At 67.5% G+C, this 57671-nt stretch carries 36 protein-coding genes and 1 CRISPR repeat array (1 of these 37 running past the window's edge); of the genes, 15 read left to right on the top strand and 21 right to left on the bottom strand.

Annotation, left to right across the window (positions count from 1 at the left end):
- Positions 1 to 153 precede the first annotated feature (153 nt).
- The 4 genes from gspF to ABD017_RS04675 form a co-directional block, all read right to left on the bottom strand.
- Positions 154 to 1371 carry a type II secretion system inner membrane protein GspF gene (gspF, locus tag ABD017_RS04660; RefSeq protein ID WP_343880691.1) on the bottom strand — a complete coding sequence of 406 codons (1218 nt, stop codon included), beginning with the start codon at positions 1369 to 1371 and terminating at the stop codon, positions 154 to 156.
- 507 nt (positions 1372 to 1878) lie between these two features.
- A complete protein-coding gene (gene gspE / locus ABD017_RS04665) occupies positions 1879 to 3600 on the bottom strand; it encodes a type II secretion system ATPase GspE (protein ID WP_343880693.1) in 1722 nt (573 codons plus the stop codon).
- Between the two features lie 181 nt (positions 3601 to 3781).
- Positions 3782 to 7933, bottom strand: coding sequence for an ESPR-type extended signal peptide-containing protein (locus ABD017_RS04670; RefSeq protein ID WP_343880695.1), 4152 nt, complete (start codon positions 7931 to 7933; stop codon positions 3782 to 3784).
- A gap of 142 nt (positions 7934 to 8075) precedes the next feature.
- The gene (locus ABD017_RS04675; protein ID WP_343880697.1) at positions 8076 to 10034 is read right to left on the bottom strand and encodes a S8 family serine peptidase; all 1959 of its coding nucleotides are present in this window, start codon (positions 10032 to 10034) and stop codon (positions 8076 to 8078) included.
- A 747-nt stretch (positions 10035 to 10781) separates the two neighbouring features.
- On the opposite strand from ABD017_RS04675, the gene ABD017_RS04680 reads away from it, so the two are divergent.
- On the top strand, positions 10782 to 11579 hold the full coding sequence (locus ABD017_RS04680) for a TatD family hydrolase (protein ID WP_343880699.1): 798 nt from the start codon (positions 10782 to 10784) through the stop codon (positions 11577 to 11579).
- 1211 nt (positions 11580 to 12790) lie between these two features.
- Here ABD017_RS04680 and ABD017_RS04685 read toward each other — a convergent pair.
- Both ABD017_RS04685 and ABD017_RS04690 read right to left on the bottom strand, forming a co-directional pair.
- Positions 12791 to 13327, bottom strand: coding sequence for a pseudouridine synthase (locus ABD017_RS04685; RefSeq protein WP_343880701.1), 537 nt, complete (start codon positions 13325 to 13327; stop codon positions 12791 to 12793).
- A gap of 13 nt (positions 13328 to 13340) precedes the next feature.
- Positions 13341 to 14252 carry a class I SAM-dependent methyltransferase gene (locus ABD017_RS04690; RefSeq protein WP_343882156.1) on the bottom strand — a complete coding sequence of 304 codons (912 nt, stop codon included), beginning with the start codon at positions 14250 to 14252 and terminating at the stop codon, positions 13341 to 13343.
- A 244-nt stretch (positions 14253 to 14496) separates the two neighbouring features.
- Between ABD017_RS04690 and ABD017_RS04695 the strand changes: the two genes are divergently transcribed.
- The 3 genes from ABD017_RS04695 to ABD017_RS04705 all read left to right on the top strand — a co-directional run bounded on the left by ABD017_RS04695 (position 14497) and on the right by ABD017_RS04705 (position 19923).
- Positions 14497 to 16611, top strand: a complete 2115-nt coding sequence (locus tag ABD017_RS04695) for a TonB-dependent receptor family protein (protein ID WP_343880703.1) — start codon at positions 14497 to 14499, stop codon at positions 16609 to 16611.
- Positions 16612 to 16740: 129 nt separating this feature from the next.
- Positions 16741 to 17211 carry a prepilin-type N-terminal cleavage/methylation domain-containing protein gene (locus ABD017_RS04700; RefSeq protein WP_343880705.1) on the top strand — a complete coding sequence of 157 codons (471 nt, stop codon included), beginning with the start codon at positions 16741 to 16743 and terminating at the stop codon, positions 17209 to 17211.
- 6 nt (positions 17212 to 17217) lie between these two features.
- Positions 17218 to 19923, top strand: coding sequence for a putative bifunctional diguanylate cyclase/phosphodiesterase (locus ABD017_RS04705; RefSeq protein WP_343880707.1), 2706 nt, complete (start codon positions 17218 to 17220; stop codon positions 19921 to 19923).
- A 37-nt stretch (positions 19924 to 19960) separates the two neighbouring features.
- Here ABD017_RS04705 and ABD017_RS04710 read toward each other — a convergent pair whose 3' ends face one another.
- Positions 19961 to 21073 carry an S-(hydroxymethyl)glutathione dehydrogenase/class III alcohol dehydrogenase gene (locus ABD017_RS04710; RefSeq protein WP_343880709.1) on the bottom strand — a complete coding sequence of 371 codons (1113 nt, stop codon included), beginning with the start codon at positions 21071 to 21073 and terminating at the stop codon, positions 19961 to 19963.
- Positions 21074 to 21130: 57 nt separating this feature from the next.
- Positions 21131 to 22051: a LysR substrate-binding domain-containing protein gene (locus ABD017_RS04715; protein WP_343880711.1), complete on the bottom strand. Its 921-nt coding sequence runs from the start codon at positions 22049 to 22051 to the stop codon at positions 21131 to 21133.
- Between the two features lie 110 nt (positions 22052 to 22161).
- Here ABD017_RS04715 and ABD017_RS04720 point away from each other — a divergent pair, with 110 nt between their 5' ends.
- Both ABD017_RS04720 and ABD017_RS04725 read left to right on the top strand, forming a co-directional pair.
- Positions 22162 to 22353 carry a hypothetical protein gene (locus tag ABD017_RS04720; RefSeq protein WP_343880713.1) on the top strand — a complete coding sequence of 64 codons (192 nt, stop codon included), beginning with the start codon at positions 22162 to 22164 and terminating at the stop codon, positions 22351 to 22353.
- Positions 22354 to 22548: 195 nt separating this feature from the next.
- Positions 22549 to 23493, top strand: coding sequence for an aldo/keto reductase (locus tag ABD017_RS04725; RefSeq protein ID WP_343880715.1), 945 nt, complete (start codon positions 22549 to 22551; stop codon positions 23491 to 23493).
- 101 nt (positions 23494 to 23594) lie between these two features.
- Here ABD017_RS04725 and ABD017_RS04730 read toward each other — a convergent pair whose 3' ends face one another.
- Both ABD017_RS04730 and ABD017_RS04735 read right to left on the bottom strand, forming a co-directional pair.
- Positions 23595 to 24599: a TraB/GumN family protein gene (locus ABD017_RS04730; RefSeq protein WP_343880717.1), complete on the bottom strand. Its 1005-nt coding sequence runs from the start codon at positions 24597 to 24599 to the stop codon at positions 23595 to 23597.
- A gap of 284 nt (positions 24600 to 24883) precedes the next feature.
- Positions 24884 to 27118 carry an NADP-dependent isocitrate dehydrogenase gene (locus ABD017_RS04735; protein WP_343880719.1) on the bottom strand — a complete coding sequence of 745 codons (2235 nt, stop codon included), beginning with the start codon at positions 27116 to 27118 and terminating at the stop codon, positions 24884 to 24886.
- 175 nt (positions 27119 to 27293) lie between these two features.
- Here ABD017_RS04735 and ABD017_RS04740 point away from each other — a divergent pair, with 175 nt between their 5' ends.
- Both ABD017_RS04740 and ABD017_RS04745 read left to right on the top strand, forming a co-directional pair.
- A complete protein-coding gene (locus ABD017_RS04740; RefSeq protein WP_343880721.1) occupies positions 27294 to 30488 on the top strand; it encodes a DEAD/DEAH box helicase in 3195 nt (1064 codons plus the stop codon).
- A gap of 14 nt (positions 30489 to 30502) precedes the next feature.
- Positions 30503 to 30634, top strand: a complete 132-nt coding sequence (locus tag ABD017_RS04745; protein WP_343880722.1) for a hypothetical protein — start codon at positions 30503 to 30505, stop codon at positions 30632 to 30634.
- A 320-nt stretch (positions 30635 to 30954) separates the two neighbouring features.
- Here the strand turns inward: ABD017_RS04745 and ABD017_RS04750 are convergent, their stop codons facing one another.
- The gene (locus tag ABD017_RS04750) at positions 30955 to 31272 is read right to left on the bottom strand and encodes a LysM peptidoglycan-binding domain-containing protein (RefSeq protein ID WP_343880724.1); all 318 of its coding nucleotides are present in this window, start codon (positions 31270 to 31272) and stop codon (positions 30955 to 30957) included.
- A gap of 186 nt (positions 31273 to 31458) precedes the next feature.
- Here ABD017_RS04750 and cas1f point away from each other — a divergent pair, with 186 nt between their 5' ends.
- Positions 31459 to 32433, top strand: coding sequence for a type I-F CRISPR-associated endonuclease Cas1f (cas1f, locus tag ABD017_RS04755; protein ID WP_343880726.1), 975 nt, complete (start codon positions 31459 to 31461; stop codon positions 32431 to 32433).
- Positions 32430 to 35858: a type I-F CRISPR-associated helicase Cas3f gene (gene cas3f, locus ABD017_RS04760; protein ID WP_343880728.1), complete on the top strand. Its 3429-nt coding sequence runs from the start codon at positions 32430 to 32432 to the stop codon at positions 35856 to 35858. Before cas1f ends, cas3f begins: the two co-directional genes overlap by 4 nt.
- Positions 35859 to 35864: 6 nt before the next feature.
- Here the strand turns inward: cas3f and ABD017_RS04765 are convergent, their stop codons facing one another.
- Complete coding sequence (locus ABD017_RS04765) at positions 35865 to 36281, bottom strand: type II toxin-antitoxin system VapC family toxin (RefSeq protein ID WP_343880730.1); 417 nt, start codon at positions 36279 to 36281, stop codon at positions 35865 to 35867.
- Complete coding sequence (locus ABD017_RS04770; RefSeq protein WP_343882158.1) at positions 36278 to 36523, bottom strand: FitA-like ribbon-helix-helix domain-containing protein; 246 nt, start codon at positions 36521 to 36523, stop codon at positions 36278 to 36280. The genes ABD017_RS04765 and ABD017_RS04770 overlap by 4 nt, the downstream gene beginning before the upstream one ends.
- Positions 36524 to 36743: 220 nt before the next feature.
- On the opposite strand from ABD017_RS04770, the gene csy1 reads away from it, so the two are divergent.
- The 4 genes from csy1 to cas6f are packed head-to-tail and all read left to right on the top strand — an operon-like array spanning position 36744 to position 40778.
- Positions 36744 to 38192, top strand: coding sequence for a type I-F CRISPR-associated protein Csy1 (gene csy1, locus ABD017_RS04775; RefSeq protein WP_343880732.1), 1449 nt, complete (start codon positions 36744 to 36746; stop codon positions 38190 to 38192).
- A complete protein-coding gene (csy2, locus tag ABD017_RS04780) occupies positions 38189 to 39163 on the top strand; it encodes a type I-F CRISPR-associated protein Csy2 (RefSeq protein WP_343880734.1) in 975 nt (324 codons plus the stop codon). Before csy1 ends, csy2 begins: the two co-directional genes overlap by 4 nt.
- Positions 39164 to 39182: 19 nt before the next feature.
- Positions 39183 to 40208: a type I-F CRISPR-associated protein Csy3 gene (csy3, locus tag ABD017_RS04785; RefSeq protein ID WP_343880736.1), complete on the top strand. Its 1026-nt coding sequence runs from the start codon at positions 39183 to 39185 to the stop codon at positions 40206 to 40208.
- A 3-nt stretch (positions 40209 to 40211) separates the two neighbouring features.
- Positions 40212 to 40778: a type I-F CRISPR-associated endoribonuclease Cas6/Csy4 gene (gene cas6f / locus ABD017_RS04790; RefSeq protein ID WP_343880738.1), complete on the top strand. Its 567-nt coding sequence runs from the start codon at positions 40212 to 40214 to the stop codon at positions 40776 to 40778.
- A 129-nt stretch (positions 40779 to 40907) separates the two neighbouring features.
- Positions 40908 to 49704: a CRISPR direct-repeat array (repeat unit 28 nt; unit sequence GTTCGCTGCCGCGCAGGCAGCTCAGAAA).
- Positions 49705 to 49799: 95 nt separating this feature from the next.
- On the opposite strand, the gene ABD017_RS04795 is transcribed toward cas6f, so the two are convergent.
- From ABD017_RS04795 to lptM, 7 genes are all read right to left on the bottom strand, one after another.
- A complete protein-coding gene (locus tag ABD017_RS04795; protein WP_343880740.1) occupies positions 49800 to 50426 on the bottom strand; it encodes a hypothetical protein in 627 nt (208 codons plus the stop codon).
- Between the two features lie 36 nt (positions 50427 to 50462).
- On the bottom strand, positions 50463 to 51797 hold the full coding sequence (gene hslU / locus ABD017_RS04800; RefSeq protein ID WP_343880742.1) for an ATP-dependent protease ATPase subunit HslU: 1335 nt from the start codon (positions 51795 to 51797) through the stop codon (positions 50463 to 50465).
- Between the two features lie 113 nt (positions 51798 to 51910).
- Positions 51911 to 52447 (bottom strand): ATP-dependent protease subunit HslV, encoded by a 537-nt coding sequence (gene hslV / locus ABD017_RS04805; protein ID WP_343880744.1) that lies wholly within the window; start codon positions 52445 to 52447, stop codon positions 51911 to 51913.
- A 385-nt stretch (positions 52448 to 52832) separates the two neighbouring features.
- Entirely contained in the window at positions 52833 to 53720 is an 888-nt protein-coding gene (gene xerC, locus ABD017_RS04810; protein ID WP_343880746.1) for a tyrosine recombinase XerC, read from the bottom strand.
- A gap of 7 nt (positions 53721 to 53727) precedes the next feature.
- Entirely contained in the window at positions 53728 to 54414 is a 687-nt protein-coding gene (locus ABD017_RS04815) for a DUF484 family protein (RefSeq protein WP_343880748.1), read from the bottom strand.
- A 94-nt stretch (positions 54415 to 54508) separates the two neighbouring features.
- Positions 54509 to 55357, bottom strand: a complete 849-nt coding sequence (dapF, locus tag ABD017_RS04820) for a diaminopimelate epimerase (RefSeq protein WP_343880750.1) — start codon at positions 55355 to 55357, stop codon at positions 54509 to 54511.
- Between the two features lie 8 nt (positions 55358 to 55365).
- Positions 55366 to 55533: an LPS translocon maturation chaperone LptM gene (lptM, locus tag ABD017_RS04825; RefSeq protein WP_343880752.1), complete on the bottom strand. Its 168-nt coding sequence runs from the start codon at positions 55531 to 55533 to the stop codon at positions 55366 to 55368.
- 151 nt (positions 55534 to 55684) lie between these two features.
- Here lptM and ABD017_RS04830 point away from each other — a divergent pair, with 151 nt between their 5' ends.
- Positions 55685 to 56368, top strand: a complete 684-nt coding sequence (locus ABD017_RS04830) for a hypothetical protein (protein WP_343882160.1) — start codon at positions 55685 to 55687, stop codon at positions 56366 to 56368.
- A 270-nt stretch (positions 56369 to 56638) separates the two neighbouring features.
- On the opposite strand, the gene ABD017_RS04835 is transcribed toward ABD017_RS04830, so the two are convergent.
- Positions 56639 to 57671, bottom strand: partial view of a carboxylesterase/lipase family protein gene (locus ABD017_RS04835; protein ID WP_343880754.1) — the 3' portion only. It continues 572 nt past the right edge of the window; 1033 of the gene's 1605 nt are visible here — the last part of the coding sequence; the start codon falls outside the window, past its right edge; the stop codon is at positions 56639 to 56641.

A 57671-nucleotide genomic window follows, 5' to 3' on the forward strand; every position in this document is an offset into this window, starting at 1 on the left:
GGCGGCGGGGGGCGCGGGGGGGGGGGGGGGGGGGGGGGGGGGGAGCGGGAAAGGCGGGGGAGCGCCAGCTTTTCGCTGTACCCGTTCCCCGTTCCCCATTCCCCATTCCCCGCCTCACCACTGCCAAGAACTTCGCCATTGCCTTGCTCCTCCTCACTGAATATTGCTCGTCAAACTCAACAGCGGCAGCAGGATCGCGGCCATGATGATCGCCACCAGCACCGTCATCACGATGGTCAGCGCGGGCACCAGGGCGGCCAGCAGGCGGTCGATGGCGCGGCGCGATTCGATCTCGAAGGTGTCGGCCACTTTCAGCAGCATGGTGTCGAGCTGGCCGGCTTCCTCGCCCACCTGCACCATCTGCAATGCCAGCCGTGGAAACAGGGCCGATTGCCCCAGCGCCAGGCTCAGGCCCGAGCCGCCCTTGACCTGCTCGTGCGCGCCGGCCAGCGCCGCATCCAGCGCGCGATTGCCGGTGACCTGGCGCGCGATGGTCAGCGCGCTGAGCAAGGGCACGCCGTTTTTCAGCAGGGTGCCCAGGGTGCGGGCGATGCGCGCGGTTTCGACTTTCAGCAGCAGCGGGCCGATCCAGCGCAGGCGCAGCAGGCGCGCGTGCCACGCCAGCCGCGCCTGCGGATCGCGCAGCCGCGCGCGCCACGCCAGCGCGCCGCCGATCAGCAGCAACGCGATCAGCCACCACCACGCCTGCAAGGTGTTGCCCAGCAGCAGCACCGCGCGGGTGATCCAGGGGATCGGCACCTGCATGTCCTGGAAGATCGGCACGAACTGCGGCACCACATAGGCCAGCAGCAGCACCAGCGACCCGAGCACGCCCACCAGCAGGAAGGCCGGATAGATCAGCGCGTTGATGACGCTGCCGCGCAGTTGCCGGGCGCGCTCCAGGTAATCGGCCAGCCGGCGCAGGGTTTCCTCCAGCGAACCGCCGGCCTCGCCCGCACGCACCAGGCTCACGTACAGGCGCGGGAACACGCCGTGCTCCTCGTCCAGTGCCGTGGACAAGGCGTTACCGCCGCGCACCCGCTCGCGCACGCGTTCGATCAGTTTTCGCGCGCGCTCGCTTTCGGGCAGGTCCAGCAGGATGCCCAGCGCCCGGTCCAGCGGCTGGCCGGCGCCCAGCAAGGTGGCCAATTGATGGGTGAACTGGGCCAACTGGTCACCGCTGAACGGGCCGCGCGCGAACAGCGCCGCGACGCCGGCACCACCGTCGACCGCGTCGGCCGGCTGCGCTTCCAGCGGCGTGTGGCCCTGGTCCTGCAGGTGACCGATCACCTCCTCCACGCTGGCCGCTTCCATCTGGCCGCGCAGCGGCTCCCCCGCGCCAGTAATGGCGCGGTATCTAAAGAGGGTCATGGCATCCGCTCCCCACACGGCTCCGCGAACTCACCCAAGAACGACACCGCCCGGCACGTTTGCCCCCTCTCCCCATTGGGGAGAGGGTTGGGGAGAGGGGCCGGGGCTTGCGGGAAAGGCGAATCGGAAACTTCCCCGCATCGTGTCTCGCTTCGATCAGCTTCCCCGCGGCGCTTTTCGCTCCGATCGACTTCCCCGCGACGTGTCCCCCTCTCCCTACCCTCTCCCCACAGGGGAGAGGGGATTACGGCACGTTTCGACTGCCACGCTGCCGCGGGCGCCAGCCTTTGTCCCCTCTCCCCTGCGGGGAGAGGGTTGGGGAGAGGAGCCGGGGCTTGCGGGAAAGGCGGAAAGGAAAACTTCCCGCATCGTGCGTCGCTTCGTTGAGCTTCCCCGCGGCGCTTTTCGCTCCGATCGACTTCCCCGCGACGTGTCCCCCTCTCCCTACCCTCTCCCCGCAGGGGAGAGGGGATTACGGCACTTTCCAGCCGCGCGGATGCCCTCCGCTCAACCCTCCTGCGTGACACGCAGCACCTCCTCCAGCGTGGTGACGCCGGCGACGGCCTTGGCGATGCCGTCCTCGTACATGGTGCGCATGCCTTCGGCGCGGGCCTGTTTCTCGATCGCGCCGGCATCGGCCTTCTGCATCACCAGGCGGCGCAGGGTGTCGCTCATGGGCAGGAATTCCAGGATCGCCTGGCGGCCACGGTAGCCGGTGGGGTTGGCGGCGCTGCTGCCGGGTTTCCACAGGCGGATGGGCCGTTCATCGGTGTATTTCTCAAGCTCGAACTGGGCGATGACCTCGGGCGCGGGCTCGTACGCCACGGCGGTTTCCGGATCGAGCGTGCGCACCAGCCGCTGCGCCAGGATGCCGTTGACGGTGGAGCCGAGCAGGTAATCCTCCACCCCCATGTCCAGCAGTCGGGTGATGCCGCCGGCGGCGGAGTTGGTGTGCAGCGTGGACAGCACCAGATGGCCGGTGAGCGCGGACTGGATCGCGATGCGGCAGGTTTCCAGGTCGCGCATCTCGCCGATCATGATCACGTCCGGGTCCTGGCGCACGATCGAGCGCAACGCGCCGGCGAAATCCAGCCCGATCTGCGGCTTCACCTGAATCTGGTTGATGCCTTCGATCTGGTATTCGACCGGGTCCTCGACGGTGATGATCTTCACGTCGGGGGTGTTGATGCGCGACAGCGCGGTGTACAGCGTGGTGGTCTTGCCCGAGCCGGTGGGGCCGGTGACCAGCAAAATGCCGTGCGGGCGCTGCAGCACTTCGATGAAGCGTCGCTGGAAGCTGTCGGTGAAGCCCAGCGACGCGAAATCGAACACCACCGATTCGCGGTCCAGGATGCGCATCACCACCGACTCGCCAAAGCTGGTGGGCATGGTGGACACGCGCAGGTCCAGCTCCTTGCCCTGCACGCGCAACTGGATGCGGCCGTCCTGCGGCAGCCGCCGCTCGGCGATGTTCATGCGCGCCATGATCTTCACCCGCGAGATCACCGCGGCGGTGGACGACGAGGGCGGCGCCTCCACGTCGTGCAGCACGCCGTCGATGCGGTAGCGCACCTTCAGGTGGTTCTCGAACGGCTCGATATGGACGTCCGAAGCGCGCTGTTCCACCGCGCGCTGCAGGATCAGGTTGACCAGCCGGATGACCGGCGCCTCGGACGCCAGGTCGCGCAGGTGCTCGACGTCGTCCTCCTCGGTGGCCGTGCCATCGAGGTTCTCCACGATGGTGCCCATGGCGGAACGGCCGCTGCCGTAATAGCGCTCGATCAGGCCGTCGATGTCCGAACGCAAACCGATGCGCAATGCCACCGGCCGCCCGGCGGCCAGCTCGATCGCCTGGCGCGGATAGGGATCGGCCGGATCGGCCACCACCAGGGCAAGCGTGTCCGCGTCCTGCACCGGCACCACGTGCTGCTGTTTCAGGAAGCGCAGCGACACGTCCAGTTCCGCCGGCGGCAGCTCCGGCGCGTCGCGCGCGGCCAGCAGCGGCACCTGCAACAGCTCGGCCCAGGTTTCGGCCAGGTCGCGCTCGGACACCAGCCCCAGCCGCGCCAGCAAGGAAGTGAGCGTGCCTTCCGGCGACTCCTCGTGCAGCCGCCGGGCGCGGCCCATGTCGGCCTCCTTCAGGCGCCCCCGCGCCACCAGCAACGCGCACGCCTGCACGTCGTCGGCGGCCGCGTCGCGTGGTTGCGCAGGGCTGGACAGGGCCGACATGGGTTCCTCCGGTAAGGCAGCGCTCCGGTCACGCCACGAACCCGCATTGGTAGCACAACGCGGCGACGGCGGCGATGCCGCGGCCGCCGCGCCTGGCTCCCTCCCCTGCGCGCAGGGGAGGGTCGCTCTTGCTCTGCGCGCAACCTCCCCCTGCACGCAGAGGGAGGAGCGACACCGCTCGCTACCAGCCAAACCCCACGCCCACGCCGCCTGAGCTTTCGCCGTGGGAAATGGCCGCACCGAAGGTCACCGCTGCGCGCCGCGACAGCGAGCGCGAATAGCCCACCGACAACGCCGCCTCGCCGTGGTAGCCGCCCACGCCCACACCCATCCGGTTGGGGCTGTCGATGCCCTGAGTGCTGAACGCCATCTGCGCCATCGCCGTACTCATCGCGCCAACCCGGTCCAGCCGCGCGTTGACGGTGTGAAACTGGCCCTGCACCTGGTTGCGGAACGCGCTGAAATCCACGTCGCTGACCATGCGGGTGAACTTGCCATCGGTATAGGCCATGGCTTGGTTCAGCGTGGTGCGGTCGCCGGCGTCGGTGTACGTCTTTGCCGTGGCGATGGCGGCATCCACCTGGCTGACGTTGGCCGCGTCGGTCGCGGCCGCGCCGGCCGCCACGTTGGTGACGCGGCTTGTGCTGGCCACCGGTGCTACCGAGACGGCCGCGGGCTGGATGCTGCCATGGGCGGTGGCCTGCGCGGCCTGCGCCGCCGCAATGGTGGCCTCGGAGGCCGGACGGCTGCCGGGACTGGCCGCCGTCGGGGCGACACTTCGCGTGGTCGGCGTGGGCTCCGCGGCCGCCACCGATGGAGTGGCGACCCGCGGCGCGGCCGTGCTCTTCGGTGCATCGGCCGCGACACTCGCCGCCTCGACGGTGGCGGCACTCCTGGGCACGGTCGGCCGACGGCCGGAAGCTTCCAGTGCGCCTTCCACCGCGGTGACCCGCGTGTCGAGGCTGGCAATACCGGCCCTGGCGCCGGTCACCGCACTGTCCAGCGCGCCCAGCGCATCGCCCACGTTGAAGTAGCTGCTGCCCTGGATGGCGAACGACGGCGTACCGATCAGGCCGCCGGGGCCGATCGACACGCCGCCGCCGAGCGTGGCCGCCAGCGAGCGGTATTGCTGGAAGTTGATCGCCTCGCCGTCGTGCAGGCCCGCCGCCACATTGGCCAGCGTGGTGCCGCCGCTGCCGCCGAAAGTCACGCGGGACGGCGCTGCGCCTGCGTCGTAGGTGACGGCGGTGAGGCTGCTGCCGGTGGCGTCCACCAGGCCGGTGGCCTTCAACTGGCCCAGGTTCACCGCGTCGGTGTCCTGCGTGCCGGCGGCCACGTTGGTGATCTGCCGCTCGGCACCCACGTCGCCCACCGACACCGTGTTGGCGCGGTCGGCCACCGAATCGCCGCCCAGCGCCACCGCGTTCTCGGCGACGGGCGTCACGTAGGCACCTGAGCCCAGCGCCGTACTGTTGGCCGCATCGGCCTCGGCCAGCCAGCCCAGCGCGGTACTGAAATCGCCCGACGCATACGCGCCCGCGCCCAGCGCCACCGCGCCGTAACCGCTGGCTTCGGTGGGCAGGAAACCCAGCACGCTGCCGCCCAGCGCCACGCTCTGCTCGGCGCTGGCGACGGCGCTGTCGCCGATCGCCACGCTGCTCTCGCCATCGGCGGTGGCACCCACGCCGTTGGCGGTGGCGTAATCGCCGTTGGCGGTGGCCGCATAGCCCACGCCGGTGCTGAGCAAACCATTGGCCGCGGAATAACTGCCCAGCGCGGTGGCGCCGTCGGCGCTGGCCGAGGACAGGAAACCGCTCGCCAACGCCTGCGTGCCGGTGGCGGACGATTGCGTCGACAAGGCCGTGCTGTAGGCGCCCTGGGCCTGCGCCGCGTTGCCTACCGCGGTGCTGCCTTCGGCGCTGGCCGCGCTGTCCGCGCCGGTCGCCACGCTGGTCGTCCCGGTGGCTTGCGCGTTGCTGCCGGTGGCCACGCTTTGATCACCCGCCGCCACGCTGCCGTAGCCCGACGCGCTGCTGTAGGCACCGGCCGCCACCGCGCCCATGCCGCTGGCGGTGGCGCCTTCGCCTTGGGCAAAGCTGCCCGCGCCCACCGCCGTGCTGTAGTCGCCGTCGGCCACGGATTGCGCGCCATAGGCCGAACTCTCGCTGCCGGTGGCCAGGCTGTTGGCGCCATTGGCCGTGCTGCTTTCGCCCATCGCCAGGCTGCCGCCGCCGGTGGCGGTGGCGTTGTCCGCCGCGGCCAGGCTGGTGGCGCCGGTGGCGGTGCTGTTGAGGCCGTCGGCCTCGGCGCCGGCACCGGTGGCGGTGCTGGCCTGGCCGGCGGCGACGCTGTTGGCGCCGGTGGCGGTGCTGTCGACACCTTCGGCATCGGCCAGGAAACCGCTGGCGGTGGCGTTTTCCGCGCTGGCGTAGCTGCCGCTGCCCAGCGCCGAGCTGCCGTCGCCGTCGGCTACGGCCACCGCACCGACGGCGGTGGACTGGATGCCGTTGGCTTCCGCCTGCGCACCCAGCGCGCTGGCGCCCAGCGCGGTGGCGAACGAGGACTCGCCGAACGCGGCCGAGGATTCGCCATCGGCCCAGCTGTTCCAGCCGATGGCGGTGGCGTACTCGCCGGTCGCCCACGCCCCGGCACCAAACGCCGAGGCGCCGGTGCCGGTGGCCTGCGCCGGCAGCAGGCCGAAGAAGGTGGACCCGCCCACCGCCACGCTCTCGTCGCCCGAGGCCACGCTGGTTTCGCCCACCGCCACCGCGCCCGAGCCGCTGGCCGTGGCGCCGTAACCCACGCCGGTGGAGAAGTCGCCGGTGGCCGCGCTGAAACCGCCCACGGCGGTGGCCGCGTCGCTGCCGGCCTGGCTGCTGTAACCGACGGCCGTGGCCTGCGTGCCGGTGGCCTGGGCCGCCGCACCGGTGGCGCTGCTGAACGCACCGCTGGCCTGCGCGCCCGCGCCCACCGCGGTGGCGCCCTGCTCGCCGGCAACGGTCTGGCTGTCCAGCAAAACCTCGCCGGTATCGGGATCCTCCACGTGCAAGGCCCCGCCGATGGCGGTACTGGAATCGCCGCTCGCCTGCGCCTGGCTGCCGTAGGCCGCGCTGTTGTTGCCCTCGGCCACCGCGTTGTAGCCGCTGGCCAGCGACCAGTCGCCCAGCGCAAACGCGCCGCTGCCGAACGCGGCGCTGCCCGTGCCCAGGGCGAAGCTGCTGGAACCGACCGCGGTGCTGTAGTCGCCTTCGGCATCGGCGCGGAAACCGTAGGCCGAACTCTCCAGCCCACCGGCCACGCTGGCCGCGCCGCTGGCCACGCCGTGTTCGCCGAGGGCCGCGGCATCCTCGCTGCCGTCGTGTGCGCCATCGGCGGCGAAGAAGCGGTTGGCGTCGGCCACCGTGCTGTCCAGCTGGCCCAGGTTGACCGCGTCGGTGGCCTCCGTGCCGGCGGCAACGTTGGTGATTTGCCGCCCGGCGCCGACGCGGCCCACCGATACCGTGTTGGCCCGATCGGCCACCGAACCACCGCCCAGCGCCACAGCCTGATCCGCGCTGGCGGTGCTGCCCTCGCCGATCGCCACGCTGGTGGCGCCGTTGGCTTGCGCGTTGGCGCCGGTGGCCACGCTTTGATCACCCGCCGCCACGCTGCCGTAGCCCGACGCGCTGCTGTAGGCACCGGCCGCCACCGCGCCCACGCCGCTGGCGGTGGCGCCTTCGCCTTGGGCAAAGCTGCCCGCGCCCACCGCCGTGCTGTAGTCGCCGTCGGCCACCGATTGCGCGCCGTAGGCCGAGCTTTGCCGGCCATTGGCCGCACTGTCGGCGCCGCTGGCGGTGGCGTCACTGCCCAGCGCCAGGCTGCCCGCACCCGTGGCAGTGGCACCCGCGCCCAGGGCGGCACTGTTGGCGCCGACGGCGGTGGTGTTGGCGTTCTGCGCCATCACGCCGTAGCCGACCGCCGTGCTGTTGTTGCCCAGCGCGTTGCTCTGGTAGCCGTTGGCCAGCGAATAGCGGCCCTGGGCCAGGCTCTGGTTGCCCAGCGCGGTGGAATACTGGCCCGATGCGGTGGCATCGCGACCGCAGGCGAAGGCGTTGCCGTGCGCCGAGGGCGCATGAAAGCTCAGCGTGAACGTGCCCAGGCAGACGTCCGCACGCGCCGCCGACGGCAGCGCCATCGCGGTCGCCAGCAGCACGCCAGCGACAGCCACCGCCAGGCGATGCCCGCCGCGGCCCGCGCCCGTGGCGCCGCCCTTGCCGTGGGTTCGGGCCAGTTCGGATGCCACCACCAGCATGCCGAGGGATTTGCTCCATACCTTGCTGTAGATCGTGTTCAAGGTTGTTCTCCTAAAAGGATTCGCACCGGGCGTCGCATCACCAGCGCGCCCGCCGCGTCATGCCCGCGCGGGCGGGCACGACATCGAAGGAAGCCGCGGGCCCACGCATGCGGCGTCGGCCCGCGTCGGGTTCAGCGCCGGATCAACGCGGCGCGCGGAAGCTGCCCAGCACGCTCACCCCGGCGTAGGCCGTCTCGCCCACGACGGTCAGGTACCAGGTGCCGGCGGCGGGACGCGCCACCACCACCGACTCGCTGTTGCCCGGCCTTGCGGACTTGTAGTCGTAGTCGGAGGCGCTGGCGGCGGCGCCGACCTTGGCGTACACCGACACGTTGCCGCTGCCGCCATAGGTGCGCAGGCTCAGCGCCATCGCGCCGGCCGGCACCTGCAGCGTGTAGACGGTGCTGCCGCCGGCGCTGCCGGACTGGCCGGCCAGGGTCACGCCGTTGCCGAGCACGATGGCTTCGCCACCGCCGTCGTCCTCGCCGATGGCGGCGCGCACGGCCGCGTTCGCATCGACGATGCCGGCGCCGATGCCGCGGTTGGCCGGCGGCGCCACGCTGGGAGCGTGCGCGGTCTGCTGCAAGGTGGTGAGCACTTCGGCCGGCGTCATCAAGGGCAGGCCGGCGGCCAGCCGTGCGCTCTGCATCAGGGCCACGGTGCCGGCCACGTGCGGGCTGGCCTGCGAGGTGCCGGCGTAGCCGCCGTAGTCGCTGTCGTTGGGTACCGGCGTGGTGGTGCCGCTGTTCAACGCCTGCCAGATGAAGCCGTCGTTGATCGGCGTGCCGCTGCTGCCGTCGTTGGGATAGACGCCGCCGCCCGGCGCGGCGATCTCCACCGCGCTGCCGTAGTTGGAATAGAACGCGCGCCTGCTGGTGATGCCGGTGGACGCGACGGTGATCACGCCGGGGCAGCTGGCGGGCGAGGCCTGCGAGGCATCGATGTTCTCGTTGCCGGCCGACACCACCACCACCGCGCCCAGCGCATTGGCCGCGGCCACCGCCTGCGCCGCCGGGTCACTGGCCGGGCAGTTGCCGGGGCCGCCCAGGCTGAGGTTGATCACCTTCGCCGGATGCGTGTTGTCGGGCACGCCATCCACGTGGCCGCCGGCCGCCCACACGATGGCGTCGTTGATGTCGCTGTCGTAGCCGCCGCAGTGGCCCAGCACGCGCACCGGCAGGATCTTCGCGCCGTGGGCGATGCCGGCCATGCCGAGCGCGTTGTTGGTGATCTCCGCGCCCGCGGTGCTGGCCACGTGGGTGCCGTGCCAGGAGCTGTCCTCCGGCGGATGGTCGGCGTCGGTGCATTCGCTGAGCCAGGGCTCCTCGGTGGTCCAGTCGCCGGTGTCCCAGCCACCCGGCACGCGGCCGTCGGTGGCGCGGCCGGAGACGAAGCTGTCCACGATGAAGTCGTAGCCCGCGTCACCCAGCGAGGTGTCCACGTCCACGTGGGTGGTGATGCCGGTGTCGAGCACCGCGATCACCACGCCGGTGCCGTCGGAAAGATCCCACGCATGGTTGACGCTGGTGCCGCCGAGGTTGGCGTTGCCGCCGGTGGTAACGGTGCCGTCGGGGGCTTTCAGGTTCCACTGGTACTTGGCGTAGTAGGTGTCGTTGGGCGTCACCGTCTGCGGCTGCAGCAGCTTCGCCGCCGACAGGTCGCGCACGCGATGGCGCAGCACGTCGGGCACCACGTAGGCCACCGCCGGGTCGATCGACAGCTGGCGGATCAGCGCCGCCGCCTCGGTGCGATCGAGCGGACGCGAGGTGCGCAACAGGTCGGCGCCCACCGCCAGCTTGCGCTGGTAGCGCATGCTGACCGACGCTGGTGCACCGGCCGTGCGCGTCGCGCGCACCAGGCCGGCTCGGCCCAGCGCCGCGGTGGCGGCCTGCACGGCGGCGGCATGGTTCGCGCGCTCGATGCTGCCCTGGCGATAGGTGACGATAAAGCGGTCGAACGACGGTTGCGCCTGCAGCGCGGTGAGGTTCATCCGCGCCGGGTTGCCGGTCGGTGAAACCGCGGCAGCAAAGCCGGTAGAGCTGGCCATGGCGGCGGCCAGTGCAGCGGCGAGAACGCCCATGCGAAAAACATTCTTGTTCATGTGAACTCCCAAACGGTGGTGGTCGCTGTATCAAGCGGATGGCCGGCGCGTCGCCATGGAGACGGCCCGACCCGGCTGCTGCGTCGCGGTTGTGGCCGCGCATGGCGCCCCCTCCTGTGGAACCACGCGGCTGGCGTCGTTCCGGGCGTCATCGGATGCCGCTGGCTGTTGCCAGCGGCGAAAAGGAAAACCGCGCACGCCGGCCGGCGCGGCAAGGCGCGCACGCACGGATCGGCGTACGAGGGACAACGCTGCGCACCGTCACCGCACGCGGCGCGCCGCGGGGTGATGCGCAACAACAGGCATGGCCGGGCCATGAGCGAGGAGAGCCACCGGCATCGGCGACGACGGACCGCGACAATGGCCGTGGCCACCGCCGCCCGCCGTGCCGGTCGGCTCCCTAGCGCTGCGGCGCCGGGGCCTGCCCGTGGCGAACGATGGGATGGGTTGAGGCGAAGACGAAAAACTGGCTACGCATGATGTCTCTCTCCCAGACAACGTTATGCGGCTCGAACACGACGGCTGCCGGACCCGACCGGTACCGCGGTGTGCTGTTGATGCAACCCCGTATGCCGCTGGCGATGCACGACCGCGCGAACGCTGTCGCCCCCTTCACCGCTTGCGGCACCGGGTTTTTATACGCAGCTCGCCGTGACGAATCTGCATGCGCGTTTTCACGTCTTCCTGCACTTGCGTCGCCGTGCGGGCGCGCCACAATGGGCGCTTTTGCCAGGGCCGGTGGATCGCATGGACCTCGTGGATATCGGCGCCAACCTGGGCCATGAATCGTTTCAGCACGACATGGACGCGGTCCTGCAGCGCGCGGCCGATCACGGCGTGAATCGACTGGTGGTCACCGGCGCCTCACGCGAAGGCAGCGAGCACGCACTGGCACTCGCCGCCGCCCATCCCGGCCGCCTGTACGCCACCGCCGGCGTGCATCCGCACCACGCCATCGACTACGACGACGCCACCGACGCGCGGCTGCGCGAGCTCTCGCACGAGCCGGCCGTGCGCGCCATCGGCGAAACCGGGCTGGACTACAACCGCAACTACTCCCCGCGCGACGTGCAGCTGCGCGTGTTCGAGCGCCAGCTGCAGATCGCCGCCGATCGCGGCATGCCGCTGTTCCTGCACCAGCGCGATGCCCACGCCGATTTCCTCGCCCTGCTGCGCCGCTACCGCGATCGCGTCCCCGCCGCGGTGGTGCATTGCTTCACCGACACCGCCGACGCCCTGCGCGACTACCTGGCGCTGGATTGCCACATCGGCATCACCGGCTGGATCTGCGACGAACGCCGCGGCCTGCACCTGCGCGCGCTGGTGCGCGAGATCCCCGCCCACCGGCTGATGATCGAAACCGACGCGCCGTACCTGTTGCCACGCACCGCGCGCCCCCTGCCCGCGCACCGCCGCAACGAGCCGATGTACCTCAAACACATCTGCGAGGAGATCGCCCGCGACCGCGGCGAAAGCGCGGAAGTGACGGCGGCCAACAGCACGGCCACGGCGGAGGCATTTTTCGGCTTGGCCGCGGCGATGTAGCGCAATTGCGCGCGCACTTTTCTGCAGGAGCGACTTCAGTCGCGACGCCTTTGCTGTTTGTAGGAGCGCACCCTGTGCGCGATGCCTTTGGCTCTCTGTAGGGGCGACTTCAGTCGCGACGCATTTTGGATCGAGTACGAGCAAGAGCTTTCGATCGCCTTCGGCGCTCGAGTTACTTTCTCTTTGCGTGGCCACGCACGCGCAGGAAGCGCGTGCGAACAGCGAAGCTGGCCCGAAGGGCGTAGGGCAGGATGCCCGGAGTAAAGAGAAAAGTAACCAAAGAGAAAGGCCACCCCGCTTCCGCGCCTTGCGGGCATCCTGCCCACAAGGTTCGCGGACGGGCTACGGGGTTTGTCGACAGGGCATCGGGCAACTGCTCCTGCGTTGCCTCAACTCGGGCATCCATGCCCTCGCCATGTGCTGACGCCAAACTGGCCGGCATCCCTGCCGGCCACCCTGCGGGCTGATCCTCCGCCCGCCCGCCGCTGCAGAGGGGCCCCCGGGAAGAGCGCCGCGCCATCGTGGCGCGGACTCGGTGCGCCGCGGCTGCGCCGCAGGAGAGCGTCGTGGCGTGTGGTTTTCGGTGCTTCCTCTTACCTCCGATCGCCCTGAGCGTAGCCGCGCAGCGGCGGAATCGAAGGGTGCGGTTGGCGGGAGCCCTTCGACTTCGGCCTTCGGCCTACGCTCAGGGAGAACGGCTGAGGGTTGGCGGCATTGCCTTTGCTTTTGCCTTTGCTTTTGCTTTTGCTTTTGCTTTTGCCCTGGCTCCATCCCGAGTGCGGGCCAGGATGGCCCGCTGCTCTACCCGGGGCCCCTGTGCGGCGGTGAGTCGGGGTCGACAGGCCGCGCAGCGGGCGAGTCCATGGATGGACTCGCCTTTTCGTGCGGGCAGGAGCCCGCTCGAAAAGCCCGGCCCCGGCTCACGGACTTGCCGGGCATGGATGCCCGGCAAGCGCCAAGCGGGGTGGCCTTTCTCTTTGGTTACTTTCTCTTTGGCCACGCAAAGAGAAAGTAACTCGAGCGCCGTAGGCGATCGAAAGCCTTTGACTTTGCTCGACCAACAAAAAGCATCGCGACTGAAGTCGCCCCTACAAAGAACCGAAGGCATCGCGCAAAGAGCCAAAGGCATCGCGCACAGGGTGCGCTCCTACAAACAACACGAGCATCACGACTGGAAGTTGCTCCCACCACGGGCACAAAAGCGCCGCTCGCTACGGTTGCAGGACGCGGGTTTGCCCGGGCGCCAGGCCGTCCAGTGCGTAGTTGCCGATGCGCACGCGGATCAGTCGCAAGGTGGGAAAGCCCACCGCCGCGGTCATGCGCCGCACCTGGCGGTTGCGTCCCTCGCGCAGGGTGAGACTGAGCCAGCTGGTGGGGATGGATTTGCGGAAGCGTACCGGCGGATCGCGCGGCCACAGCCAGTCGGGCTCGGTCGCGTGTTCGGCCAGCGCAGGCAAGGTGGGGCCATCCTTCAGCGTGACACCGCGGCGCAGGGACACCAGCGCCGCATCGTCTATCTCGCCATCGACCTGGGCCAGATAGGTCTTGGGCTGCTTGTGGCGCGGGTCGGTGAGCCGGTGCGCCAGCTTTCCATCATTGGTCAGCAGCAGCAGGCCCTCGCTGTCGTGATCCAGCCGTCCAGCCGCATAGACGTCCGTTTGCCTGACGTAGCCGGCCAGCGTGGGCCGGCCACGGTCGTCGGTGAACTGGCACAGCACGCCGAACGGCTTGTTGAGGGCGATCAGCATGCGGTGCGGCGCTTCAATGCGAAGCGGCGGCCGGTTTCACGAAGCGCAAGGTCATGCGGTCGGACTCGCCGATGGCCAGGTATTTCGCCCGGTCGGTATCGCCCAGCGCCAGCGTGGGCGGCAGCGTCCACACGCCCTTGGGGTGGTCGTGGTCGTCGGCCGGGTTGGCGTTGATCTCGCTGCGCGCATCGAGCCTGAAACCGGCGTCGGTGGCCAGCTTGATGACCGTGGCGGTGGGCAGGTAGCCGCTGGATTTCACGGCCGCCAGGGTGGCGCCGTCAGCGGCGCGGTGATCGACCACGCCCAGCACGCCGCCCGGTCGCAGCACTGCGTAGAACGCCTTGAACATCGCCGGCGCGGTGTCGGCCATCACCCAGTTGTGCACGTTGCGGAAGGTCAGCACCAGGTCGGCGGAGCCGGGTGCGCCGAACACCGGCTTCTTCGGGTCGAAAGTGACGATGGTGGCGTTGCCGAAGTGGGCCGGATCGGCGGCGAACTTGCGCCGCAGCCTGCTGTCGTCGGCGCGCGCCTCGCTGTCGGTCGAGGGCGCCTGCTCGGCCGCGATGTAGCGGCCGTTGTCGTGCAGCAGCGGCGCCAGCAGTTCGGCGTACCAGCCGCCGCCGGGGGTGATCTCGATCACCGTCTGGTCGGGCTGGATGCCGAAGAACTGCAGCGTGGCCTTGGGGTGGCGCCACGCGTCGCGGGCGCGATTGGCGTCGCTGCGCCAGCTGCCGGACAGCACGTCGTCGAGCCGGCTGGCGGTGAAATCGCTGGCGCTGGTGGGCGGCACCAGCGCATCGCCGGGCTGATCCAGCTCGGGCTGGTCGGGTTCGGCGGTGCTGGCCACCACCTGTGCGCTGGCCGGCAGCCAGCTTGCCGCCAGCAACAGGGCGAACAACAAACCGAACTTCTTGAAGTGGGTCATCGACATGTTCCTGCTCCCGCGCTGCGACGCGCCCGCGGTGGGTGATGTGGGGGAATTCCAGCACTCGGGCGTGGCGCGAAACTCGTGGGGAAGGATCGCGCCCGCCAGCGACAAGGATAGTCGGGTCCAGCGCTTTCTTGTACGTCGACGCGGCGGTTCACATGCATGGCACGCGCCGGCCACTTACCATGGGCGTATCGCGCTGCAGCCGCTGCAAGCGCACCGAAGGAACCCTCTCTCCCCCATGCCTACCCCGCGAATGTTTCGCCATGGCCTGCTGTTGCCCACGTGGGCGCTGGCCACCGCCGTGGCCGCCACGCCGCAGGCCGAACTGGCGCCGATCACCGTCACCGCCACGCGTACGGCGCAATCGCCATTCGACGTGGCCGCGTCGGTCGACGTGGTGGTCGCGCCGGCCAGCGGCTCGCTGGATGTCAACGCGTCCGAACTGCTGCAGGGCGTGCCCGGCATCCTGGCACGCGACCGCCAGAACTACGCGCAGGACACGCAGATCTCGATTCGCGGCTTCGGCGCGCGCACCACCTTCGGCATCCGCGGCGTGCGCCTGTACAGCGACGGCATCCCCGCCACCATGCCCGACGGCCAGGGTCAGGTGTCGCATTTCAATCTCGATGCCGCCGATCGCATCGAGGTGCTGCGCGGGCCGTTTTCCGCGCTGTACGGCAACGCGTCGGGCGGCGTGGTGCAGTTGTTCAGCGCCGAAGGCACCGACCCGCCGCAGGTGCGGCTGGGCCTGGCCGGCGGCAGCGACGGCCTGCTGCGCGCCACGCTGAATGCCCGCGGCGTGCAGGGCCCGCTCGACTACAACCTCGACCTCAGCCATTTCCGCACCGATGGCTACCGCGACCACAGCCGCGCCCAGCGCGAGTCGGGCAACGCGGTGCTGGGCTGGAAGCTGGACGATCGCCGCAAGCTCACCGTGGTGCTGAACACCATGAACCTGCCCGGCGCGCAGGACCCGCTGGGCCTGACGCCACAGCAGTTCCACGACGACCCACGCCAGGCGGATGACGCCGCGACCACGTTCAACACGCGCAAAAGCGTGTCGCAACAGCAGGCCGGCCTGGTCTACGACGACCAGCTCAGCGACGCCAGCCACCTGCGCCTGATGGGTTATTACGGCCAGCGGAGCGTGCGCCAATACCTGTCCATTCCGGCGATGGCGCAGATCAGCCCGCTGAGTGCCGGCGGCGTGGTGGACCTGGGCAACGAATACGGCGGCGGCGACGCGCGCTGGACCTGGGCCAGCACGCTGGCCGGGCGGCCATTCGAGCTGACCTTGGGCGCCAGCTACGACAACCAGCACCAGCACCGGCGCGGCTACGAGAACTTCATCGGCGACACGCTCGGCGTGCGTGGCGCGTTGCGCCGCGACCAGCAGGACCGCGTCTTCGACTTCGACCAGTACGCCCAGGCCAGCTGGCGCGTGGCCGATGCGTGGACGGTGATGGCCGGCCTGCGCCACAGCGAGGTGAAGTTCGCCACCGACGATCGCTACATCACCGCCCGCAATCCCGACGACAGCGGCCGCGTGGACTATGCGGCCACCACGCCGGTGGCCGGCGTGATGTACCGGGTTTCGCCCAGCGCGCACCTTTACGCGTCGTACGGCAAGGGCTTCGAGACGCCCACGTTTTCCGAGCTGGGCTATCGCAACGACGGCGGCAGCGGGCTCAACCTCGGCCTGCAGGCCTCGCGCACGCGCAGCGCCGAAGTGGGCCTGAAGCTGCGGCCGCGGCCGGGCCTGCGCGCCGATATCGCGCTGTTTCGCGCCGACAGCCGCGACGAGGTGGCGGTGGCCACCAACCTGGGCGGCCGCACCACCTACCAGAACGTGCCGCGCGCGCGCCGGCAGGGCGCGGAAGCGTCGCTGACCACGAACCTCGCGCCGCGCTGGAGCCTGCAGCTGGCCTATACGTACCTGGATGCCCGTTTCCGCTCGCCGTTCCTGGCCTGCAGCGGCCGCTGCGCCACGCCGGAAACACCGGTGGACGCGGGCGCACGGATCGCCGGCGTGCCCCGCTCCAGTGGTTACGCCGCGCTGCATTTCGGTGGCGACACCGGCTGGCAGGCGGATCTCGACGCCCGCACCATGGCCGCCGTGCCCACCGATGACCTGGGCACCACGCAGGCGCCGCCCTACGCCGTGTTCGGCGCCGGCCTGGGCTACGTGGTCGAGGGCGGCCACTGGCGCACGCACAGCTTCGCGCGCATCGACAACCTGGCCGACCGCCGCTACGTGGGCTCGGTGATCGTCAACGACGGCAACGGCCGCTATTTCGAGCCCGGCCCCGGCCGCAGCGTCCTGCTGGGCGTGGATTTGCGCTGGCAACCGTAGGGGCGCGGCGCCGGCGCGCACCGCGGCATTCAAGACCGGCCGACCGGCGCCGTTAACGACAGGGAGCTTGCGCATTCTGTTCGACGATCATGCCGTCGCCTGCCTACCCACTACACGACATCCCTGGCCATGTACAACACACTGATGTCACGGCGCCATGGCCTCACCCTGGTCGAATTGATGATCGCGCTGGTCGTGACGGCGCTGCTCGCGGTCGTCGCGATACCCAGCTACACGAAGTACGTCAATCGCGTGAGGACCAACAAGGTCATGATCTTCATGGCATCGACGTCGCTGAGCCTGGAGGCCTACTACGCCCAGCATTCGAGCTACCCCGCCACCCTGGCTGAGGCCGGCGTCACCGACGCCATCGACCCCTGGGGCAACCCCTACCAGTACCTGGCGATCGACATCGACCCGCCGCCGAACAAGGGCAAGGTGCGCCGGGACAAGAACATGAACCCGATCAACACCGACTATGACCTGTACAGCAACGGCCCGGACGGCCGCAGCCAGACCCAGCTGATGGCGCGCTTTGCGCGCGACGACATCGTGCGCGCCGGCAATGGCAGCTACATCGGCAAGGCGCAGGATTTCTAGTACGCAATGCGTACCTACCTGCGAGGGAAGGTCAGCCGGCGGCTCATGCTGCAGTTCGTGCTGGCCGCCCTGGTGCCGATGAGCGGGGTGGCCTGGTATGCCTACCACCAGGTCAGCACGCTGCTCCTGAACTCGGCCTACGAACGCCTGCGTGCCGACAGCAAGTCGTTCGGCATGAGCGTGATCGAAAGCCTCAACGTGCGCGCGAGCGCGCTGGAGCACCTTTCCCGCGCCAACATCGGCAACACGCAGACGGCGACCCGATCCGGCTTCACGGGCACGTCCCTGCAGCCGCTCGCGACGCTGACGGCGGCGCAGCAGTCCCGCATCGGGCACGGCGGCACCGTGTTGCGCCTGGTCGCGGGCAGGCCCGTGGAACTGGTCGCCGCGACCGACCTGCCGGGCAGGGTCCTGGTCGGACGCATCGACGCGATGTCGTTGTGGGTCAGCGATTTCGCACCGGAGCGGTATTGCGTGCTGGATGCGAATTTCGTCGAGCTCTTCTGCACGCCGGGGCTGGTTCCGCTGGATCAACAGACGCTGCGCTCGACGCTGGGCGCGGGCACCGGTGGCACCGTGCCCTGGAAGCTGGCCGGGGAAGACCTGCTGGTGGGCCTGTGGCGCCCCAAGTTCCTGCCCACGTTCGACAGCCCCGGCTTTGTCATCATGCAGGTCACGTCCAGGGCCGACGCCCTGCGCACGCTGAACACCTTCCGGCAGTTTTTCCCGCTCACCTTCCTGCTGGCGCTGGCGCTGGCCACCGCGCTAGCCGTGCGGCAGATCCAGCGCCAGATGAAGCCGCTCGGCCTGCTGACCGACGTCAGCCAGCGACTGGCGACGGGCGACCTGGGCGCGCGCATGCCCCTGGCCGGCGACGACGAGTTCACGGCGCTGGGGGCCACGTTCAACGACATGGCCGGCAGCCTGGAATACCGCTTCCACATGCTCGCCATGTTGAGCGAGCTCGACCGCGCCATCATCAGCGCCACCGGCATGGAGCATGTCGCCAGCGAGGTGCTTGGGCACATCCGCAAGGCGATCCCGTGCGACGGCGCCGGCCTGCTGGTGCACAGCGGCGAGCAGGGTTTTCACCTGCTGACCCGCGATCCCGCACAGGCCGCCGGCTGCCTGCGCACGTCGAGCCGGAGCTTCGAGGTGACCGGGCTCGACCCGACCCGCGCCGCCAGCATCCTGTCGCCCGGCATCCTGCCGCAGGAATTCCTGGACCGGCTTTGCCCGGTGCCGCCGGCGCAGTTGGTGGCGTTTGCGATCCGCAACGATGGCCGTCTCGAGCAGGTGCTGTTGCTGGCCTATGCACGGCGGCCCGCGTCCATGGACGACGTCATCCAGGGCGGCCGCGCGCTGGCCGACCGCCTGGGCATCGCGCTGTCCAGCCTGGCCCAGGAGGCAAGGCTTTATCACCAGGCCCACCACGATTCGCTGACCGACCTGCCGAACCGCGTGCTGCTGCGCGAGCGCTGCGAACAGGCGATCGCGCGGGCGCAACGCGATGGAACCTGCGTGGCGCTGATCCTGATCGACCTGGACAATTTCAAGCAGGTCAACGACACCCTGGGCCACGCCAGCGGCGACGAGCTGCTGTCCCAGTGCGCCATGGTTCTCGCCCGGCGCATGCGGCCGGGCGACACGCTTGCGCGGCTGGGCGGCGACGAGTTCGTCGTGCTGTTGCCGGACCTGGCCGCGGGCCAGGACCGCCAGGTCCTCGACGAACGCCTGCGCGAATTGATGGGCGACCTGTCCGTGCCGCTGGCCGTGCACGGCTACCAGATCAACACCCCGGCCAGCATGGGCGTGGCGCTCTACCCCACCCACGCCGGCCATTTCGACGAGCTGCTGCAGATGGCCGACGCGGCCATGTACAAGGCCAAGCGCGAGCAACGCGGAGGATTCCAGTTCTACACCAGCGAGCTCAACACGCAGTCGAAGGCCCATTTCGACCTCACCCAGGAACTGCGCAAGGCGGTCGAACGCGACGAACTGGTCCTTCATTTCCAACCGAAGGTGAATGCCCGGCGCCGCGACATCGTGGGCGCCGAAGCGCTGGTCCGCTGGCGGTCGCCCAGCCGCGGCCTGGTGTCACCCGGCGTTTTCGTGCACCTGCTCGACGAAATGGGCCTGGGCGTATGGCTGGGCGAATGGGTGCTCGACCGCGCCTGCGCGCAGATGCGCCAGTGGCAGGACAGCGGCCTGCGTTCGATCCCCGTCTCGGTCAACATGTCGCCCTCGCAGTTCGAGCGGGCGTCGGTGCTGGAAGTGGTGCGTGCCAGCCTGGACCGCTATCGGCTCGATGCCCGCTGCCTCGAAATCGAGATCCTGGAGGCGACGGCGGTCAACGACTCCGACAAGGCCATGCGGACCCTGCTCGCGCTGCGGGCTGAGGGCGTCCGCGTCGCGCTCGATGATTTCGGCACGGGCTACTCGTCCCTCGTCTACCTCACCCGCATCCCGGCCGATGTGCTTAAGCTCGACCAGGCCTTCATCCGCCGCCTTTCCAGCGATGCGCGGCAGCAGGAGATCGTGCGGCACATCATCGCCCTGGCCAAGACCCTGTCCTACACCGTGGTGGCCGAGGGCGTCGAGGAAGAAGCGCAGCTGTCGGTGCTGGTGGCCATGGGCTGCGACCTGGTCCAGGGTTACCTGATCGGCAGCCCGGTACCACCGGACGCGTTCGCCGAGCGCTGGCTGCGGTGAGCGATCGCGGCCCGTCCCGGCGCCACTGACGGCCTCGTCAGTAGCGGATCACCGAGCGGATCACCTTGCCCTCGTGCATCAGGTCGAACGCACGGTTGATGTCCTCCAGCGGCATCACCTCGGTGATCATCTCGTCGATCCGGATCTCGCCCGCCATGTAGCGCTCGACGTAGCCGGGCAGCTGGGAGCGGCCCTTCACGCCGCCGAACGCCGAGCCGCGCCACACGCGGCCGGTGACCAGCTGGAACGGCCGCGTGCTGATTTCCTGCCCCGTGCCGGCCACGCCGATGATGATCGACTCGCCCCAGCCCTTGTGGCAACACTCCAGCGCCGAGCGCATCACGTGGACGTTGCCGATGCACTCGAACGAATAGTCCACGCCGCCGTCGGTGAGCTCCACGATCACCTGCTGGATCGGCGTGTCGGGGTAGTCCTTCGGGTTGATGAAATCCGTCGCGCCCAAGAGCTTCGCCATCTCGAACTTGGCCGGGTTGGTGTCCACCACCACGATGCGCCCGGCCTTGGCCATCACCGCGCCCTGCACCACCGACAGGCCGATGCCGCCCATGCCGAACACCGCCACGCTGGCACCCGGCTCCACCTTCGCGGTATTCAGCACCGCGCCGATGCCGGTGGTGATGCCGCAGCCGAGCAGGCACACCTTGTCCAGCGGCGCGGCCTTGTTGATCTTGGCCAGCGAGATTTCCGGCAGCACCGTGTATTCGCTGAACGTGCTGGTGCCCATGTAGTGCAGCAGCGGCTTGCCGTCCAGCGAGAAGCGCGAGGTGCCGTCGGGCATCAGGCCCTGGCCCTGGGTGACGCGGATTTTCTGGCACAGGTTGGTCTTGCCCGAGCGGCAGAATTTGCACTCGCCGCATTCGGGCGTGTACAGCGGGATCACGTGGTCGCCGACCTTCAGCGAGGTGACGCCTTCGCCTACTTCCTCGACGACGCCGCCGCCTTCATGGCCCAGGATCACCGGGAACATGCCCTCCGGATCGGCGCCGGACAAGGTGAACGCATCGGTGTGGCAGACGCCGGTGGCGACGATGCGCACCAGCACCTCGCCGGCTTTCGGAGCGGCCACGTCGACCTGCTCGATCGACAGCGGCTTGCCTGCTTCCCAGGCGACGGCGGCGCGTGATTTCATGACGGACTCCTCGTGCGATGCGGTGCGTTGAACGCCCCATGGTACCCGCTCGCCGGCTCAATCCCCGACCGCGCCGCAGCGGCTCATGCCCGGCAGTTGCCGGCAATAATCGTCCGCCTCGGCCAGCAGCCATTCGCGAAAAACCTGCAGGCCGCGATGCTCCAGCGAACGCGGCGGATACACCAGCCAGTACGCCTCGGACACGGGCAGGTAGTTGTGGCCCAGCACCTTCAGGCGACCGGCGTCGATCAGCGATTTCGAGGTCACCATCCGCCCCAGCGCCACGCCCAGGCCTTCCAGTGCCGCGTGGCGCAGCGCGTCGAGGCTGTCGAACTGGGCCACGTAGCGCGGCGGCTGGACGCCGCCGCGATGCTCGAACCAGTCGCGCCAGCGCGTGGACGAGGTCGGCTCGCCGAGCAGCGGCCAGCACGACAGGTCACCGGGATCGGCATCGCCCATCTGCGCGATCAGCTCGGGCGCCGCCACCGGCGCGATCCACTCGCCGAACAGCCGCTCGCTGTGCAGGCCGGGCCATTCGCCACGGCCATAGCGCAAACCGGCATCGACCGGCTCGCGCGCGAAATTGACCAGGGCCGAGCCCGACTGCAGGGTGAGCTCCAGCTCCGGATGCGCCGCCACCAATCGCGGCAGCCGCGGCACCAGCCAGCTCGACATGATGCCGGGGCTGGCGCTGAGCGTGAGCGCGTCGTGGTGGCGCGTGCGATACGCCGCCAGCGCCTGCTCGATGCCGTCGAGGTGGCCGCCCACCGCCTCCAGCAAGGCGCAGCCTTCCACCGTCAGCGTGACGCCGCGCGGGCCACGCTCGAACAGTCGCCGCTCCAGCCGCTCCTCCAGCTGCTTCATCTGGTGGCTGAGCGCGCTCACGGTGAGGTTGGCCTGCGCCGCGGCGCGCGACAGGTTGCCCACCCGCGCGATCAGCACGAACTGTTGCAGCAAGCCCAGCGGCAGCTTTGCCATGTTGAGCATTCCTCAAGGCTGGCTTGCGAATATATCGCTTTTTGGCGGTTCTTCCCCCGATTACCTTGAGCACCTCCCAAGTTGCCGCGCACCCGCGAAGGAGTTTCGCCATGAGCTCGTTATGGAAGGATTTGCTGTTTCTGCATGGCCACATGACCCACGCCAGCCTGATCTGGTCCGACGTCGACACCACGGCAGAGCGCGACGAGGCCGCCACGGACAAGCCGGCACCGGGCGTGCAGGCGTGCGTCGCCACGTGCTGCGTCGTGGCCGGCTTGCCCCGGATCGCCGCCCCGCGCTGAAGCCCCGGCCGATCTCCCTGAGCGTCGGCGGCCGAGTCGAGGCGCAGGCCGTCCCACCGCACTTCGACCCCGCTGCCCTGCGGGCGGCTGCGCCCAGGGCGAACGGCGAGCGTCCAGCCAGTTTGTGGACGCGCATTTGAAACCGGGTGCCGCAATGGCCACACTTGGCGTTCCCCACGTTTCCCGGACGTCTCCATGTCACTGCGCCCGCTCGGCAATTCGCCGCTTTCCATCGCCCCGCTCGCCTTCGGCGGCAACGTGTTCGGCTGGAGTGCCGACGAAACGCGCTCGTTCGAGCTGCTGGACGCCTTTGTCGATGCCGGCTGCAACCTGGTCGACACCGCCGACGTGTACCCCGCCTGGGTGCCGGGCAACCAGGGCGGCGAGTCCGAGGCGATCATCGGCAAGTGGCTCAAGCGCAGCGGCAAGCGCGACAAGGTGGTGATCGCCACCAAGGTCGGCAAATGGGCCGAGCAGCCAGGCCTGTCGCCGGTGAACCTGCAGCAGGCGGTGGACCGCTCGCTGCAGCGCCTGCAGACCGATTACATCGACCTGTACCTGGCGCACGAGGATGACGCCAGCGTCTTGCTGGCCGATACGCTGGGCGGCTTTGCGCGACTGATCGAGCAGGGCAAGGTGCGCGCCATCGGCGCCTCCAACTACAGGGCCGACCGCTTCGCCGAAGCGCTGGCCGTGGCCCGCGAGCACCACCTGCCCCGCTACGAAGTGCTGCAGCCGGAATACAACCTGCTCGAACGCGCCGGCTACGAGAACGAGCTGGAGCCGCTGATGCGCGCCGAGAACATCGGCGTGATCAGCTACTACGCGCTGGCCAGCGGCTTCCTCAGCGGCAAGTACCGCGGCGAGGCAGACCTGGCCAAGAGCAGCGCCCGCGCCAGCGCCGTGAAGCGCTACCTCAACCCGCGCGGCCTGCAGGTCCTGGCCGCGCTGGACGCCGTGGCGGCCGCGCACCAGGCCACCGTGGCCCAGGTGGCACTGGCCTGGCTGATCGCCCGCCCCGGCATCACCGCGCCCATCGCCAGCGCCACCAGCGTGACGCAGCTGAACGACCTGATCGGCGCGGTAAACCTGCAGCTGAGCGCCGCCGAAATTGCCGAGCTGGATCGCGCCAGCGCCTGACGCTTTCTGTAGGAGCGACTTCAGTCGCGATGCTCTTCGCCCGATTTCGGAAAAAGGCATCGCGACTGAAGTCGCTCCTACAGGTCGCTTCAGGTCGTGGCTTATTCCGCGGGGGGATCGATGGCGTAACCCTCGGCCCGCAACTTCGCCAGGTAACCATCGGGTTTCAGCAACTCGTCCATCGACAGCATGGCGAAGGTCTGCTGGTTGGTTTCCAGCGCCTTGCGCGCCGCGGCCAGCCAGGTGGCCTCGACCTTCTGCGGGATGTCGTCGATGCCCAGCTGGCGCGCGAAGCCCGCGTCCGCCAGCGCATCGATGCAGGCCTGGCGGCGATGGCTGTCGGGCAGCTCGCGCAGCGCCTGCAGGTCGCCGGTGGCCCAGGCGTTGGCGCGGGCCTTCATTGCCGGCAGGTCATGCTCGACCGCATCCAGCGTGCGGCTCATGCACATCGCGTCGTTCGGTGCGGCCTGCTTGAACGCCTTGATCGCCGCACGCGGGTGCTCGATCGTCACCGGGTACTCGACCGCCGTTTCCGCCACGCCATGTTGCCTGGCCAGCGCATCGACGGCCGCCTTCACGCCACCGGACTGGCTGAGTCCGTTTGCCTTGAGTGCCGCCTTGTACAGCTCCTGCGCGGCAAAGATCGGCCGCCAGCGCTCGACGCTGCGCCTGTCGCCCAGATAGGTCTGCTTCAACGCCTGCCAGCGCGCGTACGTGGGCGCGGACAGCACCTGCTGCAGGGTCTTGCCGTCCTCGTTCTTGCGCGCGCTGTAGGCCGATGGCAGCAGAAAGAGTTTCCCCAGCCAGCTCGTATCCACCTTCATCTTCACCGAGGGCGGCAGCAGGATCTGCTGCGCCGAGGCGATCACCGACTCCACCTCGCGCGACTGCCAGGTCATGCCGCGCGGCAGCGGCGACAGCGTGCCCAGGATCCACAGCTCGTGACCATCACGCGACACCCGCCACATGCCCGGCCCCGGCTGCATGCCGGTGACCAGCACGGCGGGCAGGTCGGCCACGTTGGTCGATGACGGTGGCGGTGGTGCGGCGCGCAGGGGGCCGCCGACCATCAGGGCGATCAGGAAAATCGCTGAGCGCAGGCGCATGGGGTGCTCCAGCCCGGGGGAGTGGCCATTGTGTCAGGGGAAGGCTGACTGGGGCGTTGCCGGGGGGCTCTGCGCGGGGCGCCCTCTCCCCTGCCCCTCTCCCGCAAGCGGGAGAGGGGTTCAGGCCCGCGCCTCTCCCGCTTGCTCCTGGCCTCCTCTCCCGCTTGCGGGAGAGGACTGAGGAGAGGGGCTTTTGCTATGGAAAACCCGCGCCCAAAAAAAAGAGGCGCCCGAAAGCGCCCCTTCTTCACTTGGCCGTATAGATGGCCATATAACGCATACGCTCAACCCTTCGAAAGCACCGCCAACGCCGCATTCAAGGTCGCGCTGGGCCGCATCGCACGGCTCACCTTTGCCATGTCGGGGTGGTAGTAACCGCTGATCTCCACCGGCTTGCCCTGCGCGCCATTGAGCTCGGCCACGATGGTGGCCTCGTTGTCGGCAAGTGCCTTGGCCAACGGCGCGAACGTCGCCTTGAGCGCGGCGTCGTCATCCTGCGCGGCCAACGCCTGCGCCCAGTACAGCGCCAGGTAGAAATGGCTGCCGCGGTTGTCCAGCTCGCCCACCTTGCGCGCGGGCGACCGGTTGTTGTCCAGCACCTTGCCGTTGGCCTGGTCCAGCGCCTGCGCCAGCACCTTGACCTGCGCATTGCCGGTCTGCTCGCCCACGAACTCCAGCGAGGCCTGCAGCGCCAGGAACTCGCCCAGCGAATCCCAGCGCAGGTAGTTTTCCTCGACAAACTGCTGCACGTGCTTGGGCGCGCTGCCGCCGGCGCCGGTCTCGAACAGCCCGCCGCCGGCCATCAGCGGCACGATCGACAGCATCTTGGCGCTGGTGCCCAGCTCCATGATCGGGAACAGGTCGGTGAGGTAGTCGCGCAGCACGTTGCCGGTGACCGAGATGGTGTCCTGGCCCTGGCGGATGCGCTCCAGCGAGAATTTCGTGGCGGCCACCGGGTCCATGATGCGGATGTCCAGGCCGCTGGTGTCGTGATCCTTCAGATAGCGCTCGACCTTGGCGATCAGCTGCGCATCATGCGCGCGCTGCGGGTCGAGCCAGAACACCGCCGGCGTGGACGACAGCCGCGCGCGGCTCACCGCCAGCTTCACCCAATCCTGGATCGGCGCGTCCTTGGTCTGGCACATGCGCCAGATGTCGCCGGCCTCGACGTCGTGCTGCAGCAGCACGGTGCCGGCGTCGTCGATCACCTTGACCACGCCGTCGCCGGCGATCTGGAACGTCTTGTCGTGCGAGCCGTATTCCTCGGCCTTCTGCGCCATCAGGCCCACGTTGGGCACACTGCCCATGGTGGCCGGATCGAACGCGCCGTGCGCCTTGCAGTCCGCGATCACCGCCTGGTACACGCCCGCGTAGCTGCGGTCGGGGATCACCGCCTTGGTGTCCTGCAGCTCGCCCTCGGCGTTCCACATCTTGCCGGAGTCGCGGATCATCGCCGGCATCGAGGCGTCGATGATCACGTCGCTGGGCACGTGCAGGTTGGTGATGCCCTTGTCCGAGTTGACCATCGCCAGCGCCGGGCGCTGCGCGTACTCGGCCTGGATATCGGCCTTGATCTGCGCCTGCTGATCCTCCGGCAGGCTGCCGATGCGCGCATACAGGTCGCCGATGCCGTTGTTGGGGTTGAAGCCCACATGCTTCAGCGCGTCCGCATGTTTCGCCAGCGCGTCGCGGTAGAACTCGCTGACCGCCACGCCGAACATGATCGGGTCGGAGACCTTCATCATGGTGGCCTTCAGGTGCAGCGAGAACAGCACGCCCTTCGCCTTGGCGTCGGCCACCTGCGCGTCGATGAAGGCGGCCAGCGCGCGCTTGCTCATCACCGCGGCGTCGATGATCTCGCCCGCCAGCAGCGCGGTCTTCGGCTTCAGCACCGTGTGGCTGCCGTCCTTGCCGAACCACTCGATGCGGACGTTGCCGGCCTGATCGATCAGCGCCGACTGCTCGGTACCGTAGAAATCGCCGCCATCCATGTGCGCCACGTGCGTCTGCGAATCCGCGCTCCACGCACCCATGCGATGCGGATGCTTGCGCGCGTAGCTCTTCACCGAAGCGGGCGCGCGGCGGTCGGAATTGCCCTCGCGCAGCACCGGGTTCACGGCGCTGCCCTTGACCTTGTCGTAGCGCGTACGGACGTCCTTCTCGTGCGCGTCCTTCGGCTCGTCCGGGTAATCGGGCAACGCGTAGCCCTGCTGCTGCAACTCCTTGATGGCCGCCTTCAGCTGCGGCATCGAGGCACTGATGTTGGGCAGCTTGATGATGTTGGCCGCAGGCGTGGTCGCCAGCTGGCCCAGCTCGGCCAGGTCGTCGGCGATGCGCTGGTCTTCCTTCAATGCCCCGGGAAACTGCGAAATGATGCGCCCCGCCAGCGAGATGTCGCGCGTCTCCACCGCGAGCCCCGCCGTAGCGGCAAACGCCGACACAACCGGCAGCAGCGAAGCGGTGGCGAGAAACGGGGCTTCGTCGGTGAGGGTGTAGATGATCTTCGGGGTATCGGACATGGCGTGCGGGGTTTCCATGGCAAGGCGGCAAGACCGCGGGCGGTGACCCGAATGACGGCGTCAGGCAAACGTCATTCGAGATTGACCGGCTATTGTCTCGCGATTGGGCCCGGCGGGCCACCGGAACGGGGAGCATGTCAGAATCGGCGGTCCCACCCGCCCCGCACCTGATGGCATGCATTACGAACTGGCCGACCTGCTCCGGGCCGCTGAATGGCGCTCCAACTTCGATAAAAAATCGCTCGCACGCGCGCAGGCCTACGCCCGCGACGGCAGCGTGCGCGGGCTGCAGATCCAGCACGATGGCGCGCACTACCACCTCACCGCCAAGGTCGACGGCAATTACGGCCATCGCTATGGCTGCCAGGTCGAGGTCGGCTCATACGACCGGCAGCTGGTTGTCGAGGGAATCTGCAGTTGCCCCGTCCGGCACAATTGCAAGCACGCTGCCGCGATGCTGCTGCAGGTGGCCGCCAGCGACACGACCCGGCCCGCACCAGCCGCCTCCAGCCCGGACTGGGCTGCCCAGATACAGGCGGCGCGGGATCTCGAAGCGCTGGCTTCCTGGGAGCGCTGGCTGGCCTCGCTCGAACGGGTGTCCCGCCCCATGCCGACGGCGGACCTGGAGCACCGCTTCGGCATCCTGCTGCGCAGCAGCGGCGCACCATGGCATCGACTGCTCGCTCTGCCGGTCTGGCTGCGCCCGTCCAGAAGTCGCGCCAGCATCGGCAACCTGGTCGATCCGCAACCGCTGAAGTGGGACGACCACCATGGCGCCATGCCGGCACCGGTGGAGGGGTGGCCCGAGCCGATGGCCCTGGCCCTGAACGTGCTGCTGGCAGCGCCCGTGACGCTGCACGGCAGCACGCCATGGCTGTCCATCCGGTCCTTCCATGCGGAGCGGGCGCTGGAGCAGTTGCTGGCCCGCTACCCGGCCTGGTACGAGCGCGGCAGCCAGCCCGTGGCGCGCGGCCCCGACGTCGCCACCACGCTCGACTGGGTCGAAGCCGGCGACGGCAGCCAGCGCCTGCAAATGCGCCCCGACGCCGACGGTGCGCAACTGCTGGTCGGCGCCGGCCTGTGGTACATCGACGCCAAGGCCGGTCATTATGGTCGTGCCCAGGGCGATGCCCGGCTGTTCGAAATGCTGGAGACCGCCCCCGCGCTGGCACCACGACAGCTCGCCGCCGTGCGCGGAAAGCTGGCGGCCTCCAGCCACCGTCGCCGCCTGCCCGCGCCCATCGAACATGGCCCGATACGGGTCGTGCGTGCGCAACCGACGCCCGTGCTGCGCCTTCACCCGGTGCCGGTCGAGTCCTGGAACGGCCGCATCGACATCATCGGCATGGCGGCCCTGCGGCACGACTACGACGGCCACGCGGTGGACGACAGCGAGCCGGCCAACGTACTCACCCGCCTCGATGAACGCGGCCTCCATGAAATCCACCGCGACCGCGCGGCCGAGGCGCACTGGCAACAATCGCTGCGCAAACTTGGCCTGACCCCCCGTGAGGAGCTGGATACCAGCTACGTCCCCGATTTCCATCGCAGTCATCTCGACGACTGGTACGCCCGCACCTCCGCCCGCAAACCGCCGCTGGCGCCGGACGCCTGGGCGCCGCTGGTCGAACAGCTCGAACAGGCCGGCTTCCGCATCGACTACGCGGAAGACTTCCCGCGTGACCGCCTGCTCCGCGTCGATGCATGGCATGCCGAACTCAGCCCCTCCGGCCATGCCTGGTTCGACGTGGCGCTGGGCGTGGACGTGGCCGGCGAACGCATCGACCTGCTGCCGGTGCTGCGCCAGCTGATCTTTGCGCCCGACTTTCCGCTCCATCCCGCACGCGGCGAGAAAACGGATGCCAGCTGGCGCCTGCGACTGGACGACACCCGCAGCATCGCGCTGCCGCTGACCCAACTGCGCGGACTGATCGAGCCGCTGTTCGAATGGCTGACCGGCCCGCCCAACGACGCCCCGCGTCTGCACCGCAGCCAACTCGCCACCCTCGGCGACAGCGGCCTGGCCTGGCGCGGCGACGATGGCCTGCGCACGCTGCTGCAACAGCTGCGCACGCGCCAGCCCGCCAAACCACCACGCGGCCTCAAGGCCACCTTGCGCCCCTACCAGCGTGAAGGTCTCGCCTGGCTGGATTTCCTCGGTGACACCGGGCTTGGCGGCATCCTTGCCGACGACATGGGGCTGGGCAAGACAGTGCAGGTGCTGGCCCACCTGCTCGCCGAAAAGCAGCGCAAGCGCCTCGCCGATCCTGCCCTGGTGATCGCGCCCACCTCGCTGGTCGGCAACTGGCAGGCCGAGGCCGCGCGCTTCGCGCCCAGCCTCAAGGTACTGGTGCTGCACGGCAGCGACCGCGCCGAACACTTCGGCACCATCGCCGGCCACCACCTGGTCATCACCACCTACCCACTGCTGCCACGCGACCGCGACAAGCTGGTCGAGGCGAAATTCTCGCTGCTGATCCTGGACGAGGCCCAGGCGATCAAGAACGCCGCCAGCCGTGCCGCCCAGGTCGTGCGCGAGATCCCCGCCACCCGCCGGCTGGCGATGACCGGCACGCCACTGGAAAATCACCTGGGCGAACTGTGGGCGCAATTCGACGTGGTGGAACCCGGCCTGCTCGGCAACCAGCGCCAGTTCGCCCGCCGCTATCGCACGCCCATCGAAAAGCACGGCGACCCGGCCCGCCAGCAACAGCTCAACCGCCGCATCGGCCCGCTGCTGCTGCGCCGGCGCAAGGACGACGTGCTCACCGACCTGCCGCCCAAGACCGAGATCGTGCGCACGCTGGAGCTGGAAGCCGACCAGCGCGCCCTCTACGAAACCCTGCGCCTGGCCCAGCACGAACGCGTGCGCCAGGCCGTCAAGGAGCGCGGCCTGGCACAATCGGGCATCGTCGTGCTCGACGCCCTGCTCAAACTGCGCCAGGCCTGCTGCGACCCGCGCCTGGTCAAACTGGACAGCGCCAGAAAGGTAAAGACCAGCGCCAAGCTCGACGCCCTGCTCGACCTGATCGACGGCCTTGTCAACGATGGCCGCCGCATCCTGCTGTTTTCCCAGTTCACCGAAATGCTGGCGCTGATCGAAGCCGCGCTCGACAAGCGCAAACTCCCCCATCAGGCCCTTACCGGCCAAACCCCGGCCCGCGACCGCACCGCCCTGGTCAAACGCTTCCAGCAAGGCGACGTGCCACTGTTCCTGATCAGCCTCAAAGCCGGCGGCGTCGGCCTCAACCTCACCGCCGCCGACACCGTCATCCACTACGCCCCTGGTGGAACCCCGCCGCCGAGGCCCAGGCCACCGACCGCGCCCACCGCATCGGCCAGGACAAACCCGTCTTCGTCTACCGCCTGATCTGCAAGGACACGGTGGAGGAAAAGATCCAGGCCATGCAGGCACGCAAGGCCGGGCTGGCGCAGGCGGTGCTGGAGGGCGGCGGGAGCACGCAGCGGCTGAGGTTTGACGAGGGGGATCTGGAGGCGTTGTTCGGGGGGATGTAGCAGATGCGCTCCGACGTTTTTCTGCTGGCCTTGCCGCAGCTTCGATGTCCGCAACGTGGGTTTTGTCGCAAATCAATAATCCCGGGCTTGATGCCTCGGCATATTGAAGCCGTTGGAAGTGAAACCTTGCGGTCGTTCTGATCGTGTTGCACGTGGACCTCGAAGCCGCCCCCATTACTCCGCGCGGGGGCCGGCGGGCGATGCATTTCGCGCTTCGGAGCAACCGCGCAGCACAACGTCCCGGAACTGCCAGCCACGTTGCCGGCGTGGCTACACCCGCCCAACGACTCCTGCCAGAACGAAGTACCGGCAAACCACCGTCATCGATTGCGCTGGCTTCCAGGCCTGACTGGAATCTTCAGCATCTGGCCCGGCGCAAGCTTGTCCGGCTCGGTCAGCTGGTCGCGATTGGCGGCATAGATCCGCTCCCACGCACCGCCGTCGCCATAAACCTGCTGCGCAATGCTCGACAGCGTCTCGCCCGCCACCACGGCATGAATGTCGGTGCGATCCACCGTGGAACCCGGATTCTCGGACATACCGCTGAACTCCGCCTTGTCCGCCGGCGCCATATGCGCCGCCTGCTCACGCACCACCTCGCGCGATTCGAAGATGCCCGGCTTGTCGTCGTTGGCCATGATTGCCTCCGTTGCGAAAGCCACCGTGATAGCGCCGGGGCGGTCAACGGGCTGTGAGGTGGCGAAGCGCGTGCGGCCAGGTGAGAACTCCATGTCTTGATATATGAGACGGGGCCGCCGCATGCTGGACCGGTCGGGCTGCGCATCTGCGCACGCACCGGTACCGCACCACCAGGGGATAGCGACATGGACGATCTGGGCCCTTCCGATCTGAAGTCGATACTGCATTCCAAGCGCGCCAACATCTATTACCTGGAACACTGCCGCGTGCTGGTCAACGGCGGGCGGGTGGAATACGTCACCGACGAAGGCAAGCGCTCGCTGTACTGGAACATTCCGATCGCCAACACCACGACTGTGCTGTTGGGCACCGGCACATCGGTCACCCAGGCGGCCATGCGTGAATTGGCCAAAGCCGGCGTCCTGGTGGGCTTTTGCGGCGGTGGCGGGACGCCCCTGTTCAGCGCCAACGAGATCGACATCGAGGTGGCCTGGTTCTCGCCACAAAGCGAGTATCGACCCACGGAATACCTGCAGGCATGGGTACGGTTCTGGTTCAACGACGACCTGCGGTTGGCGGCCGCCAAGGCATTCCAGCTGCAACGTGCTTTGCGCATCAGCCAGCAATGGCAGCATCGAACGCTGCGCGAGGCGGGATTCGCCGTGGATGCCCAACGGTTGGACGATTTGCTGCCGCGCTCGCGCCAACAGTTCGAACAGGCGCCCGACAACCCCAGCTTGCTGACCGCGGAAGCACGTCTCACCAAAGCCTTGTTCAAGCTGGCGGTCGATACAGTGGGCTATGGCGAGTTCACCCGTGCCAAGCGTGGCAGCGGCACCGACCCGGCCAACCGGTTTCTGGACCACGGCAACTACCTGGCCTACGGCCTGGGCGCCACCACCTCCTGGGTTCTCGGCATACCCCACGGGCTGGCCGTGCTGCATGGCAAGACGCGGCGCGGCGGCCTGGTGTTCGACGTGGCCGATCTGGTCAAGGACGCCTGCATCCTGCCGCAGGCGTTTCTGTCGGCCATGCGCGGCGACGATGAGCAGTCATTCCGCCGCGGCTGCATCGAGGCACTGACACGCAGCGAATCCCTGGACTTCATGATCGACACCTTGAAGCAGGTAGCCATCGACACCGCGGCCCTTGCCGCATGAACGTCTTGCTGATCAGCCAATGCGACAAGCGCGCTCTCACCGAAACCCGTCGCATCCTCGACCAGTTTGCGGAACGCCGCGGCGACCGTACTTGGCAAACGCCAATCACCCAGGCAGGCCTGGACACCTTGCGAAAGTTGCTGCGCAAAACCGCGCGCAAGAACACCGCCGTGGCCTGCCACTGGATTCGCGGCCAGGACCACAGCGAGCTGTTATGGCTCGTAGGTGACGCCCGGCGGTTCAACGCCGAGGGCGCGGTTCCCACCAACACCACGACCCGCGATGTACTGCGCAGGGGCGGCGAAAACGACTGGCATACCGTGCAGGACATTCGGCTGCTGGCCCAGCTTGCCGCGCTGCTGCACGACCTTGGCAAGGCCAGCGTGGCATTCCAGCAGCGGCTGGCCGGCAAGCTCGACGAGCGCAACCGCTACCGTCACGAATGGGTATCGCTGCGACTGTTCCTTGGCTTCGTGGGCGATGACGATGACGCCGGCTGGCTGGGCCGCCTCGCCAGCGAGGCGGAAGGCAACGATGCCGACTGGACGGCACCCGGCCGCTACCTGCGCGACGGTGTGGATGCGGGTATCGAGCGCACGCCATTTCGCGCTCTCGCCGTGCGGGCACCGCTCGCCGCCGCGATCGGCTGGTTGATCGTCACGCATCACCGCCTGCCGCTCATCCCCGCATCGAGGCCGGACGGCAGCGGCCAGGACTGGCTGGGCAAGCGTGCGGGTCGCTTCGAACAGGCCTGGTTGGAAACCCCACTGGCCCAAGTCGCCCACGACTGGAACGAGATCGACCAGCACTCCACGGCAGCACAAGCCTTGCCGTATTGGCAGCTGGCGGGCGAGCTTCCCGCCGCGGCCCCCGCATGGCGCACGCAAACCCGGCGCGTTGCCAAGTCCTTGCTGCAACTTCGCGCACAGCGCGATGCGGATTGGCTGGGCAATCCCTACGCAATGCATCTGGCCCGGCTCGCGCTGATGCTGGCTGACCATCATTACTCCAGCCTGGGCGCGGACAACCACGGCAATCCGGCGGCCGAGCGAACACGTTTCGTGCAAGCGGGTCAGCACGTGTTTGCCAACACCCGCAAGGACAGGGAGGGGAAAACGCGGCTCAACCAGTCGCTGCTGGAGCACCTCCTCGGCGTCGGCCATACCGCCAGCCTGATCGCCCATGCGCTGCCCAATTTCGAGCGCCACTTGCCTCGCCTCGCCAACCACCGCGGCCTGCGCAAGCGCAGCGGCGACGCGCGTTTCGCCTGGCAGGACAAGGCCTTCGATACAGCCGCCGGCCTACGTGAGGCAGCGCGCGAGCATGGCGCTTTCATCGTCAACATGGCCTCCACCGGTTGCGGCAAGACGCTGGCCAACGCGCGCATCCTGTATGCCCTGGCCGACCCGCAACTGGGCCTGCGGGTGAGTTACGCGCTGGGTTTACGCACGCTTACCTTGCAGACCGGACGCAGCTACCGCCACGACCTGCACTTGAACGACGACGAGTTGGCGGTACTGGTGGGCGGATCGGCCAGTCGCGCCCTGTTCGAACATTACGAAGCGAAAGCCGAAGCCGGCGGCTCAGCGTCTATCCAAGCGTTGATCGAGGAAGACAGCCATGTGCTCTACGAGGGCAGCGTGGCCGACCATCCGTTGCTGTCGCGTGCGCTGGCCAACCCCGAGATGCGCAAGCTGATCTCGGCACCCATGCTGGTGTGCACCGTTGATCACCTCGCCCCCGCCACCGAATCACTGCGGGCCGGCCGCCAGATCGCGCCGATGCTGCGGCTTATGAGCAGTGACCTGGTGCTCGACGAACTGGACGACTACGACCTCGACGACCTGCCCGCGCTGACCCGGTTGATGCATTGGGCCGGCCTGCTCGGCAGTCGCGTGGTGCTCTCCTCGGCCACATTGCCGCCAGCCCTGGTGGAGGGCATGTTCATGGCCTACCGCGCCGGCCGCCACCACTACCAGCGCAACCGTGGCCCCAATGGCGGTGCCGAGCGGCCTGTCGAGGTGCCTTGCTTGTGGACGGACGAATTCGGGGTGCAAGCCGACACCCTCGCCAACGTCGACGGCTTCGCCGCGGCCCATGCGCGTTTCGTCGAGCGCCGAGTGGCCAGGCTGCAAGCCACCGAACCCTTGCGCCTCGCCGAGCTGCTGCCGATCGACATCGCCGCCAGACAGCCCGAGCGCATCCACGCCGAGTTCGCCGGTCACTTGCGCGACGCCTGCCTGCGCCTGCACCGCGATCACGCCCACCCCGACCCCGTCACCGGCAGGCGCGTCAGCTTCGGCCTGGTACGCATGGCCAATATCGACCCGATCTTCGACGTGGCCAGCACGCTCTACATGCAGGCTGCGCCGAAAGATACGCGCATTCACCTGTGCGTGTATCACGCCCGCTTTCCGCTGGCGCAGCGCTCGGCCATCGAAGCCATGCTGGATGCCGCGTTCAATCGGCGCGGCGAAGACGCGGTATGGCAACTGCCGCAGGTCCGGCACGCGCTCGATACGCACGCCGAAGACGACCACCTGTTCGTGGTGCTGGCTTCGCCGGTGTGCGAGGTGGGCCGCGACTGGGATGCCGACTGGGCAGTGGCCGAGCCGTCCTCGATGCGCTCGCTGATCCAGCTCGCCGGTCGCGTACAGCGCCATCGGCGCAAGCCCCCGCAAGCACCTAACGTGCTGGTGTTCGATACCAACCTCAAAGGCATCGAACGGCGCGACGGCCGCCAGCCGGTATTCACCCGCCCCGGCTTCGAGACGGAGCGCGACAACGGCCGCTTCCTGCTGGCCAGCCACAGCTTGCGCATGCTCCTGGCCGAGAACGAATACCACCATCTCGACGCCCAACCGCGCATCCAGCCGCGCGCAACCGAACTGCAGCCGCGCGAGCGTTGGGTGGACCTCGAACAGGCGCGCATCCGCACCGCCATGCTGCCGGCGCCGCCTACGCCCATCACTCATTCCACACGCCGTGGTGCGGCGCCTGTTGCGCGCCTGGAACGCGATTACGCGCCCGCAGCCTGGGAGTATCCCCAAGCCGCGCTCGCCGGCGTACTGCCGCAGCAGCAACCGTTTCGCCACGACGAGCAGCCCGGCACCACGCTGGCATGGCTTCCTGATGAGGATGAAGACGATCTGCTACCGCATCGCGTGGAAGACGCGCCGGGCAGTCGCCGCGGTGAAAAGCTCTACGTCCCCGCGAGGGAGCTGCTTCACGAGGTCGCGTTGAGTGTTGCGCCAGGTATCAGCTGCTGGGGCGAATTCGACCTGCCGTCGCTGGTGGGCGAACAAGTCGAAGCGCAAGACCTGCCGCTCGATCTTGCCGCCCGCAGGTTCACCACCGTGGAAGTGCCCCGCAATGACCAGGGCTGGCGCTGGCACCCATGGCTCGGCTTCACCAGGCAACGCTGAGGCAGATCAATGCCAGGGATCAACCAGGGGAATGCCGCAGCCTTCGAAATCGCGCACGTTGCGCGTAGCCAGCGTGGCGCCGTGCGATCGCGCGATGCCGGCGATCATCGCATCGGATTGGTCGACCGGACGTCCCTGGGTGCGCCGCGCCGCGGCGATGGCGGCATGTGCATCGGCGGCCGCCTCATCGTAAGGCAGCACGCGCCCCGCCATGTCGACCGCAAAGATCGCCGTGATCTCCTGCTGCAGTCGCGTCTTGCGCTGACCATCGGGCAGAATCAATACCCCATACAGCATCTCGCCGCGCGTCACCGCCGTCGTGAACAGGTTCGAGCGTGCCTGCCGGTTCAACCATGCCACCACGCGCTCATCCGGCTGCGACCGCATGAACTCCGACAGCACGTTGGTATCCAGCACGATCATTCGTCGAAGTCCGGCGGATCGCGCTGCGGCTCACGCGGCGGCAATTCCAGGTCGACGCCCCCGAACGGTTCCACGCGGGTGCGGATGGCGGCATACAGCGACGCACCCGAATCTTCCTCGACACGATTGGCCAAGGCGGTGCGGAGGATGCTGCGCGCCTCCTCCTCCATCGAGCGCCCATGCCGTGCCGCACGCACGCGCAAGCGCGCTTTCAGATCGTCGTCCAGATTTCGGATCGTCATGGTGGCCACGGGCAGACCCTCCGGGAACGATTGCACTGACTGCATTGTAATCGTTCTCCTGCCCATATCCTTCATCGGCTGCCTACGCGGCAGACATCTTGTCGATCAACCAACTCGACATTTTTCTGAGCTGCCTTTCCGGCAACAAATTTAATGGCAACTAACTCTACATTGGATAGTATGCTAAATGGTTGGTCGAGGAGCACAAGGAATTTCGGGCTTGTCTCGACTTTTGCGACACAGCTCACGTACGACTGCTGACTCCAGTCGATGCGTAACCACGAAGGGGGAAGGGATGTCTGAATTGACGAGCAGAGGGAATCTATTTCGCGCAAGCATCACCGGCTTCATTGAAGCCCGGCGCGACGCCAAGCTGAAAGGCAAGGAAGGCGACGCCGACACGGCATCGAAATACGAGTACACCACGTGGTTGGCCGATGCGGCACGACGGGTAGGCCAGATCCAGGCCGTGACCCACGTGCTCAAGGCCACCCACCCGGACGCGCGCGGCAGCAGCCTGCACGTCGCCCCCTCCGGCCTGCCCCGACACGCCGAGATCGGCAGCCACCTGCTGGGTGAGGGCTACGCAGAGGACGTGGTGGGCAATGCCGCTGCGTTGGACGTGTTCAAGCTGCTCAAGCTCGAGGTCGATGGCCGCCGCCTGCTCGACTGGATGCAGGCCGGCGATACCGACCTGCGGGCTGCACTGTCCAACGACGTCGAACAGGCCCAAGGCTGGATGAAAGCCTTCGCCTCGTTGGTGCGCGAAGAAGCGCAGCCGTCCAGCCATCCCATGGCCAAGCAGCTCTATTGGCTAGTCGGCGAGGATCCGCAGGACGACGCCCACTACAACCTGCTGCAACCGATGTTTTCCAGCTCGCTGGTCCATGCCGTCCACGCCGACATCCAGGATGCGCGCTTTGGTGAAGCCAACAAGGAAATGCGACAAGCCAGGCGCGACAACAAGCCGGCCGATGCCATTTATCGCGACTACCGCGACCTCGTCGCCCGCAAGCTGGGTGGCACCAAGCCGCAGAACATCTCGCAGCTGAACAGTGAGCGCGGCGGCGTGAATTACCTGCTGGCCTCGCTGCCACCACCGGCATGGAAGCCGAGTGCTGCGAAGAACCTGCTCAGGCTCGATTCGGTGTTCAACGAAAGGCATGGCGAGCTGAACCGGTTCGGCGGCATGCGCGAGCTGCTACGCACACTGACTGCCTTTCTCAAGGCAAACCCTGACCCCACCGTGGAAACCCGCAAGCATCGCGAAACCATTGAACAAGCCATCGGCCAGGAGTTGGCCATGTTCGGCGTGGCGATCCGTGGAAGCTACAAAGCCGGCTGGACGCGGGATGAGGCCTGCCAGCTGCCGCTGTGTGAGCAGCTCTGGCTCGACCCCGACCGCTTCGAACTGCCGGAACGCAACGATCCGGGGCATCCGCACTGGCAAGAGGACGACCTCGCCTTCAACCAGGCCTATGAGCATGGCGACTGGGCCAACGAAGTAGCGGGTCGCTTCGGCCTCTGGCTCAACGGCCAGTTGCGCAAGCGCAGCGACAAACTGGCCATGCTCGGCGAGGCAGAAATGCGGCACTTCGCGCGCCAAGCCATCCTCGACGTGGCCTGGCCTATCCCGCTGCAACGCCGCGCCAAGGCAGGTGCCGCATGAATACGCTTCCGCATTTCACCCATCTGCTGGTGCTGCCGCACCTCAGGGTGCACAACGCCAATGCGGTTTCGAGCCCGTTGACTCACGGTTTCCCGTCCATCACCGCGTTTCTCGGGCTGATGTGGGCCCTGGAACGCAAGACCCGCGCCGCCGGGCTGGATCTGGAGTTCGGTGCCGTCGGCGTGGTCTGCCACGACCGCCAGGAGCAGACCACCGAGGGAGGCTTCGTCAAAAGCTTCCGGCTTACCCGCAACCCGGTCGGCAAAGACGGCAGTACCGCCGCCATCGTCGAGGAAGGACGCATCCACCTCGACCTCAGCGTGGTGCTGGCGGTGAACGCCGGGGCATGGGACAGGGACGCGCAGCAGCACGATCTGGAAACCATCCTCGACCTGCTGCAAGGCATGCGCATCGCCGGTGGCACGCTGTTGCCGGCTACGCAAGCGGCGGCTTCGCGTCATCGCCCATGGCTGGCCAACTTCACTGGCGACAGCGACGACCAAGCCAGGGAGTTCCGCAAGCTGCGCGCTCGCCTGCTGCCAGGCTCGGCATTGGTGGCCCGCGACGACCTGATCGACAGCCGCCTGGACGAGTTGCGCAGGCAGTCGCCACAAGCCACGCGCCTCGATGCGTGGCTTTCGCTCTCGCGCATCAATTGGCGTTACGACGCCAAGGCCGATGACGGCAATGGTGGCTGGCAAAACGATCGCAAGAAGGGTTCGGGCTGGATCGTGCCTATTCCTGTGGGCTACGGCGCCCTCGGTGAACTGCACCAAGCCGGCCGCGTGGCCCATGCGCGCGATGCCACCACACCCTTCCGTTTCGTCGAAAGCCTGTACTCCGTGGGCGAATGGATAGGCCCGCACCGCCTGCACTCACCGAACGACCTGCTCTGGTACGCCGACAGCCGACCCGACGAAGGACTGTACCGCTGCCGCAACGACTATCGCTCCGTCGACACCACTCTCTGACACGACAAGGAATTCCATCATGGCCAACGAACTCAAGACCGCTTCCGTCCTCGCCTTCGAGCGCAAGCTCGACCCTTCCGATGCTCTGCTGTCCGGCGGCAACTGGAGCGCACGCACCGAGTCGCAAAACTGGACGCCCATCACGCTGCGCGAAAAATCCGTGCGCGGCACCATCTCCAACCGCCTGAAAAGTGGTGCGCAAGACCCCGCCAAGCTGGACGCCGCCATCCAGAACCCCAACCTGCAAACCGTGGACGTGGCCACCCTGCCCGCCAATACCGACACGTTGAAGGTTCAGTTCACCCTGCGCGTGCTCGCCGGCACGGGCCAGCCCTCTGCCTGCAACGATGCCGCCTATCGGCAGAAACTGATGGCCACCGTGGCTGGCTACGTCCAGCAGAACGGTTTTGCCGAATTGGCCAACCGCTACGCCGCCAACCTCGCCAATGGCCGCTTCCTGTGGCGCAACCGCATTGGCGCCGAGCAGGTGGAAGTGACCGTGGCCCACATCGAGAACGGCCAGGCAAAAGCGAGTTGGACCTTCGACGCACTGGCCCATTCGCTGCTTGATCTCAAGGCGCCTTCCGCGGAAGCCAAGTCACTGTCCGAACTGGCGGCACTCATCGCCAATGGTCTCGCCGGCAATGGCCATGTGTTGCTGCAGGTCACCGCCTTCGTGCGCATCGGCGCCGGGCAGGAGGTGTTCCCCTCGCAGGAGCTGATCCTGGACCGCGGCCGCGGCGACAAAAGCAAGACGCTGTACGACGTCGATGGCGTGGCTGCCATCCACTCGCAAAAGATCGGCAACGCCCTGCGCACCATTGACACCTGGTATCCCGAAGCGGCCGCAAACGGCCCCATCGCCGTCGAGCCCTACGGCTCGGTCACCACCCAAGGCAAGGCATATCGTCAGCCCAAGGAAAAGACCGACTTCTACAATCTGCTCGACAACTGGGTCATCAAAGACAAGGTGCCAGAGTCGGAGCAACAACACTTCGTGATCGCGACCCTGATCCGCGGCGGCGTATTCGGCGAAGCGAACTGAGCCATGACCACGCATTACGTCGACATCAGGGTCATCCCCGATCCCGAATCGGGGCCCACCCAATTGCTGGGCGCACTGTACGACCGCCTGCACCTGGCCCTAGTACGGCAGCATCGGGACAGCATCGGCATCAGTTTTCCGGGTTACCACCTGAGCCCGCGCACGCTGGGTGTCACCTTGCGCCTGCACGGCAGCGAAACCGACTTGCGGCAACTTCTGGCCACCGATTGGCTGAAAGGCATGCGAGACCACGTCCGCATCGGCGAACTCGCCACCGCGCCCACCGACGCACCGCACCGCACCGTGCAACGCAAGCAGTTCAAAACCAGCGTCGAACGCTTGCGGCGTCGGCGCATGCGCCGCAAGGGCGAAACCGAAGAGGAGGCCAAAGCCGCCATTCCTTCCAGCATGGAACGTCGCCCCAACCTTCCCTACGTCCATCTGCACAGCCGCAGCACCGGGCAACCGTTCTGCCTGTTCATCGCCCTGGGCCCGCTCCAAACACTGCCCGTCCCCGGCCCGTTCAACAGTCATGGCCTCGGCGGTCCATCCACCGTGCCCTGGTTTTGACCCTTTTTTACTGCCGCTATAACCACGCAACAAAATCAACCGTTTACACGCCAGCTCCTCCATAGGTCGAGCTGGCTTTTTTTTGTGCTCCACGCCGGAACATCAGATACTTGCAAGCGCTTTCTTCTAGTTCGCTGCCGCGCAGGCAGCTCAGAAATTCTGCGCCCACTTGGCGATGGCCGGCGTATCGTTCGCTGCCGCGCAGGCAGCTCAGAAAATGCACTGACAACGCTGCTATTTGCAGTGTTGGTTCGCTGCCGCGCAGGCAGCTCAGAAAGTCACGCCCAGATCCCGCAACTGCGCGAACGTGTTCGCTGCCGCGCAGGCAGCTCAGAAACACCGGATCAGCACCGGGAATCGACACAACACGTTCGCTGCCGCGCAGGCAGCTCAGAAAGCGGGAGTTGCCGCTGCCATCGTCGTCTCGCTGTTCGCTGCCGCGCAGGCAGCTCAGAAATTTCGCGGATGCGCAAGGCTGGTGGCCACATGGTTCGCTGCCGCGCAGGCAGCTCAGAAAGCCGCCGCAAATCTGGGGCGGCTTGGGGACATGTTCGCTGCCGCGCAGGCAGCTCAGAAAAAGATCGCAGGCAAAGGCAAAACCCACGACATGTTCGCTGCCGCGCAGGCAGCTCAGAAATGTAGAGGTCTACACACTCTACACACGACAGCGTTCGCTGCCGCGCAGGCAGCTCAGAAAGACCGCGACATCAAGGCCACCACGGCTACGGTGTTCGCTGCCGCGCAGGCAGCTCAGAAAAGCAGCGGCCGCATCAACGTCAACGCGCCCATGTTCGCTGCCGCGCAGGCAGCTCAGAAAAAATCGGGCAAGCGGCGCGAGATACCCTTGAAGTTCGCTGCCGCGCAGGCAGCTCAGAAAAGCGGCAGGCTGGCGCCGTAGTCGACGGTTTGGTTCGCTGCCGCGCAGGCAGCTCAGAAAACCATCGCGTGCTGGTCGCAAGCGCAGGGCTGGTTCGCTGCCGCGCAGGCAGCTCAGAAAACGCGCAACGCTGACGAGAAGGCGTGGCTGGAGTTCGCTGCCGCGCAGGCAGCTCAGAAATGCGATCACGCCATATCAGCTACATCAAGACCGTTCGCTGCCGCGCAGGCAGCTCAGAAAATAGCCGCGGCGAAAGAGCTCAACCGCAAGGTGTTCGCTGCCGCGCAGGCAGCTCAGAAAACGTGTGGCAGCCGCCGGGGCTGGACCTGGCCGTTCGCTGCCGCGCAGGCAGCTCAGAAAGTTGACATCGACGGATTCGCTCGCTTCGAGGGGTTCGCTGCCGCGCAGGCAGCTCAGAAAGTGCGCCCGGTAACCGCGCTGTTGACCGGCTGGTTCGCTGCCGCGCAGGCAGCTCAGAAAATCCATTCGTTGCGGAACTCGGCGACGTTTTCGTTCGCTGCCGCGCAGGCAGCTCAGAAAGTGCTGGACCCGTTCGGCGGCAGCGGAACCACGTTCGCTGCCGCGCAGGCAGCTCAGAAACCCTGCCGGGCTGCCGAGCGACGACGACGACCGTTCGCTGCCGCGCAGGCAGCTCAGAAACGAAGTACGCGCCGCACAGTTGCTCAGCTTCGAGTTCGCTGCCGCGCAGGCAGCTCAGAAATGCCATTTCAGGTCGAAATCCAGACGCGCAGCGTTCGCTGCCGCGCAGGCAGCTCAGAAATGCCATTTCAGGTCGAAATCCAGACGCGCAGCGTTCGCTGCCGCGCAGGCAGCTCAGAAAAGGAAAGCGGCAGGGTTGTCGCGGTATTCCTCGTTCGCTGCCGCGCAGGCAGCTCAGAAAATGCACCGCGGCGTGACTGCCGTCAGCGCGGAGTTCGCTGCCGCGCAGGCAGCTCAGAAAGCACCGCGTCCAGCACCGAGCCCGGCACCGAAGTTCGCTGCCGCGCAGGCAGCTCAGAAAGATCCGTGGATGCGCGGCGAGGTGCCGAACCCGTTCGCTGCCGCGCAGGCAGCTCAGAAAAAGTGGGCGCGTCACGTCACCATGGTGGAGAAGTTCGCTGCCGCGCAGGCAGCTCAGAAATGAAAGGCCGGCATTTCGAGCGCGGGCATGCCGTTCGCTGCCGCGCAGGCAGCTCAGAAACACGATGGCCTGAACACCCCGTCATCGATGACGTTCGCTGCCGCGCAGGCAGCTCAGAAAAAAGACGAGCAGGCGGCGACTGACTACATCGCGTTCGCTGCCGCGCAGGCAGCTCAGAAAGCTCGCCACTCGACCACACCCACAGGATCAGCGTTCGCTGCCGCGCAGGCAGCTCAGAAAAAGCGCTGAGCGGATCCAGACGCATTGGATGAGTTCGCTGCCGCGCAGGCAGCTCAGAAAACCATTGGCGACCGCGCAGCGGCTGAGCTTTTGTTCGCTGCCGCGCAGGCAGCTCAGAAAACCGCGGCGTTGCCCGTGCCACTGACCCTGACGTTCGCTGCCGCGCAGGCAGCTCAGAAAACCCGTCAACCCGCTTTTCTGTGGCTTCGTCCGTTCGCTGCCGCGCAGGCAGCTCAGAAAAACAGATCCGCGACATGATCGACGGTCCACCCGTTCGCTGCCGCGCAGGCAGCTCAGAAATATCCGACATGGGCGCAAAGCGAGGTTGGCGAGTTCGCTGCCGCGCAGGCAGCTCAGAAATGCTCCGGCGATGTGGTGCTGTGCGGCGTGGTGTTCGCTGCCGCGCAGGCAGCTCAGAAATTGCAGCACATGACCAAGGCAAGCCCGCCTTTGTTCGCTGCCGCGCAGGCAGCTCAGAAAGATCACCCGTGGGTCATCAAGTGCGGGCGAGAGTTCGCTGCCGCGCAGGCAGCTCAGAAATTCGCGCGCGCGCAACCTTGGGCCCTACTACCGTTCGCTGCCGCGCAGGCAGCTCAGAAAACATCGGAGTTCAGCGAGTTCTATGCCTTCATGTTCGCTGCCGCGCAGGCAGCTCAGAAAATCTCGAACAGGTTTTGTGTCGCCGCATCCTCGTTCGCTGCCGCGCAGGCAGCTCAGAAAACCACGCTCGCATCCGGCGAGCTGACCGCATCGTTCGCTGCCGCGCAGGCAGCTCAGAAATGTACCGACTGGAGGCCGAAGTGACCACGCGGGTTCGCTGCCGCGCAGGCAGCTCAGAAATCCATGGCGCGCACGTAGACCCGTCCAGCGACGTTCGCTGCCGCGCAGGCAGCTCAGAAAGAGATCATCGCTTCGGCGTGGGGCAACAGCCGGTTCGCTGCCGCGCAGGCAGCTCAGAAAAGAGTGAGCGCACAAGACAACATCGACGCCGCGTTCGCTGCCGCGCAGGCAGCTCAGAAAATCCCCTGTTCGGCGACCATGCTCTGTTCAACGTTCGCTGCCGCGCAGGCAGCTCAGAAAATCACGCTGGCGATCGATTTGCCTGCCGGCACGTTCGCTGCCGCGCAGGCAGCTCAGAAAGTCCCGCGCCCGCGATCCTTTCCTCGCGTTCCGTTCGCTGCCGCGCAGGCAGCTCAGAAAATGATCAGCTTGCGGTAGGCGTCATCGGAGAGGTTCGCTGCCGCGCAGGCAGCTCAGAAACACGACCCCGAGTTCGAATGGGCGAAGGCCGAGTTCGCTGCCGCGCAGGCAGCTCAGAAATTGCCGTTGGCGTACAGCGCCGACCAGTTGGTGTTCGCTGCCGCGCAGGCAGCTCAGAAATGCTCGGCAGCGCGTGCTGCAGCTTCCTCGGCGTTCGCTGCCGCGCAGGCAGCTCAGAAAAGGGCAAGGCAGCTCGCGGCCCATCCGCTGTGGTTCGCTGCCGCGCAGGCAGCTCAGAAAGCCGTGGGGCGATCGCGCAGCAGGATGGCTGCGTTCGCTGCCGCGCAGGCAGCTCAGAAATGTAGTCGCTGTAGATTCCGGAATTAACCGCAGTTCGCTGCCGCGCAGGCAGCTCAGAAAAGACAAGGGATGCACGAGGCCGCCATCGGCATGTTCGCTGCCGCGCAGGCAGCTCAGAAAGTTGCCGATGTCGTGGCTCCCGCCGCCGTGGAGTTCGCTGCCGCGCAGGCAGCTCAGAAATTCTGGATGGCCGCGAGTTGGTTCTGCTTTTCGTTCGCTGCCGCGCAGGCAGCTCAGAAAAGGACAGCGTTTCCTGCAGGCCATTGGCCCACGTTCGCTGCCGCGCAGGCAGCTCAGAAAATGACGCAGATTCATCCATCCGTGGCTGGGCTGTTCGCTGCCGCGCAGGCAGCTCAGAAAACTGCGTGGGCGGTGGTGTCTGCGGCCGAGTAGTTCGCTGCCGCGCAGGCAGCTCAGAAATTCCTGGACGCTTGGCGTCGAGGCCATCTTTTGTTCGCTGCCGCGCAGGCAGCTCAGAAAGACCTGGCAGCGGCGGAAACGGTACGCGAACAGTTCGCTGCCGCGCAGGCAGCTCAGAAAATTGGCGCACTCCTTTTTGCGCCATTAGCTTTGTTCGCTGCCGCGCAGGCAGCTCAGAAAACTATGCACAAGTGACCACCGCAACCGGAATCGTTCGCTGCCGCGCAGGCAGCTCAGAAATTGAAGCCGCGCCACCCGCGCTCGCAGCACATGTTCGCTGCCGCGCAGGCAGCTCAGAAAAGCGCGATCACGGGGATTTCCAGATCGCGAGCGTTCGCTGCCGCGCAGGCAGCTCAGAAAGGTGCGGTGACGGACGACGGCAAGCGGCCCGTGTTCGCTGCCGCGCAGGCAGCTCAGAAAATCGGCGAACCCCTTATAAAGCGGGAAAATCGGTTCGCTGCCGCGCAGGCAGCTCAGAAAAAGCGTTGCCCTTATTGCCTTGGCCTGGTGCCGTTCGCTGCCGCGCAGGCAGCTCAGAAAGATACGGCGACCCCGGCTGCAATGTCGAGGTCGTTCGCTGCCGCGCAGGCAGCTCAGAAAAGCCTGTGCTGCACGTGGCCAGGCCGTCCTGGGTTCGCTGCCGCGCAGGCAGCTCAGAAATCGACGCCGCCCTGTCTCGCGCTCGCGAAGCCGTTCGCTGCCGCGCAGGCAGCTCAGAAAACATGGCGTCGACGTATGACCGCGCGAAGTACGTTCGCTGCCGCGCAGGCAGCTCAGAAATTCCTCGTCGTACTCGTAGTCCATTTCCGTCTTGTTCGCTGCCGCGCAGGCAGCTCAGAAAACCGCGGCGCGCACGTCACGCACCCCTTGGGCGTTCGCTGCCGCGCAGGCAGCTCAGAAAAGAAAGCCGGCGACAGCGGCCCGGCCATGAGCGTTCGCTGCCGCGCAGGCAGCTCAGAAAATCCCGCAGACCTTGTTCACGGCCTTTCTCGTGTTCGCTGCCGCGCAGGCAGCTCAGAAATGTCCGGCATCGACGCCACGACTCGGCTGCCGGTTCGCTGCCGCGCAGGCAGCTCAGAAATCGCCATGCTGCCGCACCCGCCCGTGCTGGTCGTTCGCTGCCGCGCAGGCAGCTCAGAAAACGCCGCGAGGCGCGTAGGTGACAGGAGGGTTTGTTCGCTGCCGCGCAGGCAGCTCAGAAACTATGCCGGCGCGGTGCCCGGCTATCACGTCATGTTCGCTGCCGCGCAGGCAGCTCAGAAACGAGACAGCGCATCCTGTACTTCTTTCGGCAAGTTCGCTGCCGCGCAGGCAGCTCAGAAAAACGACGTGAACAGGACGCGCTGGGAGTGGATGTTCGCTGCCGCGCAGGCAGCTCAGAAATGCATGAGGGCGCGCTGCTGATCGCCCGCACGGTTCGCTGCCGCGCAGGCAGCTCAGAAAACCCGAGCCACCCGAGCCGCTGCCACCGGGCAGTTCGCTGCCGCGCAGGCAGCTCAGAAAATCCCGGCGATGGCGAAAAAAGGAGACCGAGAGTTCGCTGCCGCGCAGGCAGCTCAGAAATGACGACGGCGACTACACCGAACATGGCGTGTGTTCGCTGCCGCGCAGGCAGCTCAGAAATACGTGATCAGCGAGGAAAGGCCGGCAGCAGCGTTCGCTGCCGCGCAGGCAGCTCAGAAAGTGCGGATGCCGAAGTCCGCGTTTGAAAAACTGTTCGCTGCCGCGCAGGCAGCTCAGAAAATCTACCGCCGCATGCACCGCGGCGAGTTCCCGTTCGCTGCCGCGCAGGCAGCTCAGAAATGAAAGCCGAGGCCATCAAATGGCGCGCCGCTGTTCGCTGCCGCGCAGGCAGCTCAGAAACTGCCATGAGCGGCGGCGGCGGCTCTACCGGTGTTCGCTGCCGCGCAGGCAGCTCAGAAAACGCTGACCGAGGCACGCTCGCCGCTCGCACCGTTCGCTGCCGCGCAGGCAGCTCAGAAAATGCAGGCCGGTCGTTTTTGTACAGCTCTAGCGTTCGCTGCCGCGCAGGCAGCTCAGAAAACCGTGCCGGCGAGTGCGCCGCCGCCGTCGGTGTTCGCTGCCGCGCAGGCAGCTCAGAAACTCCACGACCAGCAGGGAGGTCAGGCCGGCTTGTTCGCTGCCGCGCAGGCAGCTCAGAAACAGCTTGTGGCCCAGGTGAATGATAGATCCGCGTTCGCTGCCGCGCAGGCAGCTCAGAAATTGGGGTCAACTGCCACCGGCGCATTGCCGTATGTTCGCTGCCGCGCAGGCAGCTCAGAAATTACCGGCGACGAGCCGCACGCCGTACGTGTGGTTCGCTGCCGCGCAGGCAGCTCAGAAAAGGTCAGGCCCTGCAGCTGGAACTGGAACAGCGTTCGCTGCCGCGCAGGCAGCTCAGAAAACCGTAAGCATAACGGCACGGCCGCCCCTTCCGTTCGCTGCCGCGCAGGCAGCTCAGAAAACATGCCCCGTATCGCCAGCCGCATCACGCTGGTTCGCTGCCGCGCAGGCAGCTCAGAAATTCAATGCCACCGAGGCGGGCCTCGCCACCTTGTTCGCTGCCGCGCAGGCAGCTCAGAAAAAGGGCAAGCTGCAGGGCGACGATATCAAGCAGTTCGCTGCCGCGCAGGCAGCTCAGAAATTCACCCACTGTCCCGTGGCCTGATCGAAAACGTTCGCTGCCGCGCAGGCAGCTCAGAAAATCCCCGGTTTCACTGCCCGCGGCGGCTTTTGGTTCGCTGCCGCGCAGGCAGCTCAGAAATTGTCGATGCTGGTGGGCGCAGTGATTGGCCGGTTCGCTGCCGCGCAGGCAGCACAGAAAATCTGGAAGCCGGACAGCTGCCGGAAGTTCTGGTTCGCTGCCGCGCAGGCAGCTCAGAAAAGACGCATGAAGGCAAGCCGCAGAGCTACCACGTTCGCTGCCGCGCAGGCAGCTCAGAAATTCACCTTCAGCGATGTGACCGGCCTTGTCGGGTTCGCTGCCGCGCAGGCAGCTCAGAAATCTCCGAGTGTGGCTACCGATTGGGGCCACAAGTTCGCTGCCGCGCAGGCAGCTCAGAAAAGCAGCGTCAGCACTTCGGCAACGCGGTTGATGTTCGCTGCCGCGCAGGCAGCTCAGAAAACCTCACGGCAGGCTTCGGCGTAGTCGATGCCGTTCGCTGCCGCGCAGGCAGCTCAGAAAAGCGGGCACGCCGTAGGCGCGCCAAAGCCCGAGTTCGCTGCCGCGCAGGCAGCTCAGAAAACCGAGCTGGGCCTGCCGCGCACCACGGTGCAGTTCGCTGCCGCGCAGGCAGCTCAGAAAATACACGTCGCTTGCGACCCCTCGCAGATCGGGTTCGCTGCCGCGCAGGCAGCTCAGAAATTGCCATCGCCGCCTGTACCATCGCCCGACCCGTTCGCTGCCGCGCAGGCAGCTCAGAAAAGCACACGCACGTTCGCAGAAAGTTTGGCTGGGTTCGCTGCCGCGCAGGCAGCTCAGAAAATGTCGATGAGCTGATCCATGATGAGCTGATCGTTCGCTGCCGCGCAGGCAGCTCAGAAACTCGTTTCGCCTCGCCGGGTTAGCCGTCATCGTGTTCGCTGCCGCGCAGGCAGCTCAGAAAGTCCAGGGTGAACGTCTCGACGGTGGTTTCACGTTCGCTGCCGCGCAGGCAGCTCAGAAATGCTGAACGCCGCGAACGTCGCCGTCATCGTCGTTCGCTGCCGCGCAGGCAGCTCAGAAAAGTGAGCTGGACTACCCCCGCGGGTTTCCCGGGTTCGCTGCCGCGCAGGCAGCGCAGAAAGGAAAGACAAAGGGCGGGATTAACCCGCCCGAGTTCGCTGCCGCGCAGGCAGCTCAGAAAGTCGGCGGGCCGTAGTCCTGTCGCTGCCGTGTGTTCGCTGCCGCGCAGGCAGCTCAGAAAGCCCATCGGCGCGCCGGCAGCAGGCGGCGGGGTGAGTTCGCTGCCGCGCAGGCAGCTCAGAAATACCACCTGCGCCAGAGCAAGCCGCGCGTGCGGTTCGCTGCCGCGCAGGCAGCTCAGAAAAACGAATGACCATGGCGCACTGGCAGCCGCCCGTTCGCTGCCGCGCAGGCAGCTCAGAAAAGGTACAAGCCAACAAGCGCAATCTCTTCACTGTTCGCTGCCGCGCAGGCAGCTCAGAAAAATATTCGCAAGCTGAACCCGACGCACATTCAGTTCGCTGCCGCGCAGGCAGCTCAGAAATTGCCCCGCACACAGGATTTGCTCCCTGACAGGTTCGCTGCCGCGCAGGCAGCTCAGAAAAATTGAGAGGACGCGAAAGCGCGCCCCAAAGAGTTCGCTGCCGCGCAGGCAGCTCAGAAATCGACGCCGTACACGCTGCGAATCTCGCGCTTGTTCGCTGCCGCGCAGGCAGCTCGGAAAACAATGGGGGAGTTATGCGAAGGATTGTTTTGGTTCGCTGCCGCGCAGGCAGCTCAGAAAGTTCGACCTTTTCATAACAACCGTCCGGATCAGTTCGCTGCCGCGCAGGCAGCTCAGAAATGCAGGTCGATGTACTGCTGCAGCAGGAGCATGTTCGCTGCCGCGCAGGCAGCTCAGAAAGGTATGGGCAGCGCTGAACGCGCACGGCGTAGGTTCGCTGCCGCGCAGGCAGCTCAGAAATCAAGAGCGGCCAAAGGCACCGGACGGTCACGGTTCGCTGCCGCGCAGGCAGCTCAGAGAAGCAAATCGGCCAGTGCGTGGCGGGACATGGCTAGGGGGTTTCTGCCTAGACATCTCCGCATGACGGGGATTTCCAGCGAGCTTTTTTGTCCCTGCTACTGCCGCTTCGGCAACTCCGACACGCTCGCCTCGCCTTCCAGCAACGCCGGCGCCGGCCCGGCCACGGCCAGCAGCGACATCGCGTAGCCGTCCTCGATGCTGATGGTCGAGACTTCGTCCCAGGCGAAGAAGGAGGGTTCTCGCATCCACTCGGCGTCGGGGCTGAGTTCCTGCATGGTGAAGCCGTCTTCCTCGAGGCCGACGAGGCGGCCGATGTAGCAGACTTCGGCTTCGTCCTCGCTGTCGACGTGGACGCCGATGACGGGCGACTGGGCGCCGGCGGCCTGGACGACGTCGCGGATGGTGTCCAGCGGGAAGCCGCGGGGGAAGCGCGGCAGGATGTGTTTCAAGGCCAGGGCTTTTTCGAAGAAGACGTGGTGCTTGTCGGGGGCTTCGAGCTCGGTGATGTCGCGGTGACGCATGATGTACATGCCGTCGTAGGTGATGCCGTCGCCGACCACCCACAGCAGGAAGAACTCGCGACCGACGCCGCCCACGTAGCCGCAGAAGCTGCCGTGCTCCAGCTCGTCGCGCCAGAGGCGCACGAGGGTTTGCTTTTCGTGCGCTTCGCGCAGCTGGGCGCGCTGGCCGGTGCTCTTGAGTTCGATGATGTTGCTGTTCATGACGGTGATTTTAACAGAGCAGGCCAAACGGCTTGTTCAAAGGATGTAGCGGCTGAGATCCTCGTCCTTCGCCAGGTTTTCGAGGCTTTTGTCTACCTGTTCGGCGTCGATGCGGTAGTTTTCGCCGGACTTGTCCGCGGCCTCGTAGGAGATTTTCTCCAGCAGGCGCTCCATCACGGTGTGCAGGCGGCGGGCGCCGATGTTCTCGGTGCGCTCGTTGACCTGGAACGCCACCTCGGCCAGGCGGTCGATGCCGGAGTCGGTGAATTCCAGCCCCACGCCCTCGGTGCCGAGCAGCGCCACGTACTGCTTGGTGAGCGCGTTGTGCGGCTCGCGCAGAATGCGCTTGAAGTCGTCCACGCTGAGCGCCGACAGCTCCACCCGGATCGGCAATCGGCCCTGCAGCTCGGGGATCAGGTCGGACGGCTTGGCCAGCGAGAACGCGCCGGAAGCGATGAACAGCATGTGGTCGGTCTTGATCGGGCCGTACTTGGTGGAGACGGTGGAGCCTTCGACCAGCGGCAACAGGTCGCGCTGCACGCCTTCGCGGCTGACGCCCGAGTGGCCGTGGTCGGAGCGCTGCGCCACCTTGTCGATCTCGTCGATGAAGACGATGCCGTTCTGCTCGGCCGCCTCCACCGCCTGCGCGCGCACCTCCTCGTCGTTGAGCAGCTTGCCGGCCTCCTCGTCGATCAGCAGCGGGCGCGCGGTCTTGATCGGCAGCTTGCGGCTCTGGGTCTTGGCGCCGCCGAGGTTCTGGAACATCTGGCGCAACTGCGCGCCCATCTCCTCCATGCCCGGCGGCGACATGATTTCCACGCCCACGTTCATGGCGAAATCCAGCTCGATCTCGCGCTCGTCCAGCGCACCTTCGCGCAGCTGCTTGCGCAGTTTCTGGCGGGTGTCGCTGTCGATGGCGGGCGCCGGGTCCTGCGACCAGTCGGTGGGCGCCTGGCGACGCGGCAGCAGCGCATCGAGGATGCGATCCTCGGCGCGGTCCTCGGCCTGGGTGCGCACGCGCTTGACCGCCTGCTCGCGGGTGAGCTTGTAGGACACGTCGGCCAGGTCGCGGATGATCGACTCCACGTCTTTGCCCACGTAGCCGACCTCGGTGAACTTGGTGGCCTCCACCTTCACGAACGGCGCGTTGGCCAGCGTGGCCAGGCGCCGCGCGATCTCGGTCTTGCCCACGCCGGTGGGGCCGATCATCAGGATGTTTTTCGGCGTGACCTCGTTGCGCATGTCCGGCTCCAGCTGCATGCGCCGCCAGCGGCTGCGCAGCGCGATCGCCACGGCGCGCTTGGCGTCCTGCTGGCCGATGATGTAGCGGTCGAGTTCGTTGACGATTTCGCGGGGGGTCAATTCGGACATGAGTTCACCAGAAAGGTATGTCTTTGGCCGTCATCCCGGCGAAAGCCGGGATCCAGCGCCTGCAAGCCACCACGCTGGATCCCGGCTTTCGCCGGGATGACGAGAGGCGGGGCTTAAAGCTCTTCGATGGACGTGTTGTGGTTCGTGTAAATGCAGATGTCGCCGGCGATCTTCAGCGCCTTCTCGACGATGGTGCGGGCGTCGAGTTCGGTGTTTTCCAGCAGCGCCATCGCCGCGGATTGCGCGAACGGGCCGCCGGAGCCGATGGCGATGAGGCCGTGTTCGGGTTCCACCACGTCGCCGTTGCCGGAGATCAGCAGGGACGTCTCCTTGTCCGCCACCGCCAGCATCGCCTCGAGCTTGCCGAAGCGGCGGTCGGTACGCCATTCCTTGGCCATTTCCACCGCGGCGCGGGTGAGGTTGTTGTTGTGTTTTTCGAGCTTCTGCTCGAACAGTTCGAACAGGGTGAACGCGTCGGCGGTGGCACCGGCGAAACCGGCCACCACCTCGCCCGTCTTGCCCAGCCGGCGCACCTTGCGCGCGTTGCCTTTCATCACCGTATTGCCCAGCGTGACCTGGCCATCGCTGCCGATGACGACGCGCCCTTGGCGGCGAACGCAGACGATGGTGGTGGCGTGGAAGGATTCCATGGGGGCTCCGCAACTCATTGGCTTGGTTCGATGAGATGGGTTCCGTTGTGGGGTGGATCAAGAGCGACCCCTCCCCGGCCCTCCCCTGCGAGCAGGGGAGGGAGCGGAGCGTGGGGGTTTGTCGCCGGTGCATGCAGCGCCGAGGGCGGGAGGTGTTTGCGCCTGACGGCAGCGACGAACGTGACAGTTCGAAGGCACCGTAATCTCCTCTCCCCTCTGGGGAGAGGACACAGGTGAGGGGGCGGGGCTTGCGGGGAATTGAAGGAGCGGCTTTGCGGCGAGGTGGGCGGCTTCGTTGGGAGCTTTCCCGCGGCGTGTCCCCTCTCCCTGCCCTCTCCCCGGAGGGGAGAGGGATTACGGTTTCTTTCGGCTTTGAGGCGCGCGGTTACGGCTTGCGCTTCGCCCTTGGATGCGCCGCGTCGTACACCTTCGCCAGGTGCTGGAAATCCAGGTGCGTGTAGATCTGGGTGGTGGCGATGTCGGCGTGGCCGAGCAGCTCCTGCACGGCGCGCAGGTCGCCGGAGGATTCCAGCACGTGGCTGGCGAAGGTGTGGCGCAGCAGGTGCGGGTGCACGTGTTTGGGCAGGCCTTGCTGCAGGGCCAGCTTGTTCATGCGCAGTTGCACGGTGCGCGGGTTGATGGGGGCGCCGCCGCGGCCGCGGAAGATGGCGCCCTCCGGCGGCATGCCTTCGGCGGCGCCCAGCACACGCAAGGCGGCGATGGCTTGGCGGCCGACCGGCACCACGCGGGTCTTGCCGCCCTTGCCCAGCACGCGCACTTCGCCGCCGTCCAGGTCCAGGTCGATCCAGCGCAGGCCGCACAGCTCGGACAGGCGCAGGCCGCTGGAATAGAACAGCTCCAGCATGGCGCGGTCGCGCGCGGCCAGCTTGCCACCGCTGTCGGTTTCCACCAGCGCGCCAGCCTCGTCCACGTCCAGCACCTGCGGCAGCTTGCGGCGCACCTTGGGGCCGCGCACGCCGGCCAGCGGGTCATGCGCCAGCGCGCCTTCGCGGATCAGCTGGCGGAACAGGCTGCGGCAGGAGGACAGCAGGCGCTGCAGGCTTTTCGCGGCCAGGCCCGCGCGGTGTTCGGTGGCGATGAACGCGCGCATGCGGTTCGGGTCGAGCGCGGCGAACGTGGCCACGCCCTGGGCCTCCATGAAGCGCAGCAGCTTGGCCAGGTCGCGACGGTAGGCATCGACGGTGTGCGCCGAAGCCTGGCGCTCGCTGGCCAGGCGTTGCAGCCATGCGTCGACCTGGTCGGCTGGGGTCATTGCCGGCTCAGGCAACGTCCCGTGCGCGCGCCAGGGCGGCGGTGACGGTGGCGGCGATCATCTTCAGGAACAGCGTGCCCATGCCGGGCTGGAAGCGGTCCGGATCGCGGCTGCCGATGGCCAGCATGCCGGTGTGATCCAGCTGCATCACCGCGGCGGAATGCACGTGGTCGGCGTCATCGCCAAACAGCCGCTGCAGTTTCTGCGGCGACAGGCGGCCGGAGACGGGCTCGTGCTGCTGCAGGAAATCGGCGAATTCCGGCAGCTCGGCGCCGCCGCCGGGCACCAGCTGCAGCCACGGCGCGCGCGGCAGTTCCGGCTGGTTGCCGAACAGCAGCAGTTGCACCTGGTCGGTGTGGAAATCGGCGCTGAGCCTGGCCACCACGCTGCGCGCGGTGACTTCCACCGTGTTGGCGCGCAGCAGCGCCACGGTGAGCGCATGCACGCGCTCCATCAGCTTTTCGTTGTCGGCGGCGATGGCGATCAGGTCGGCCAGGCGCCGCTCCAGCTCCGCGTTCTTGTCGCGCAGGCTTTGCAGCTGATACATGGCCAGCGACGCCACCGAGCCCTTTTCGCGCGGCAAGGTGAGTTGCGCGGCCAGCTCGGGGTAGTCGCTGAGGAAGTGCGGATGGCTTTTCAGGTAGGCAGCCACCACGCGGCCCTGGGTGGCGTCGTCGAGCAGCGTTTCGGTCATGCGTGGTGATCCTCGGGGCACGGGTGAGGGCAGCGGCGATTCTCGATCACGGCAGGCCAGCGAACCGGCAGTGTGCGATGGACGCCGCCGCGCTTCAATGCGTGGCGTCGAGCGCCAGCCATTCGCCCTCGAACGCGAACGCGGCCGGGCCGGTCATCCACAGCGGCTGGCCGGGGCCGGCCCAGTCGATCTGCAGCGCGCCGCCAGGCAGGTCCACCGTCACCGAAGCATCGACCTCGCCGCGCGCGCGCAGCACCGCCATGGCGGCGCAGGCGCCGGTGCCGCAGGCCAGCGTCCAGCCGGCGCCGCGCTCGTGCACGCGCAGGCGCAGGTGGCCGCGATCGACTGCCTGCACGAAACCGGCGTTGACGCCTTCGGCAAAGCGCGGATGGACGGACAGCAGCGGGCCGAGGCGCTCCAGCGCGCTCGCGTGCAGGTCGGACACCGGGATCACCGCGTGCGGGTTGCCCATCGACACCGCGCCGATGCGCAGCGCCTCGCCATCGGCGTCGATGACGTAGTCGGCGGCCACGCCATCGGCCTGGAAAGGGAGCCGCGCGGGATCGAACTGCGGCTCGCCCATGTCGACGGTGACGCGGTGCGGATCGAGCACGCGGATGGTCACCGCGCCGGAGGGACTTTCGATGCGCACCTCCTCGCCCAACGCCAGCGCGCCAGCGCGATGCAGCCAGGCCGCCACGCAGCGCACGCCGTTGCCGCACTGGCCCGAGGGCGTGCCGTCGGCGTTCCAGATGCCGTAGTAGAACGCGCAGGTGGGGTCGCGCGCCGGTTCCACGCTCAGCAACTGGTCGAAGCCGACGCCGGTGTGGCGGTCGGCCAGCGCGCGGATCTGCGCCGCATCCAGCGCGAACGGCTGGCGGCGGCAATCGAGCAGCACGAAGTCATTGCCGATGCCGTGCATCTTGGAAAACGCCAGGGACATGGTCGCGCTCAAGGCTGGGTGGCGGGAAGCGCGGCCGTGCTGGCCGGCGCGGGTGCCGCGGGTGCCGGCGCGCTGGCCGGCTTGGGCGGCGGCATCACCAGCGGGCCCTTCAGTCCGCAGCCGGCCAGCGCGGCGGCGGCGAGGCAGAGGGGCAACAGCAGGAGGGATCGGCGCATGTCGGTATCCGGAAAGGCGGTGGAAGGCGCCTCGGCGCCAGACTCGCGGCAGTATAGCGAGCCGCCCACGGCACCGGCCCGCTGCCGTCGTGGCCGCTGCCGCTATCATGGCCGACTGCATTCGCGCATCGCGCGCGACGAGGAAACCACGATGGAATGGAGCACATGGCTGCGCCTGCCGATGACCGTGCTGCTGGTGCTGGCGGCGATCTTTGCCCTGGCCACGCTGGTGCAACTGGTGATGGTGCGCCAGCGATTGCACGGCGGCCGCCCATTCGCAGCCAGCGGGCGGGCGCTGCTGTGCCTGCTGTTCTTCGCGCTGACCGTGCTGCTGGGCGGCATGGGCTACGCGCTGCGCGGCTACCGGCTGCTGGCGCAGGAAAGCCCGGTGGTGGACATCGACGCGCGCATCCTGTCGCCGCAGCGCTGGGCGCTGACGCTGACATGGCCCGACGGCAGCACGCGGCAGGTGCAGTTGGCCGGTGACGACTGGCGGGTGGAAGCGGTAGTGCTGAAGTGGAAACTGCCGGCGCTGCTCAGCGGCCTGCCGCCGCTGTACCGGCTCGATCGGTTGTCCGGCCGCTACGACGACCCGGAGCAGGAAGCCACCGCGCCGCGCACGGTGATCAGCTTTCGCCCCACCGATGGCTTCGACCTGCTGAGCCTGAAGCGCAGCCATCCGCAATGGCTGCCCGAGGTGGACACCGTGTTCGGCAGCGGCGCGTACCTGCCGCTGGTGGATGAGGGGCATTACAGCGTCAGCTTGATGCGCACCGGTGCGCTGGTGGCGCGGCCGGATGAGGCCACCGCAGCGCGCATCGCCAGCCCGCTGTAGGCCTCAAAAACTTGCTTCCCCCGCTTGCGGGGGAAGCTGCCCGAAGGGCTGATGGGGGCGCTTTTCGTTCCTGCAGGAAAGCAGATCAAGAGCGCCCTCTTCCGCCTTACGTGCCGCTCCTGTGGCACGCCCTTCGGGCCGGCTTCGCCGTTCGCTTCGGCATCCTGCCTTCGCAGTCGGGCACCTTCTCCCGCAAGCGGGAGAAGGGAAAGTGCGCCCCCATCCGCCCTGTCGGGCACCTCCCCCGCAAGCGGGGGAAGGAATCTCGCTCTAGAACGTGCCGCGCTGGATGAACGGAACCTTGGCGTAGAGGCGGCGCTCGGCGCCGCGCGGGTCGTCGGCCTGGCGGATGGCGGTGTCGAACAGCATGGTTTGCCGGCGGGCCAGCGAATAGTTGTCCCACCGCGGCAAGCCCTTGTGGTTGGGATCGCCGTGGCGGGCCAGCGCCAGCAGTGCGTCGCTCATCGCGTCGGCCATGCGCGTGGCGTCGGCGCTGCTGCCGGTACGTGAGCCCGGTTGCTGCGGGTTGTGGAAGACCAGCGGGATGTCCAGGGTGTGGAAGGCGCGCAGCCTGGCGGCGTCGCCGTGGCGGTCGTACCAGTCCAGCTCGTACGCCCAGGTGGGCGCGCCTTGCCGCGCGCGGACTTCCAGTTCCTCCACGGCGCCGCGCCAGGAGCGGCCGGCGGTGGTGGCGGCGAAGAACACCTCCGATGGCGTGTAGTCGGGGTACAGGCGGCGGTATTCGGCGATCACCACGGACGGCAGCAGGTCCACGTATTGCTGTTTTTCCAGCCTGGCGGGCAGGTCGTCCCAGGTCAGGTCGAAGTTGGCCGGGTCGTGACCGAGGAAGGCGCGCGTTTCGTCGTGGGTGTTGCCGATGACCATCGGGATGCCGGCCGATTGCGCCGGCGCCTCGGGCCAGAACGGATGCGATGGCAACACGTGCGAATCCAGCACCGGCCCGAGGTACAGGCCAGTGCTTTCCATGCGCGAGGGGTCGCGGATCTTCATCGCCTGCAGCAGCTTTTCCATCGGCGTGCGGCGCAGGGCGTCGGCATCGGCCTGGAAGTGATCCAGCACCAGCTGCGCGCGCTGGCTGGCGGCGCGCGGGCCGGCGGCGGTGACCTGCTGGCCGCTCATGGTCCAGGCGCGGTGGAACAGGCCCTTCGCTTCCGGCATCGCCATCAGGGTGGCGATCTTGGCGCCGCCGCCGGACTGGCCGAACACGGTGACCTTGCCCGCGTCGCCACCGAATTCGGCGGCGTGCTGCTGCACCCACTGCAAGGCCTGGATCAGGTCGAGC

This window comes from Rhodanobacter caeni (assembly GCF_039523575.1).
In the GTDB taxonomy this organism is placed as follows: domain Bacteria; phylum Pseudomonadota; class Gammaproteobacteria; order Xanthomonadales; family Rhodanobacteraceae; genus Rhodanobacter; species Rhodanobacter caeni.

Bases quoted from the DNA above. Each gene is read 5' to 3' on its own strand.
- ABD017_RS04700 (WP_343880705.1), top strand. From the start codon at position 16,741: ATGTACAACACACTGATGTCACGGCGCCATGGCCTCACCCTGGTCGAA.
- ABD017_RS04765 (WP_343880730.1), bottom strand. From the start codon at position 36,281: ATGATCGTGCTGGATACCAACGTGCTGTCGGAGTTCATGCGGTCGCAG.
- ABD017_RS04710 (WP_343880709.1), bottom strand. From the start codon at position 21,073: ATGAAATCACGCGCCGCCGTCGCCTGGGAAGCAGGCAAGCCGCTGTCG.
- hslU (WP_343880742.1), bottom strand. From the start codon at position 51,797: ATGTCCGAATTGACCCCCCGCGAAATCGTCAACGAACTCGACCGCTAC.
- csy2 (WP_343880734.1), top strand. From the start codon at position 38,189: ATGAATACGCTTCCGCATTTCACCCATCTGCTGGTGCTGCCGCACCTC.
- ABD017_RS04715 (WP_343880711.1), bottom strand. From the start codon at position 22,051: ATGGCAAAGCTGCCGCTGGGCTTGCTGCAACAGTTCGTGCTGATCGCG.
- xerC (WP_343880746.1), bottom strand. From the start codon at position 53,720: ATGACCCCAGCCGACCAGGTCGACGCATGGCTGCAACGCCTGGCCAGC.
- gspF (WP_343880691.1), bottom strand. From the start codon at position 1,371: ATGACCCTCTTTAGATACCGCGCCATTACTGGCGCGGGGGAGCCGCTG.
- ABD017_RS04740 (WP_343880721.1), top strand. From the start codon at position 27,294: ATGCATTACGAACTGGCCGACCTGCTCCGGGCCGCTGAATGGCGCTCC.
- cas6f (WP_343880738.1), top strand. From the start codon at position 40,212: ATGACCACGCATTACGTCGACATCAGGGTCATCCCCGATCCCGAATCG.
- ABD017_RS04705 (WP_343880707.1), top strand. From the start codon at position 17,218: ATGCGTACCTACCTGCGAGGGAAGGTCAGCCGGCGGCTCATGCTGCAG.
- ABD017_RS04720 (WP_343880713.1), top strand. From the start codon at position 22,162: ATGAGCTCGTTATGGAAGGATTTGCTGTTTCTGCATGGCCACATGACC.
- ABD017_RS04675 (WP_343880697.1), bottom strand. From the start codon at position 10,034: ATGAACAAGAATGTTTTTCGCATGGGCGTTCTCGCCGCTGCACTGGCC.
- csy3 (WP_343880736.1), top strand. From the start codon at position 39,183: ATGGCCAACGAACTCAAGACCGCTTCCGTCCTCGCCTTCGAGCGCAAG.
- gspE (WP_343880693.1), bottom strand. From the start codon at position 3,600: ATGTCGGCCCTGTCCAGCCCTGCGCAACCACGCGACGCGGCCGCCGAC.
- cas1f (WP_343880726.1), top strand. From the start codon at position 31,459: ATGGACGATCTGGGCCCTTCCGATCTGAAGTCGATACTGCATTCCAAG.
- hslV (WP_343880744.1), bottom strand. From the start codon at position 52,447: ATGGAATCCTTCCACGCCACCACCATCGTCTGCGTTCGCCGCCAAGGG.
- ABD017_RS04815 (WP_343880748.1), bottom strand. From the start codon at position 54,414: ATGACCGAAACGCTGCTCGACGACGCCACCCAGGGCCGCGTGGTGGCT.
- dapF (WP_343880750.1), bottom strand. From the start codon at position 55,357: ATGTCCCTGGCGTTTTCCAAGATGCACGGCATCGGCAATGACTTCGTG.
- ABD017_RS04770 (WP_343882158.1), bottom strand. From the start codon at position 36,523: ATGACGATCCGAAATCTGGACGACGATCTGAAAGCGCGCTTGCGCGTG.
- ABD017_RS04685 (WP_343880701.1), bottom strand. From the start codon at position 13,327: ATGCTGATCGCCCTCAACAAGCCGTTCGGCGTGCTGTGCCAGTTCACC.
- lptM (WP_343880752.1), bottom strand. From the start codon at position 55,533: ATGCGCCGATCCCTCCTGCTGTTGCCCCTCTGCCTCGCCGCCGCCGCG.
- ABD017_RS04830 (WP_343882160.1), top strand. From the start codon at position 55,685: ATGGAATGGAGCACATGGCTGCGCCTGCCGATGACCGTGCTGCTGGTG.
- cas3f (WP_343880728.1), top strand. From the start codon at position 32,430: ATGAACGTCTTGCTGATCAGCCAATGCGACAAGCGCGCTCTCACCGAA.
- ABD017_RS04750 (WP_343880724.1), bottom strand. From the start codon at position 31,272: ATGGCCAACGACGACAAGCCGGGCATCTTCGAATCGCGCGAGGTGGTG.
- ABD017_RS04730 (WP_343880717.1), bottom strand. From the start codon at position 24,599: ATGCGCCTGCGCTCAGCGATTTTCCTGATCGCCCTGATGGTCGGCGGC.
- ABD017_RS04795 (WP_343880740.1), bottom strand. From the start codon at position 50,426: ATGAACAGCAACATCATCGAACTCAAGAGCACCGGCCAGCGCGCCCAG.
- ABD017_RS04735 (WP_343880719.1), bottom strand. From the start codon at position 27,118: ATGTCCGATACCCCGAAGATCATCTACACCCTCACCGACGAAGCCCCG.
- ABD017_RS04680 (WP_343880699.1), top strand. From the start codon at position 10,782: ATGGACCTCGTGGATATCGGCGCCAACCTGGGCCATGAATCGTTTCAG.
- ABD017_RS04725 (WP_343880715.1), top strand. From the start codon at position 22,549: ATGTCACTGCGCCCGCTCGGCAATTCGCCGCTTTCCATCGCCCCGCTC.
- ABD017_RS04695 (WP_343880703.1), top strand. From the start codon at position 14,497: ATGCCTACCCCGCGAATGTTTCGCCATGGCCTGCTGTTGCCCACGTGG.
- ABD017_RS04690 (WP_343882156.1), bottom strand. From the start codon at position 14,252: ATGACCCACTTCAAGAAGTTCGGTTTGTTGTTCGCCCTGTTGCTGGCG.